This is a genomic window from Mitsuaria sp. RG (genome assembly GCF_028369275.1).
GTDB classification, from domain to species: Bacteria; Pseudomonadota; Gammaproteobacteria; order Pseudomonadales; family Pseudomonadaceae; genus Aquipseudomonas; species Aquipseudomonas peradeniyensis.
On record NZ_JAQMYQ010000006.1, the window covers coordinates 1 to 55,308 of the forward strand.

The following is a 55,308-nucleotide window of genomic DNA, read 5'->3' on the forward strand; positions in this document are numbered from 1 at the left end:
GGTTAGGCGGCAGTAGTGCCCACAAGGCGGCCCAGGTAATGGCACAGGTTTGACTGGCCCGGAACAGATGTAGGAGCGGCCTTGTGCCGCGATGCGCCGCGCGGGCGGCGCTCGATTTGACAGGCGCTGCAACTACAACGCCGATCACCCTAAGGAACCTCGTCCGCCCCAAGCAACAACCCAACCTGCTGACGCTTGGGCAACCGCCCCACCACCAATTGGTGCGACCGCCGCAGCAGGTCGCTCAGCTCGTCGCGGCCCAAGGGGTAGGGCGGCAGCATGCTGATCCATTTCGCCCGCGCCAGGTAAGGCGCCGGACGAATGCCAGGGCGGTCGCAGTAGCCGAGGAACAGCTCGTCGGCCACCTTGAACGACAAGCCGGCGCCGCCCAGGTCCTGCACGGCGAACATCTTGTTGCCGGCCACCGAGAACACCCGGATGCCGCCCCATTTGTAGTCCTCCCGCGCCCCGGGCAGGGCCAGGCACAGCGCCGCCACCTGATCCTCGGACATCCTTTTCTCAGACATAACGCTCTCCACAGGCCTCGAACGAGACCGCCAGGTGATCGATCCACGCGCGTACCGCCGGCAGCAGGCCGCGGCGGTGCGGGTAGACCGCCTGCAGGTAGCCGCCGGGCAGCGACCAGTCTGGCAGCAGGCGCACCAGTTCGCCACGGGCCAGTTCCTCCTCGCAGAACATCGACGGCAGGGCGGTGAAGCCCAGCCCGGCGCGTACCGCGGCGTTGCGCACGACGAAATCGTCGATGGCCAGCCGCGGCTCCAGGGCAACGTCCTCCTGGCGCCCGTGCGGCCCATGCAAACGGAAGTGCACCAGGCGGTCGGCCTCGGCCGCGCCTAGCACTGGCAGGGTGGCCAGCTCGGCGGGTTCGCGGATATGGTCGGCGAAGCCAGGCGCTGCCACCAGCTGCATCTGCGCCTGGCGCAGGCGGCGGGTGACCAGCGCCGGGTCCTCGTCACCCAGGTCGCGTACCCGCAGGGCCACGTCAATGCCCTCGGAGATCAGGTCGACCCGGCGGTTGAGCAGCACCATGTCCAGCTGCACCAGGGGGTACTGGGCAAGAAAGCGGCTGACCACATCCGGCAGGAAGGCGTGGGCCAGGGCCACCGGGCAGGACACCCGCAGGCGGCCGCGGGGCTCGCTGGACATGCTGGCCACCACCTCGTCGGCCATTTCCGCCTCCAGCAGCATGGCCTGGCAATGGTTCAGGTAGCGTTCGCCCACGGCGGTGAGCTTGAGCTGGCGGGTGGTGCGCTGCAGCAGGCGGGTGCCCAGGCGCTCCTCCAGCTCGGCGATGCGCCGCGACAGGCGTGACTTGGGGATGCCCAGCTGGCGCCCGGCGGCGGCGAAACCACCGGCTTCGACCACCCGGGCGAAGTAGAAGAGGTCGTTGAGGTCTTGCATTTGGCTGTCTCATTGTTCCATCAGTGGAACAAACTAACGCGTTTTTACCGACTTATCAGCTATTCGATGTGCCTATAGGATTGCTCCCATCGTGATCGCCCACCGCCGCGGTCTTCATTCACAGGAGAGTCCCATGAAACTGTTGCATATCGATTCGAGCATCCTGGGCGACAATTCCGCCTCCCGCCAGCTGAGCCGCGAAGTGGTCGAGGCCTGGAAAGCTGCTGACCCGAGCCTCGAAGTGGTTTACCGTGACCTGGCCGCCGACGCTATCAGCCACTTCTCCGCCGCCACCCTGGTAGCCGCCGGCACCCCGGAAGAGATGCGCGACGCTGCCCAGGCCCACGAGGCCAAGTTGAGCGCCGAGACCCTGGAAGAATTCCTCGCCGCCGACGCCGTGGTGATCGGCGCGCCGATGTACAACTTCACCGTGCCGACCCAGCTCAAGGCCTGGATCGACCGCGTGGCGGTGGCCGGCAAGACCTTCCGCTACACCGAGGCCGGCCCTGAAGGCCTGTGCGGCGACAAGAAGGTGATCCTGGTGTCCACCGCTGGCGGCCTGCATCAGGGCCAGCCTACCGGCGTCGGCCATGAAGACTTCCTCAAGGTGTTCCTCGGCTTCATCGGCATCACCGACCTGGAAATCGTCCGCGCCCATGGCCTGGCCTACGGCCCGGAACACCGTGCCAAGGCTATCGACGCCGCCCAGGCGCAGATCGCAGGTGAGCTGTTCGCCGCCGCCTGATCGCCATTACGTACCCAAAGCCGACTGCCGCCCAGCGCGCCAGTCGGCTTTTTTCATCCAGTTTTCATGTGCCGCCGGCGCGCCGGGTTCTATGCTGGCATCCATACCTGAGCACCGCGCAGTGCCTTGCGACGAGGAGCGCCCTGCGATGAAGCGAACCCGCATGCTGATGGCGCTGTTGCTGCTGGGCGGCCTGCTGGCCCGCGCCGACGCGGCGCCGTGGGCAGCCGGCTTGCACCGCCTGACCTTCAGCGACCCGGTGGACGCCCGGCCCATGCAGGCGTTGGTGTTCTACCCCTCCAGTGGCGAGGCGCATCCGGTGCGCATCGAGGGCTACCAGACCCGTGTCGCCGAAGAGGCGCCGGTAGCCATGGGCCAGTTCCCGCTGCTGGTGATCTCCCACGGCAATACCGGCAGCCCGATGGCCTTGCACGACCTGGCCAATGGCCTGGCCCGCCAGGGTTTCGTGGTAGTGGCGGTGGTTCATCCCGGCGATAACAACCGCGACCACAGTCGTTTGGGTACCCTCAGCAACCTCTATGGCCGCCCCCTGCAGATCAGCGCCGCGATCACCGCGGCGCGAAGCGACAAGCTGCTCGCGCCGTACCTGAACGATGGCAAGGTCGGGGTGATCGGCTATTCCGCCGGCGGCGAGACCGCGCTGATCCTATCCGGCGCACGTCCCGACCTCGAACGCCTGCGCCGCTATTGCGAGCAACGCCCCACTGACGCTGACGCCTGCAAGACCCATGGCGTGCTGATCGCCGACCACAGCGAGCTGGCGCCTCGCGCCGATCCCCGGGTGGGCGCGGTGATGCTGATGGCGCCGTTGAGCCTGATGTTCGGCCGCCACGCCCTGGCCGGCGTGCAGGTGCCGGCGCTGATCTACAGCGGTGACAACGACCAGCTCCTGGCCCTGGAGCACAATGCCGATGCCCTGGCGCGCAAGCTGCCGGTCACGCCTGACTACCGCCTGCTGACCGGCGCCGGCCACTTCGTGTTCATGGCCCCCTGCGACGACGAGCAGCACCAGCGCATGCCGGTGCTGTGCAAGGACGCCGAGGGCGTCGACCGTCGGCATATCCATCGCTCGCTGCGCAGCGAGACCAGCGCTTTCTTCAGCCAGGCACTGGGCGCGCCGGAGCCCGCCGAGCGTTCAGCCGCGGCGGGCCAGCAGCAGGGTCAGGCCCACCCCTGACAGGGCGAGCAGGGCGGCGACGCAGAAGATCGAGGCATACCCCAGGTGCACCGCCACCGCGCCCATTACCGGGCCGGCGATGGCCAGCGCCAGGTCGAAGAACACCGCGTAGGCGCCCAGCCCGGCGCCACGGCTGCTGCTGGGCACCTGGCGGATCGCCTCGACGCCCAGGGCCGGGTACACCAGCGACAGGCCGAAGCCGGTCAGCCCGGCACCGACCATCGCCCACAACGGCGACGGCGCCAGCCATAGCAAGGTCAGCCCGAGCACCTCGGTGGCCATGCAGACGATGGCCACGTTGTAGCCGCCGAAGCGGTTGACCGCATTGACGAACAGCAGCCGCGACAGGATGAAGCACAGGCCGAAGGCGCTCAGGCACCAGGCGGCGCCAACCCAGCCACGCTCGAGGTAGTACAGGGTGACGAAGGTGGTCAGGGTGCCGTAGCCGATCGACGCCAGGGTCAGTCCCACGCCGCAGGGCGCGACGCGGCCGAACGCCGACCAGAACGGCAACCGTTCGCCGCGCACCACCACCACGTCCGGCCGGGTGCGCAGCACCAACAGGGCCAGCAGCGCCAAGCCCAGCAGTGCCGGACCGAGCACGGCGAAGCTCAGGCCACCCACCAGCAGCACGCCGGCGGGCGCGCCGATGGCGATGGCGCCATAGGAGGCGATGCCGTTCCAGGAAATGACCTGGGCAGTATGTTCCGGCCCAACCTGGCCGATCCCCCAGCTCAGCGTCGCGACGCCGATCAACCCCTGGGCGATGCCCAGCAACAGCCGGCCGCCCAGCAGCAGTGCCAGGCTCAGCCAGGGCAGGGTCAAGGTCCAGGCCGACAGCAGGGTCAGCACGCCACAGCCGGCGATGCCGTACAGGCCGTAGCGGATCGCGCGCTTGCCGCCGAGGGTGTCCGCCACCCGTCCGGCGAAGGGCCGGCTGAGCAGGGTGGCCAGGTACTGCAGGCCGATGGTCAGGCCGGCGATCACCGCGCCGAAGCCCAGCTGGTCGTGCACATGCCCAGGCAGCACCGCGATTGGCAGGCCGATGCAGAGGAAGGCGATGAAGGTGTAGAAGACGATCGAGAGGATCTGCAGGGTGACGCTGGAGGCGTGTGGCGCGGTCATGGGGCTCGTTCGCGGGCGGGCGGTGGGGCTGTGCCCATCATGGCCGCTGCGCGACGGAAAAGAAAGCAGGCTAACTAATTGGCCGCAGGCAGTGCAAGACAGTTGCTCCCACAAGCATGTCAAATACCGTTGTGAGAGCCAGCCCTTTCAAGGTTTTGTGCCGGGGTCGCTTTGCGACCCTTTCGCGGCACAAGGCCGCTCCTACAGGAGACCACACGCCCTGTAGGAGCGGCCTTGTGCCGCGAAAGGGCTGCAAAGCAGCCCTGGCAAATCCAAGTCGGGCGCCAATTATCGACACTTGAAAGGGCGGGTTATGAGAGCGGACTCGCCCCGCGATGAAGGTTACTCAGCGTTGGCTCAGACCACCACGCCCTGGCTGCGCAGGTAGTCGTCGTAGGTGCCGCTGAAGTCCACCACGCCATCGGCCGTCAGCTCGATGATGCGGGTGGCCAGCGACGACACGAACTCACGGTCGTGGCTGACGAACAGCAGGGTGCCCGGATAGTTCTCCAGCGCCAGGTTCAGCGCCTCGATCGATTCCATGTCCAGGTGGTTGGTCGGTTCGTCCATCACCAGCACGTTGGGTTTTTGCAGGATCAGCTTGCCGAACAGCATGCGGCCCTGTTCACCACCGGAAATCACCTTCACCGACTTGAGGATCTCGTCGTTGGAGAACAGCATGCGCCCCAGGGTGCCGCGGATCACCTGCTCGCCGCTGGTCCACTGGCCCATCCAGTCGAACAGGGTGACGTCGTCTTCGAAGTCGTGGGCGTGGTCCTGGGCGTAGTAGCCCACTTCGGCGCTGTCGGTCCACTTCACTTCGCCCTTGTCCGGGGTCATCTCACCGACCAGGGTGCGCAGCAGGGTGGTCTTGCCAATACCGTTGGGGCCGATGATGGCCACGCGCTCGCCGGCTTCGATGGTGAAGCTGAAGTCCTTGAACAGCACCTTGTCGTCAAAGGCCTTGGCCATCTTGTCGACGATCACTGCCTGGCGGTGCAGTTTCTTGGTCTGCTCGAAGCGGATGAACGGGCTGACCCGGCTCGATGGCTTGACCTCGGCCAGCTGGATCTTGTCGATCTGCTTGGCGCGCGAGGTGGCCTGCTTGGCTTTCGAGGCGTTGGCCGAGAAGCGGCTGACGAAGGTCTGCAGTTCGGCGATCTGGGCTTTCTTCTTGGCGTTGTCCGACAGCAGCTGCTCGCGGGACTGGGTCGCGGCGGTCATGTACTCGTCGTAGTTGCCCGGGAACAGGCGCAGCTCACCGTAGTCCAGGTCAGCCATGTGGGTGCAGACGCTGTTGAGGAAGTGACGGTCGTGGGAAATGATGATCATGGTGCTGTTACGCGCCGTAAGGATCGTTTCCAGCCAGCGGATGGTGTTGATGTCCAGGTGGTTGGTCGGTTCGTCGAGCAGCAGCACGTCCGGATCGGAGAACAGCGCCTGGGCCAGCAGCACGCGCAGCTTCCAGCCCGGGGCTACTTCGCTCATCGGTCCGAAGTGCTGTTCCAGCGGGATACCCAGGCCCAGCAGCAACTCGCCGGCGCGGGACTCGGCGGTGTAGCCGTCCATCTCGGCGAATTCGGTTTCCAGCTCGGCGACGGCCATGCCGTCTTCCTCGCTCATCTCAGGCAGCGAATAGATGCGGTCGCGCTCGGCCTTGACCTTCCACAGCTGCTCGTGGCCCATGATCACCGTGTCGATCACGGCGAACTCTTCGTAGGCGAACTGATCCTGGCGCAGCTTGCCCAGGCGGGTGTTGGGCTCGAGCATCACCTGGCCACCGGACGGCTCCAGGTCGCCGCCGAGGATCTTCATGAAGGTCGACTTGCCGCAACCGTTGGCGCCGATCAGGCCGTAGCGGTTGCCGTTGTTGAATTTGACCGAGACGTTTTCGAACAGGGGCTTGGAGCCGAACTGCATGGTGATGTTGGCGGTAGAAATCAAGTGCTTGTCCTGCGGGGGTTCCAGAGGTGTATTTAGGCCCTCTCGTCAGTTTTGGGCCAGTTCTTGGCCAATTCGACTCGGGGCGGCAGCTTCTCCAGCTCCCTCCAGTCCGAGGAGGAGCTGATCCATTTCGCGTAGGTAGAGAGCAACATCTCGACGCTATGGCCGAGCAGGTTCGCGATGAACGCTTCGGTTCATCCCAGCTCTCAGGCACATGGTTGCGTAGGTGTGGCGGGTGTCGTACTGCCGGCGTTCACGGATGTCCAACGCCTTGGGCGCTGATTTGAAAGGCGGATTGTAACACTTGGTTCGTTGATCCACAGCCCACCTTTGCTCGGTTGGAGCACAAATGGGCAATCTGCACATGCCGCCGCCGGAGCGGTATGCGTTGATCCCACCAAACCCGCGTACACTCATTCGCTCCGTTGGTTGCCGTCGGGCGCGAATGGCCGTGAATTCGGACGGCGTCGGGGGAAAGGGGTGACTAACGCTACGCAATAGCGTCTATGCGGGTCGGTGCAAGGAATAATAAGGACGTTACGTGGTTCGGAAGGTGACTTTACTGGTGCTGATGGCCAGCTTGAGCGGGTGCATGGCAACCGCGATGCGGATGGACTATGACAAGCACCGTTGCCCCTACATCGGACTCAGGTTCGATTGGTGGCTGGTAGGCACATCCAAGGGAAAGCTGATCCCGTTCTTACTCATGGACGCGCCGTTTTCCCTGGTGGTCGACACAGTTTTCTTTCCCTTCGAATATGAATACACCTGCAATTTTTAACGTATCTGACTCGTCCGCCCAGGGAGGATCTGGCCGGCACCGGGGTCATCGCAAGGGCTGATGCTTCACTCGCCAAAAGAGAACGTGTATCCAAGACAGGACACCCGGTAGATGACGAGAGGAGAAGAGGCCTCAGAGCGACGTTGCGATTGCCAACGCCAACTGCTTGTCAGACATATACGGCTGGCGATACGCCGCGTGGTAGTAACGAACCGCTTGCTCAAATTGAGCGCCGCGGATCTCGCCATCTGAGCCGATGAACGCCAGCGCGTCGGCCTTTGCCGACTTCATGTTCGAAGGGCCATAGACCGTTAGTGCAGTGGTGCCGCCGACAATAAGCGTGGGAACAATCGTCGTGATGAACATCGCTCTTTCGATGGGATCATTGTTTTCGTGTGCCACGGATGGAGCGCTGGCCAACGCCAGCAACATACCTAGTGTTTTCAGGGGATCCATTCCTAATTGCTTCCTGCCGCCTGGTGACGATGTCTGAATAGCTGATCCAGTGCCGATAAAAAAACTAGCGCCGTGTCCCTTCAAGACCGGAGATATTATGCAAAAGGATGAGTTTATGAGGAAGGCCCAGGCATGGGCCATGGCGATGCTCTAGTCTGAGGGATCGCTCTGTCGTGCCCGGTGGTCCGATATAAAACTTCTCTGGGCGCCCAAGGCGCACACTCGAATTCGCTCAGAGCTTCTGAGCATTGAGAGGTGAGTATGACCAGAGACAGGTATGGGATAGATAACAATCGGTTGGGTAGCAAGCCTGCGAAAAGCGATGGTTCGCCAGGTGGTCAAGACGTCGAGAGCGAAAGAGCGCTTCCAGAGGATCGTGATGGCCACATCGACAATCACCCCTTTCGTCGCGGGCATAGGCAAGGGCCGCCGGACCCATCGAGGGCATCCAATGCCGAGCGCTATAGCCATCACAAGCAGCCATTGGAGTAATGGACAAGCCGGCCTCTGAAGCTGACTGAAGGTGTCCCTCATGAAGGCTCTGCGCATCGTTCTTCCTCATCCCCGTGGACCTCGCATGGGGTGCTGAGCGTTGAGCCCTGGGCCGCCGCCGCTCATCCGTCACGGAATCGGCTTGATCAATTCAAGTCCTTGGTTGCGGATGTTACCCACTGCAGTTCCCACCCGGTGCCAGACAAAAGCTTCTGCCGGTTCACTCAGGTTGAGCAGTAACTGCTCGGCGTGCTCGCTGGGTAAAGACGCCGCCACCCATTCGACAGCCAGATCAGATGACAGCACCACCGGACGCCGGTCGTGCACGTCTACCAGGCCGCCCTGGGCATCGGCGGTGATGATCACGAACCCGTCGTGATCGTTGCCGGCGAATTGGCCGATGGCTGCGCACAGGGCAGGGCGACCGTCACAACGGTGGATGTAGTAGGGCTGCTTTTTCGGCCTGCCTTCGTCCACCCATTCATACCAGCCGTCCACCGGCGTGATCGCCCGATGTGGCCATATCGCCCGAAAGAACACGCCGTGAGCCACCTTCTCGACGCGGGCATTGATCGGCGCGGCGCGGTCGGTCGCCCAGTGCGGGCGCCACCCCCATCTCACCAGGTCCGCACGCGGGCCGGCGTCGTCTACCCGAAGCACAGCGACCTGCGTGGTCGGTGCAACGTTGTAGTGACCGAGCGGCTGCTCACCGACGTTGTTGCGCCAGGCCTGTGGCATGCTCAGGGTCTCTACGAAGTCATGGATTCCGCGGTACTGGCTCAGCCTGCCGCACATTTCCCATCCCTCCTGCTTGAACTCAAAGGATAGGTCGTCGAGCAGTGTCAGCGATCGTCAGTTGTTGAATGACTGCTCCAGAAACCTGCTGATCAGCGAGGCAATTTGCTGCTGGATCATTGCCCGTGGTCGAGCGTTCTCGCCGTCCCGGCAAATGATGCCATTGTCTTCGAGCAATCCCATCGCGGCGGGTTTTGTGGGCTGTCCCAGCACTCACAAAAACTTGCCGAACAGCTGGTTTTCATGCGTCTCGTTCTGGAACGTATACGGTTGCGAGCCAAAGTGTTCATAGCCTTGTCGAGGATAGAATGCCAACGCTCGATCGTTCCCCGCCCAGACAGTAGCCCAAAGGAGCGATGCGCCATCGAGCCTGGCCTGTTGCTCGGCTGCCTCCAGCAAGCGGTAACCAATGCCTTGCCCGGTAAATCGTTCTTGCAGGTAAAGGCGTTGAAGTTCGCCTGCCCGAGGGCTGGCGATCCGTTCGTGGTTGGTGTTCAGTGCGACCTGGGCAAAGCCGACCAAGTGGTCGTCAACCTCTGCGAGCGTGATGAGGGTCCCTGGTCTGGCAATCACCTTCGAAAGGTTCTCTGGCGAAAAAGACTCCAAGGCTTCCTGGGCGATGGCATCGCGTATGCCTTCAGTGGCATAGGTGTCGAGAAACACCTGAATACCCAGTGCGGCAAGGCAAAGGGCATCCTGAGGAAGCGCTTTGCGCAAAGTGATTGGCTGCATTGCCTGCCTCCTGGCATCGCTTGTAGGGTTCGGCGCCTGGTCGGGCGTGAGTCCATGGCCATCTGGGTGTACGGGGCTTCTCCGGATCTGGCTCCCGGCTCACTCTATCAGGTCGAGCAGCAGCTGTTCAGTCGCCGGCCGAACCTTCAAACGTAGCTCTTCTCATTCCTGCCAGGTTGACCTCTCGCTGCGGCATCGGTTTCGCCCCGCTGGGTCCATCGTCACAATTCACTCCCATCAATTCGCTGGGTGGCAGGTGCACATGCAACTGCCGGCGGCGCTGCTGGATGATCTTCTGGATGCGTCTCATCGGGGTACACCTCGATTGGCATCCTTGCGTAGAGCCGGAGGGCACGACCATCAGTAAGCGCCTGTTTGCCCGAAATGCCCGTCTTGCCTGACCAATGGACGTGATTCTGGCGCAGGCAGGCTGGAATGGGAGTTGCTTGATCCCAGGAAACCGATCATGCGGGGAGAGTTGACATGTTCCAGGATGACTTCTATTTCATGAGCTTCGTCGTGGCTGCCGTGCTGGCTGTGGATGTGGTGGCGATCTTCATGTTCCTGCAAGCCAGTGCCTGATCCCAATCCTGGGGATCAGCCCCCTGAATCGGGGCCAGGCGCACGGCGGTCGTTCGGTTCAGGGATGATTGATTAGCGCTCACCTCGAGGTGGTAGCGGGTGGCCAGGGTGATATGCTGCGCCGCTTACCTGATCGGGAGTCTGTGGATGGCGTGGATGGACCGTGTAAAAGCCACGAGTGAGCGATTCACCTCTCGGCAACGCTGCATTGTCGGTGCGGGCCTGTTGGTCGCCTGGCTTGCAGGAACGGCCGCGCTCCCCGGCGTTGATCTTGTGTTTCTGTATGTCGGTTCGATGCTCATGTTCTTCGGCGCCGTGACAGTCCGGATCAACAAACGACCCTGAGTGACCTTCGTGGTGCCATGCACTGCATCGCGGGGCAAGCCCGCTCCCACGCTGGTGATGCCTGTAGCTTTGCTTCCTGCAACCTTCTTGTTTGGCATGGGGTTTATACCGGCCTTTGAACATTCACGGCAGGCCCTATATCTATCTGGGCGTTTGTTGATTCGAATAAGTATTCGTTTGAGTGTTCCGCTTGTCTGCTGGACAAGCCGACCCACTGGACGCTAGTACACTCACCCGTGCGGTAAGCAAGTCCCACTCATAAGGAGCATGAGTCATGGCACAGCAACAAAAGGCTTTTGATGAAGAACTGGCCGCCGATGTTCAGGTACCTCCAGGGTATACCTACCTGAGCAGCGGTCGTTGCGATGTGAAGGGCAAGGAAGGAGAGCGGGCCGGCGCGAACTTCGTCGAAGCGCAGATCCAGCAGTACAAATCCTTCATCCTCAGGACCACCGCCGGTGCGGGCACGTTCATGGTGCGCCTGGACTACTCTGGCGGCAGCGACAAGAACCTGCAGTACGTCAGTATCGATGCGAACTACTCCACCCAGGAGACCTTCAACATTCGCAGCGTTTCGATGAGCAATCTGCGTGGTTTGTTCGCCGCCGGCAAGAGTTCGGCGAACCTGAGTTTCTATGTGTTCGGAAAACCTTGATCAGGGTTGATTGACCTGCATGGATTCCGGTCGGTTCACGGCCGGAGTCCATAAGTGTGTCCTCGGCCTGCCAGGTATTACCAAACCCACAGGAAGACGCTGGCCAGATCGACCAGCATCCCTGCGAAGACCCAACTGGCAGTCAGGGACACGGCGATCAGGGGCGTGGCATCCCTGGTTCGAAGCATGGCCAGGAAACCGCCGGCCAAGGCGCCGGGAAAACTGAAGAAATACCACAGCCAAGCCATTGCCTCGGCACGTCCTCCCGTGGAGAACCAGAGTCCGAAGAGGCTCAGGAATAGTGCCATCGCTATCTCCGCGCCCGCCAATACCGCCCATGGCCCTCTAAAAATCAGCAAGACGCCCAGTACGATGGCGTGAGGTGCCAGCAAGAGAGCGAAATTGCCCCAGAAGTATTCATCGAACCGAGTGAGGAGGGTAGCGCTGGTCATTGCCCACAGCACTGCGACTAATGCAATCCAGTGGCCGACGCGCCGGGCTGGCGCGGTACCTGTCGAAATCATCGCGTGAAATCCCTTTCAAAATGCAGCGCGCATTCTAGCGATCTCGCCTCGCAACGCCCAGCACTTGGACGCATCGGTTGGGTACCTTTACCAGGGTGGCAATTGTGCTAGATTTCAAGGTCTTGCAGACATCAAGCCGGTGAGGGCTCGCTCCATGTTCATCGAAACACCGCGTCTTGTCCTGCGTCCCTGGGCCGAGCGGGACATCGAAACCTTTGCCCTCGTCAATGCCGACCCCGAAGTCAGGCGCTACTACTATCCCGCGATACTGTCTCCCGATGAAACCCGGTCGATGCTCGCGGACTGCGATCACCATCTGCAGGTCCATGGTTTCGGTTTCGTCGCCGTCGAACGCAAGGTCGATGGCGCGCTGGTCGGCGGGCTTGGACTTTCCCTGACCGGGGATGAGATACCGGGCGGCCCGCAGGTCGAAATCGGCTGGATTCTCGGGCGCAGCCACTGGCGGCAGGGGTACGCCTTCGAGGCGGCCAGCGCGTGTCTGGAGCACGCGTGGTCAACACTTGGGCTAAGGCAGGTCATCGGCTACACCTCCAGCATCAACACCCCGTCGCGGGCTTTGATGGAGCGGTTGGGTATGCGTTCGGATCCGGCGGAGGACTTCCCCGACCCGACGGTGCCTGAAGGCAATGCATTGCGGCCGCACGTGCTCTACCGAATCGACAGGCCGGCCTGAAAGCGATGCGATATAGCGAACCGGCCTACCGCGCCCATCACCCGGAGCTAGTCTTGTAGATCGTAAGCAGACTATTAAAAAGGGTGGTAGGTGTCTGACCCTGTCCGGGGCTTCCTGCTGGGGTGGTTGGAGTCTGTATGAGCCGTTTGATGATGGCAGTGGCCGCCAGCCTGTTGCTGGTGGGCTGCGCACACGATCCCGATATCCGTGCGGGCCGCGACAACACCTTCGGCATGACCGCGAAAAGCCCGCCGGAGTACCTGAACTGCGTCAAGGCCGAGCTTCCCGATACGGTCACGACCTATGTCGTGCAGAACCAGCACGCCCTGGAGTTGTTTGTCGCCAGCACCGATCCAAACAAGGCCGAGGGGCTGGTCAAGGTTCAAGGCTCCGCCGGGCGGCAGCAGTTCTCGGCGTATCAGCGGGATGCCTGGTATGACAAGGGGCGCCTGCTCGATGCCGCGCTGATGTGTTCGCGGGTATGATCGCAGCTTAGCGGGGCGCGCCAGTTTCCATCGCGCCTCGTGAAGCGATCCCGCCCCACTTCACCTCAGGTGCCCCTCATGTTGAACGGACTCAACCATCTCACCCTGGCTGTTTCGAACCTGCCGGACAGCATCGTGTTCTATCAGCAGATCTTGGGCTTCAAGCTCGATGCACGTTGGGACCGTGGTGCCTACCTGAGTCTGGGCGACCTTTGGTTGTGCCTGTCGGTCGACCAGATCGAGGCGGGCGACTTGCAGCGCAACTACACCCACTACGCATTTTCCATCCGCCAGACCGATTTCGCGGCATTTGCCCAGCGTTTGCATGAGCATGCTGTGAGCCTGTGGAAACAGGACAGCAGCGAGGGCGACTCACTGTACTTCCTCGACCCGGACGGCCACCAGCTCGAAGCCCATGTCGGCGATCTGCAGTCGCGGCTGGCGGCCTGTCGGGTCAAACCCTACGCGGGCATGGCGTTCTACGACTGACGCATCCGCGCCATGCACAGCGCATCGACGTACACCCCGTCACGCACGCCGTAATCGCGCAGCCGGCCTTCGGTCTCGAAGCCGAACTTGCGATACAGCGCCAGCGCCGGTTCATTGTCGGCGTAGACGGTGAGTTGGACCCGGCGCAGGTTCATCCAGTTGTCGGCAATGTCGAGGATGGCCGTCATCAGCCGCGAGCCGACGCCCTTGCCTTGCCAGGCCTGGGCAACGCCCATGAGCAGCTCGCCCAGGTGCGCCTGGCGGATGCGTGTGCTCTGGTCGAGGCCGATATTGCCGATCACCTGGCCCTTGTGCACCGCCACCAGGCGGACCTGGCGTTCGTGGTAGGCGGCCAGGCGTTCGCGCCAGACCTCGACGGACTGGTAGGGCATCTGCAGCACCTGGCGGCACACGGCCGGCTCATTGTAGAGCGCGGCGATGCCCTGCAAGTGCCGCTCGGCAAACCGTTCGATGACGATGTCGGGCAATGCGTCGGTCACTGTGTTTCCATCCTTTGAAAAACGAGTGGCGCCCCAGTGTACGGGGCGCAGGTCCAGGCTGGCCAGTGGCGATGACCTGGCAAGAAAGCGGATGCGCCGGCACGCCGCGATGGGTACAGTGCAGTGATCGTCGTCTTGCCGGAGCCTGTCATGTCCTGTGCCTTCACCCTCATGCAATCGCCTGTCGGCACCCTGACCCTGGTGGCGCGGGGCGAGCGGCTGGCCGCCGTGCTGTGGGAGCACGAGCGGGAAAACCGGGTGCGCCTGGGCGACCTGCACCGTGATGACCAGCACGGCGTGCTGCGCGAGACTGCCCGCCAGCTGGGCGAGTACTTTGCCGGGCAACGCCAGCGCTTCGAGCTGCAACTGGATTTCGCCGGCACCGAGTTCCAGCGTGAGGTCTGGGCGGCGCTGTTGACCATTCCCTTCGGCCAGACCCGCAGCTATGGAGAGATTGCCCGACAGATCGGCAAGCCCGACGCGGTCCGTGCGGTGGGCGCGGCCAACGGACGCAATCCGATCTCGATCATCGCGCCATGCCACCGGGTGATTGGAGCCTCGGGCAGCCTCACTGGTTTTGCCGGCGGCCTGCCGGCCAAGCAGTTCCTGTTGGCACTGGAAGGGCGGCAGAGCCTGGCGCTGGAGTTCTAGTGTACTGTCTCGGAAATACGTTCTCTTTTGGCGAGTGGCAACGCCGGCCGGGCGCCCAAGACGCCGCCAAAAGTGAACAGCTTATTTCCGAGACAGGACACTAGCTTTCAGCCGAGCCAGAGGCAGAGCAGCGCCAACACGAGGGCCAACATGCTGCCGGCAATCAGGCTGTAGTGGCGGTGGGCGCGGCGGGCGTGGGCTTCGACCTCTCGCAGGTACTGGCCTGGAGGTGGGGCGTCCGGGCGATGGCGAAGGCCTTCGGCGATATCGGCCAGGCGCCCGCGAATCAGGGTGCCCACCAGGTACCAGACGCTGGCATAGCTGGCCAGGATCACCAGCACGTATTTCATATGGCCGATAACCCGGCAGTGCCCGTCTGTGGCGCCGATCGCAGTGTGCAGGTCCTCATGGTGCATCCGTCCTTGGCATGTCGTCGATTGACGAGGATACAATCGACGGGCGCAGACTCCCAGCGCCGATGTGTCGATTTCATGGACGAGACCACAATGACCCATGCCGCAGCTATCCCCGCCGACTCGCTGATCGCCCCCCATGCCGCGCAGGCGGGCTTTCGTCATTGCCGGGCAATCGACCTGGCGGACGATGGGCAGCCCGCCATGGCGCACTTCCTGCGCCTGATGGCGAGCATGCCTGGCTGGATCGACGACATGATGGTGTTGCGCAACCGCCTGGTCGGGCTGTTCGGGCTGAAGAACCTGGGGCGGTTGACTGCCATCGACCCGGCCCGCACCCCGGACAGCTACCAAACCGGAGAGCGGGTGGGCATCTTCACGTTGCTCAGCAACAGCGTGAATGAGGTGCTGCTGGTCGACTGCGATCATCACCTGGACGTGCATATTGCCCTGATGCGCCGCCCCACGGCCCCAGGACGGTGCGAGGTACTGGTCAGCACCGTGGTGCGCACGCACAACTGGCTGGGTCGCCTGTATATGCTGCCGGTGGCGCCGTTCCATCGGCTGATCGCGCCCATCGCCCTGCGCCGGCTGGCGTTGTGACGATCAGGACGGCGGCGCGAAGCGTTGACGGAACCAATCACCAAGCATGGCCTTTTCCGCATACAGCCGGTCGTTGCTGCCCAGACGTCCCGGGCGGCTGAGGTACATCTTGTCGCTCAGGTGTTCCTGGGCTTTGAGCGCGGGTTGCCCGGGCTGCTGGAGGGTGTAGTCGAGGTCGATGCTGGGCCAGGTGACCTCACGCATGAAGCGCACATCGTAGGCCTGGCTGTGCCACGGCTCGAAACGCCCGGCCAGGTCGATGTCGCGGATGTCGATGACCAGTTGCTGGCCAGGCTGCAGGTAGCGCTGGCCGAGCTTCTGCAGGTGCTGGGTGATGGCCTTCATCACCTGCGGGTCGGCGCCCTGGGGGTGGCCGCGGTTGTCGAGGCTGGCATCGCGGAATTTTTCCGGGTGGTCGAAACGCACCTCGACCTGCGCGGTCGGGGTGCCCTGTGCCATGCTGTCGAATGCCAGCACCAGCAACAGGGCGCTGGCCAGGGTGGTACGCATGATGCACCTCCGGGGTGGGGCGGCTTGCCGGCCTATTTTACGCCGGTACGGGGCATAAGCAGAGGACTGATGCAATGAGCGCTTTTCGGCGGATAACCGCCAATACCCGCGGGCGTGACCTGGCCGTGGGCGATATTCACGGGCACTTCGAGCGCTTGCAAGTATGCCTCGAAGCTGTCGAATTCGATCCAGCGGTCGACCGCCTGTTCAGCGTCGGCGATCTGGTCGACCGCGGGCCGGCCAGCCCGCAGGCGCTGGAATGGCTGGCCAAGCCCTGGTTCCACGCGGTGCAGGGCAACCACGAGTCGCTGGCGGTCAATCACCTGCGCGGTGGTCGGGTCGACCTGGACATGTACCGGGCGGCCGGCGGCGGCTGGTTCCTCGACCTGCCGAAAACTGAGCAAGCGCGATTCGTCGAGGTGTTCGAGCGGTTGCCGATCGCGTTGCAGGTCGACACACCCGACGGTCCGGTTGGGCTGCTGCACGCCGACAGCCCGTTCGACGACTGGGAGCGTTTGTGCGTGAACCTGCAGGCCGGGGATGACCCCGAGGTGCGCGAGGTGTGCCAGTGGTCGCGACGGCGCCTGAAGGAGGGCGACAGCCGGCCGGTGAAGGGCCTGCGGGCCTTGCTGGTCGGGCATACGCCGGTGCTGGAGGTGAAGGTGCTGGGCAATGTCTGGCACCTGGACACCGGCGGCTGGAGCCGTGGCCATTTCAGCCTGCTCGAACTGCGGGGGCTGACGTTGCTCAGCCCAGGGCCAGGTGCATGAGCACGCCGCTGGCGAGCAGGATCAGCATCACCCCCGAGGCGCGTTCCAGCCAGGGCAGGGCGCGGGCGAAGCGGCGCAGCACCCGCTGATTGCCGATGGCCACGGCCACCAGCAGGTCCCAGGCCAGGACGATGGCGAACATCCAAGTGCCGTAGGCCAGCTTGGCCAAGGTGCTGCTGCTGGCGATCATGCTCGCCAGGCTGGCGTAGAACAGCGCGTTCTTCGGGTTGAGAATGCCCGAGGCGAAGCCCATGCCCAGGCTGTTCAGCCAGCCTCTGGCGCGCGATGAAGCGGTGGCGCAAGCCCCCGTCAGGCCGCTCTTTCCAGCATGGCGCAGGAACAGTTGCCCGATGTACAGCAGGTAGCCGCAGCCGGCCAGTTGCAAGGCGACGAACAGCGGGCTGCCGTCGCGCAGAAACGACACCCCGGCGAACGCCGCGCCGATGAACACGCCATTGGCCAGGGCGATGCCTGCGCAGGCGCCACTGGCCACCCGCCAACCGGCGCTGGCCGAGGTCCGGGCCACCAGGAAGAAGTCCGGACCCGGGGAGAGCAGGGCGAGGAAGTGGGCGGTGGCGATGAGCAGGAACAGTTGCATGGGCGGGCTTCCAGAACGAGGAAACCGTAGTCTGTGACCGGGCAATAGGGCGGGTATTGAAGATTATTGCAAGGCTGCGCGGTATGCCCCCGGCGTTACCCCCGCATGCGCCTTGAACACTCGCTGGAAGTGACTCTGGTCGGCAAAGCCCAGGCGATACGCGACTTCAGCCAGCGGCCGGCCTTGGCGCAACAGTTGCCGGGCCTTGTTTATCCGGGCGTTGAGCAGGTAGGCATGGGGTGTCATGCCGGTGGCGATGTTGAAGGCGCGGATCAATTGATAGCGCCCCATGCCCGCCAGCCGTGCCAGGCCATCAAGGCTTAGTTCGGCCAACGCCTGCTCCTCAGCATGGGCCAGCAGGTCGCGCAGTGTCGAAGGCGGCATGGGTGGCGCAGGTGGCAGGTCCGGATGGATGGAGAAGTCGTTGTCGCCAAGAAAAGCCACCAGTGCCGCCTCTTTCTCGAACGCCGTCGCCCTGGAAAACAGCAGGGTGTTCAGCGCGCAGAACTGCCGGTACAGCGCTGCCGAGCGGCTGATCCGGGCCGCTGCGCCGGGCTGGTCGGCGGCGATCCCCGACTCCAGGCACAGGCAGCGCAGCCAGTCGGCGTCCAGGTGCAGCATCTGGTAGCTCCAGGCCTGCCCAGGTTCGGGATTGCAGGCGTGCACCCGCTGGGCCGGCACGAACACCAGGGTGCCAGGCGTCAGGCGCACCTGTCCGTCGCCAGCCCCGGTGAAGCGGCTCTGGCCGGCATCCACCGCGCCGATGGAAAAGCTTGGGTGGCTGTGGGCCTTGTAGCAGGCGCGGCTGTGGCAGGCGCGTCGGCTCTCGACATAGGGCAAGGCCGGATCGTGCCAGATTTCGCTGCTCGGAAGGGGCATGTCGAGGGAGCCTGGAAATGGACGCAGGGCGCCAGTCTAGCGTCTACCTACTGTTCCGGCCATTTGCCGCGCCGCTGTGCTTGACGCGCACGCCCGCCAGACGCGACGCTGCGACGGTCCCCGCTGGAGAAGAATAATGGACCTGTCGAGCCTGCTGCTGTTCATCCCCGCCTGTTTCGCCCTGAACATGGCGCCGGGCCCCAACAACCTGCTGTCCCTGCACAACGCCAGCCGCTATGGCCTGCGCACCGCCTGCGTGGCCGGCGGCGGGCGCCTGCTCGCCTTCAGCGGCATGATCGCCCTGGCGGCCATGGGCCTGGCCGTGGTGCTGCACACCAGCGAGTACCTGTTCCTGGCGATCAAGGTGCTGGGCGCGGGCTATCTGTTCTATATCGCCTGGCAGCTGTGGCGGGCGCCGGTCGGCGAGACGGCGGTGGCTGGCGAGCAGCCGCGCGGCACCTGGAAACTGGCGCGCCAGGAGTTCTGGGTGGCGGCGGGCAACCCCAAGGCCATTCTGATCTTCACCGCCTTCCTGCCGCAGTTCGTCTCGATGGGCAGCGCCACGCCGGTGAGCGAACAGTTCCTGCAACTGGGCGTGCTGTTCCTGTTGCTGGAGTGGGCGGCCATCGCCATTTACGCAGGGCTCGGCGCCTACCTGCAACGCTGGTTCGAACGGCCCGGGCCACGGCGGCTGTTCAACCGGATCAGCGCGTCGCTGCTCGGCTGCGCCGGTATCGGCCTGCTCGCCGCACGGCGCTAGAACTGCCAGCGTACGCCCAGGTTCACGCCGCTGGCTTCCTGCTGGCGGCTATCCAGGTTGCTGGTGTATTGCATGCCGCCGTGCAGGCTCAAGGCCCGGTTGACCTGGGCCACCAGGCCGCCTTCGAGTTGCGCCGAGGTGTAACGGTAGTCGGTCTTGATCCTGTCCACGCCATCGAAGGTCAAGGTGTCGCGACCGCCGTCGCCATGCCACAGGTTTAGTTGTGCGTAAGGTTGTAGCAGGCGATCGCCGCTGACCTTGAAAGTGCCTTCCAGGCGCACGCCAAGGCGACCGGTCAGTTCCACCTGGGCGTCATGGCTGATGCGTGAGACGCCGTCGCTGGCGCTGTCCAGCGAGGTCTTCTGGGCGATCAGCTGCGCTTGCGGCTCCAGGGTCCAGCGCTCGGACAAGGCAATCGGCAAGCCGGACTCAACCGACGCGCTCCAGGCATGGCCGTCGAGCTCCAGCTTGCCGCCTCGGTCCGAGCGCGCTCGGCCATCGAGGTCGGTGTACTGGACGACCGTGTCGAGGTACCCGCCTTGCGGCGCGACCAGCGTCCAGTAGACGCCGACGCTCTTGCCATCGAGCACCAGGTCGCCGACGCGGCGGTCTTCCACGGCCAGGGCAAGGCCTTTGACGTCGGCGTCCAGCCGGCTGTGGCCGACGTACACGCCCATCTGCTGGCGATAGCCATTGTCACTGACCGTGGCATAGAGGTCCTGGCCCACCTTGAAGCCCTGCAGGTCGCCATCCAGGTTCGGGCTGACGGTACCGCTCCAGCGCTGGCGCAATGCGCCGCCATAGGCCTGGCCCCAACTGGCCGGCAATGCGCCCTGGCCAGCCAGCAACCGCTGGTCGCCCTGGCGCTGGTGGAAGGTGCCCAGGGCCTGGCGGGCGATGATCGCGGCGCCTCGAGGGGCCGCGGCATACACGGGCACTTCCGGGCGGTACAGCGGCACGCTCTCGCCGGCCACCGGGTCGGGAAGATCGGGTTGACCGGGCGCCGGCGCCGGCACGGGCGGTGTAACGGGCGGCTCACCCGGCGCGGGCGCAGGTGGCGCGACCAGTGTCGAGCGCAGGTACCAGCTGTTCTCGCTACCCGCAGTCACGCCGCCTTTGAACAGGCGGTAGTCGTAGGCGCCGGCCGAGAGTGTCTGGGTCTGCACGAAGGCGTTGGCGCTGCTGGTGGCACCGTCGCGGGCCTCGACCACCTGGATGCCGTTCTGGGTGGTGGCGGCGCCGGTGCCACCGAGGTTGTTGACGAGTAACCGGGTGCTGCCGGTGATGGCGCCCTGGCTGACCACCAGACGGTCGGAAGCCGCATCGTCCCCAGCCAGCTGGCTGTTGAGGCGCAGGGTGCCGTTGGCGCCTTCGTAGTTGCCTTGGATCGTCAACGTGCCGAGCTTGTTCTGGCCCGTGCCGAGGTCAATGGTGCCGGCATTGCTCACAGTCGCCGGCTGGCCTGTGGCAACGGCAGAGATGATGCCTTGCCGGGAAACGAGGGTGCTGTCGGCATCGATGCTCAATGTGCCACGACCGGTATCCGCATCGCCGAGGCGCAAGGTGTCGGTCAGCTCCAGGTGGCTACCCGCGTTCAGCGCAATCCGCTCCCAGTTCAGGTACTGGCCGCCCCCGGTGCTCCGGCTGGCGTTGAAGGTCAACGTATCGTTGCCTGTGCCGCCGTCGAGCGGGATGATCAGTACATGCTGGTCCAGTCCCTTGAGGAGAGCCGTATCATCGCCGGGGCCCAGGTCCACTTGACCTGCAATGTGCCCACCGTCCCAGGTGAAGGCATCATTGCCCGTGCTGAGCAACACATCGCCGCCAATTCGGCCGCCATGCACCAGCACCCGGTCGTCGCCGCCACTGACGCTGATATTGCCACCCACGGCGCCGTCGAAGATCTCCACATAGTCCTTGTCGAAGGCCGTGATGATGTTCCGGTCGATCACGCCGCCGCGCATGATGAAGGTGTTTTCGTCCAGGCGCATGTTGACGTTGCCGATTCGCCCGGCGTTCATTTCGGCATGGTCGCCGCTGTCGAAGGTGCCTTTGATCCAGCCACCGGTCATGCGGAAGGTATCCAGGCCATCGCCCTGGTTGAGGTTGCCCTCGATTACGCCACCGCTGATCTTGAGGTCGTCGATGCCCGAACCCTGGTCGACGTTGCCGCCGATGCTGCCGGAGGCCATGTCGATACGGTCCGCACCGGCGCCGAAGGTCACATCGCCAGTAATGAGGCCTGTCCCACCGACTGGCACGCCCAGGCTGTTGTTGCCATTGGTGTCAATCAACGTGGCTGCTGTGCCGCTGTCGCAGATGTACGTATCGTCACCTGCTCCGGCGGTGAAGCTGCAGGCCGCCTGGGCGGTGGGCACGTTCAGCAGGGGCAGGGTGGCGAGAGTCAGCAGCAGGCGCGTTCGCATGGGTAGACCTCCATGGTTCCGGGAAGGCCCGCAGCGCATGCAGGCTCAACCCGGTTGTATAGAGGTCTGGGAGAGGGGCACAACTGGCAGAAATGTCAGGTAGCCAGTGGCCGCCGCCTGTCAGTCGCGGTAGAACGTCTGCACCAGGTGATAACCGAACTTGCTCTTGATCGGCCCGTGCACCACGCGCAGGGGCTTCTTGAAGATCACCTGGTCGATGGCGCCGACCAGCTGGCCAGGGCGCACTTCGCCCAGGTCGCCGCCGCGCTTGCCGGACGGGCAGGTGGAGAATTTCTTCGCCAGCACGTCGAAGGCCTCGCCGTTGGCGATGCGCTGCTTGAGCTTTTCGGCTTCGTCAGCGGTCTTGACCAGGATATGGCGGGCTTGGGCTTTCATTGGGGTACCTGTGCTTCAGGGCAAAAAGCCGACATTATGCCTGATGTCGGAGAACCTGGGGCAGCGCGGCTCCCACGAGGTTCTCCAGTTACCTTAATTCCGCACGGTCGTGGAACTGCTCCAGCGCCTCGGGGTTGGCCAGGGCATCGGTGTTCTTCACCGGCAGGCCATGCACCACATTGCGGATCGCCAGTTCCACCAGCTTGCCGCTGAGGGTGCGCGGGATGTCGTCGACCTGGGCGATCACCGCCGGCACATGGCGCGGCGTGGTGTACTGGCGGATCACCTGGCGGATACGCTGGCGCAGGGCATCGTCCAGTTGCAGGCCGTCGCGCAGGCGCACGAACAGCACCACGCGCACGTCGCCGTGCCAGTCCTGGCCGATGGCCACGCTCTCCAGCACCTCCTCGACCTTTTCCACCTGGCGATAGATCTCCGCGGTGCCGATGCGCACGCCGCCGGGGTTGAGCACGGCGTCGGAACGGCCGTGGATCACCAGGCCACCGCCAGGTATCTGCTCGGCATAGTCGCCCTGGCACCAGATGCCCTCGAACTGGCTGAAATACGCCTCATGGTAGCGGCTGCCATCGTCGTCGCCCCAGAAGCCAAGCGGCATCGAAGGGAAGGGCTGGGTAGAGACCAGCTCGCCTTTCTCGCCGCTGATCGACTGTCGCTGTTCGTTCCAAACATCCACCGCCATGCCCAGGCCCTTGCCGGCGATTTCGCCCCGACGCACCGGCAGCAGCGGGTTGCCGAGCACGAAGCAGGCGACGATATCGGTGCCACCGGACATGGACGCCAGGCACACGTCGGGCTTCACCTTGGCATAGACATAGTCGTAGCTGTGCGGTGACAGGGGCGAGCCGGTGGAGAGAATCAGCCGCAGGCTGTCGAGGCGGTGGGACTTGGCCGGTTCGACACCGGCCTGTTCCAGGGCGGCAAGGTATTTGGCGCTGGTGCCGAAGGCATGGATCCCTTCGGCGTCGATCAGGTCGAGCAGGCGCGCGGGGCCTGGGTGGAACGGCGAGCCGTCGTACAGCACCAGGGTGGCGCCGACCGCCAGGCCGCTGGCCAGCCAGTTCCACATCATCCAGCCGCAGGTGGTGTAGTAGAACAGCACGTCGTCGGCCTTGAGGTCGTTGTGCAGGCCATGTTCCTTGAGGTGTTGCAGCAGCACGCCGCCGGCACGGTGGACGATGCACTTGGGCACGCCGGTGGTGCCGCTGGAGTACAGGATATAGAGCGGATGATCGAAGGATAGCGCGGTGAAGATCGGCGTCCCGCCGGGCGTGAAGTAATCGGCCCACAGGTTCGTCGGCGCGCCGATGAACTCATCGGTGCGGGTCTGCGGTCGGGTATGCGGCACCACCAGCAACTGCTTGACGCTCGGTAGCTGGGCCACGACCTGGTTGATTTTCTCCACCTGGTCGATGACCTTCCCGGCATATTGATAACCGGCGCAGGCCACCAGCAGCCTGGGCGCGATCTGGCCGAAACGGTCGATGATGCCGTGGCTGCCGAACTCCGGTGAACAGCTGGACCAGACCGCACCGAGGCTGGTGGCCGCGAGCATGGCCACCAGGGTTTCCCAGGTATTGGGCATTACCGCGGCGATACGGTCGCCGGGCTGGATGCCAGCCTGCCTGAAGGCCTGTTGCAGTCCGGCGACCTGGGCGGCCAGCTGGTTGTGGGTGAGGCGGTGGCGAGTGCCGTCCTCGCGCACGGCCACCACGGCGGGACGGTCGTCGCGGCGTTGCAGCAGATGCTCGGCGACGTTCAGGGTGGCGCCGCGGAACCAGCGAGCGTCGGCCATGTGCTCGCCTTCCTCGAGGATGCTCGTCGGTGGCGTGTGCCAGCGCACATGGAAGTACTCGGCCAGGGCCTGCCAGAACTGCGGGCGCTGCTCGATGCTCCAGCGGTGCAGGGCGGCGTAGCTGTCGAGCTGGAGGTTGAAGCGCCGGTTGACCCGGCGGCGGAAGGCTTCCATCCGGCTCGCTTCGATGCGGGAGGTGGAGGGGCGCCAGAGTACGTCGTTCATGCCGGGACCCTCGGCGATTGCTGATCCACTCGCCTCTTCAGGGCTTGCGCTCCCCCTGTAGGAGCGGCCTTGTGCCGCGAAAGGGCTGCATCGCAGCCCCCCAACCATTGGTGTCACATCATCGATCGCCGGGGCCGCTTTGCGGCCCTTTCGCGGCGCAAGGCCGCTCCTCCACACAGAGAATGCGCAACCCCGACCATCATTCTAGACGCTTACTGGGCCAGCCAGCCGCCATCGACATTCCAGGCGGCGCCACGCACCTGGCTGCCGGCCTCGCTGCACAGGAACAACACCAGCTCGCCGAGATGCCGGGGCGTGACGAAGGCCAGCGAAGGCTGCTTCTCGGCCAGCAGGTCGTGCCGCGCCTGCTGCGCGTCGCCACCGTTGGCGGCACGGTCGTCGATCTGCTTCTGCACCAGCGGGGTCAGCACCCAGCCGGGGCAGATGGCGTTGCAGGTGACGTTGCTGGTGGCGGTCTCCAGGCCGATGACCTTGGTCAGGCCGACCACGCCATGCTTGGCGGCGACGTAGGCGGCCTTGCCGGTGGAGCCCACCAGGCCGTGCACCGAGGCAATGTTGACAATCCGCCCCCAGCCCCGCGCGCGCATGCCTGGCAGCACCAGACGGCTGCCATGGAACACCGCCGACAGGTTCAGCGCGATGATCTTGTCCCAGGCCTCCACCGGAAACTGTTCGACCGGTGCCACATGCTGGATGCCGGCGTTGTTGACCAGGATATCGACCGCGCCGAACTCGCGCCCGGCCATGGCGAACATCTGTTCGATCTGCGCCACGTCGGACAGGTCGGCGGGGTGGTGGGCCACCTTGACCCCGTGCTGCCTGATCTCGGCAATGGCGGCCGCCGGGTCGCCAAAACCGTTGAGCAGGATGTTGGCGCCGGCCTCGGCCAGCACCTGGGCTACTCCTAAGCCGATGCCGCTGGTGGAACCGGTGACCAGTGCGGTCTTGCCTTTGAGCGTCATGCCGTTCTCCTTCATACGATGCCGGTAGCGTAGAACGTGGCGATGACCACGAACACGGCCAGGGTCTTGATCAGGGTAATACCGAAGATGTCCTTGTAGGCCTCGCGGTGGGTCAGCCCGGTAACCGCCAGCAGGGTGATCACCGCGCCGTTGTGCGGCAGGGTGTCCATGCCGCCGCTGGCCATGGCGGCGACCCGGTGCAGCACCTCCAGCGGGATGTTCGCCGCGTTGGCGGCGGTGATGAAACTGTCGCTCATGGCCGCCAGGGCGATGCTCATGCCGCCGGAGGCGGAGCCGGTGATGCCGGCCAGCAGGGTGACGGTGATGGCTTCGTTGACCAGCGGGTTGGGGATGCCGCGCAGGGCGTCGGCCAGGACCAGGAAGCCCGGCAGCGAGGCGATCACCGCGCCGAAACCGTATTCCGAGGCGGTGTTCATCGCCGCCAGCAGGGCGCCGCTCACCGCGCTCTTGGTGCCTTCGGCCAGGCGCTGGCGAATGGTGCCGAAGGCGCACACCAGCACCATCAGGATGCCCACCAGCAGGGCCGCCTGCACCGCCCAGATCGCCGTGAGCTTGGCCACGTCGCTGTGCACCGGCGTGGCCATGCCTGGCAGTTGCAGGGTATGACTGGTCCCGTACCACTGCGGAATCCAGTGGGTGAACAGCAGGTTCATCACCCCCACCAGCAGCAGTGGCGCCAGGGCCAGCCAGGGATTGGGCAGGGCGATATCGTCGGCGGTTTCCGGCTCGTTGCGCAGGTTGCTGCCGTAGCCTTCGCCTTTGCGCTGGGCCTTGTTGCGCTGGCGTTGCAGGTAGAGCATGCCGGCGCAGAACACGAACAGCGTGCCGATCAGCCCCAGCCAGGGCGCGGCCCAGGCGGTGGTGTTGAAGAAGGTGCTGGGAATGATGTTCTGGATCTGCGGGGTGCCGGGCAGGGCGTCCATGGTGAAGGAGAACGCGCCCAGGGCGATGGTCGCCGGGATCAGCCGTTTAGGGATGTTGCTCTGGCGGAACATCTCGGCGGCGAACGGGTACACCGCGAACACCACCACGAACAGCGACACGCCGCCGTAGGTGAGCAGGGCGCAGACCAGCACGATCACCAGCATGGCCTGGCGGGTGCCAAGCAGGCGGATGGCGGCAGCGACGATCGAGCGCGAGAAGCCCGACAGTTCGATCAGCTTGCCGAACACCGCGCCGAGCAGGAACACCGGGAAGTACAGCTTGATGAAGCCGACCATTTTCTCCATGAACACCCCGGTGAAGGCCGGGGCCACGGCGGCAGGGTCGGTGAGCAGCACGGCGCCGAGGGCGGCGATGGGGGCGAAGAGGATCACGCTGTAGCCGCGGTAGGCGGCGAGCATCAGCAGGGCCAGGGCAGCGAGGGCGATGAGCACGGTCATCGAGGGGGATCTCCAGGGTGTTGTTTTTATGGTTGCCGGGGAGATAGCGGGAATCGTGCCATGTTTATAACTAATTGATTTTATTGAATAAATGTTCTTTTGCTGATTTTTTTGTCTCTGTTTAGAGATGCATATGGGCTGAAGGCCATCGCGGGACAAGCCCGCTCCTACAGGGGGCGGTGTATTTGCGAGTATCACCAATCCCTGTAGGAGCGGGCTTGCCCCGCGATCGAGGGCGAAGCCCTCGCAACAGTCTCTATTATGAAACTTAAATCTCTTTATTGAGATAATATCCCCAGCACCACCATTTTCTTGTACAGCGTCGAGCGCCCCAATCCCAATGCCTTTGCCGCCTCCGGCACATTCCCGCCACTGCGTGCCAAGGCCTGCACAATCAGCCCGCGTTCAAACTGCGCGCAGGCCTCCCGGTACCCCAATTGCGGCGCTGTCTCGGCCACCGGGCTCAACGGCCCCAATGCACTGACCAAGTCCGACACATTCAAGCGCGGCTGATCCGCCAGCAAGGTCGCCCGTTCCAGCACATTACGCAGTTCTCGGATATTCCCGGGCCAGGCATGCCGCCCCAACAATGCCTGGGCCTCGGCCTCCAGCTCATATTGGCTGCCCAACTCGGCGAGGATCGCCTCGCACAGCGCCGGCAGGTCTTCCAGGCGTTCGCGCAGCGGTGGCACCTGCACCGGCAGCACGTTCAGCCGGTAGTACAGGTCGGCACGAAACGCCCCCCGGGCCATGGCCGCCTGCAGGTCGATGGAGGTGGCGGCAATGATCCGCACGTCGCTGCGCAGCATCTGGTTGCTGCCCACCGGCTCGTATTCCTTCTCCTGCAGCACACGCAACAATTTGCTCTGCAGGGCCAGGGGCATGTCGCCGATCTCGTCGAGGAACAAGGTGCCGCCTTCGGCCAGTTGCAGCTTGCCGCTGCGGCCCTTGCGGTCGGCGCCGGTGAAGGCGCCGGGGGCGGTGCCGAAGAACTCGGCCTCCAGCAACGCTTCGGGGATCGCCGCGCTGTTGATGCTGACAAACGCCTTGTGCGCCCGCGCCGAGGCGGCATGGATGGCGTGGGCCAGCAGCTCCTTGCCGGTGCCGGTCTCGCCGAGCAGCAGCACCGGCGAGTCGCTGGTCGCGCCGCGGCGGGCGCGGCGCTTGGCCTCTAGGCAGGCAGGGCTGCTGCCGACGAACTGGGCGAAGCTGTAGCGGGCCTGGCGCGCACGCAGCTGCGAGCGGGTCGAGGCCAGTTCCTGCTGCATGCTGGCATAGCGCTTGAGCAGCGGCGACAGGCTGCGCAGTTCGTCGAACAGGGCAAAGCCGATGGCACCGATCAGCGCGCCCTGGCCGTCGTGGATCGGCAGGCGCATCACCACCAGCGGCTCGTTCGGCGTGTCGAGCATGTCCAGCAGGATCGGCTTGCCGTTGCTCACCACCTCGCGCATCAGGCTGCCGGGGATCACCGCCTCGCAGGGCTGGCCGATGGCGCTGGCGGCATCCTGCAGGCCGAAACGGCGGGCATAGCGCTCGTTCATCCAGACGATGCGCGCCTGGCGGTCGACGATCACCGTGCCTTCGCTGGACTGCTCGATGATCTCGAACAGCGAGCGGATGGCCAGTTGGCGGACCTGGGGGTAGTCCTTGAGGTTGTCGTGCATGGAAGGGATACCCGTAATCGAAATATATGCCGAACGTGTAGGAGCGGCCTTGTGCCGCGATAGGGCCGCAAAGCGGCCCCAGCGATCTTTGCGTCGCCACTGAAATCCCGGGGCCGCTCTGCGGCCCTTTCCGGCCGGTCCGACGCCTCGGCAAGGCCGCTCCTACATGCGAGGATCAAACGCCTCGCGCAGCGCATCGCCGATGAATACCAGCAACGACAGGATCAACGCCAGGGCAAAGAATGCGGTAAAGCCCAGCCAAGGCGCCTCGAGGTGCTGTTTGCCCTGGGTCACCAGCTCGCCCAGCGAGGCGCTGCCGGCGGGCATGCCGAAGCCGAGAAAATCCAGCGCGGTGAGGGTGGTGATCGCCCCGGTGAGCATGAACGGCACATAGGTCAGGGTCGCGTTCAGGGCATTGGGCAGGATATGCCGCAGCATCACCTGGGTGTCTGAAAGCCCCAGCGCCCGTGCCGCCTTGACGTACTCCAGGTTGCGCCCGCGGAGGAATTCGGCGCGCACCACATCGACCAGGGCCAGCCAGGAGAACAGCGCCATGATCCCCAGCAACCACCAGAAGTCCGGCTCGACGAACCCCGACAGGATGATCAGCAGGTACAGCACCGGCAACCCCGACCACACCTCCAGCAGGCGCTGGCCGAGCAGATCGACCCAGCCGCCGTGGTAGCCCTGCAGGGCGCCGGCGGTAACGCCGATCAGCACGCTGATCAGGGTCAGGGCGAAGGCGAACAACAGCGAGATCCGCGTGCCATACAGCACCCGCGCCAGCACATCGCGGCCCTGGTCGTCGGTGCCCAGCCAGTTGCTCGCGCTGGGCGGGCTGGGGGTGGGCACCTGCAGGTCGTAGTTGGGGGTATCGGCGCTGAACGGGATCGGCGCGAACAGCATCCAGCCGCCCTGGCCCTCGATCAGTTGGCGCACGTACTGGCTGCGGTAGTCAGGCTGGAACGGCAGCTGCCCGCCGAACTGCTGCTCGGTGTAGCGCTTGAGCGCCGGGGTGTACAGCTCACCCTGGTAGCCCAGCAGCAACGGCTTGTCGTTGGCCACCAGCTCCGCGCCCAGGCTCAGCAGCAAGAGCCCGGCGAACAACCACAGCGAGATCCAGCCCCGGCGATTGTCGCGAAAACGCCGCAGACGCCGCCGGGCGATGGGCGAAAACATCAGCGGCCCCTCGCGTCGAAATCGATGCGAGGGTCGAGCACCGTGTAGCACAGGTCGCCCAGCAGGCGGATCAGCAGCCCGGCCAGGGTGAAGATGAACAAGGTGCCGAACACCACCGGGTAGTCCCGTGAAACCGCCGCTTCGTAGCTCATGCGCCCGAGGCCGTCGAGGGAGAAAATCACCTCGATCAGCAGTGAGCCGGCGAAGAACACTGTGATCAGCGCCTGGGGCAGGCCGGCCACCACCAGCAGCATGGCGTTGCGCAGCACATGGCCGTACAGCACCCGGCGCTCGCTCAGGCCCTTGGCCCGGGCGGTGACCACGTACTGGCGGGCGATCTCGTCGAGGAAGGCGTTCTTGGTCAGCAGGGTCAGGGTGGCGAAGCCGCCGATCACCAGGGCGCCGACCGGCAGTACCAGGTGCCAGAAGTAGTCAGCGACCTTGCCCAGCAGGCTGAGCTGGTCGAAGTCCTCCGACACCAGCCCGCGCACCGGGAACCAGTTGAGCGAGGTGCCGCCGGCGAACAACACGATCAACAGCAGGGCGAACAGGAACGAGGGCAGGGCGTAGCCGATCACGATCAACGCGCTGCTCCAGGCGTCGAAACGGCTGCCATGGCGTACCGCCTTGCGGATGCCCAGCGGGATCGACACCAGGTAGGTGATCAGCGTGGCCCAGAAGCCCAGCGACAGGGTCACCGGCAGCTTCTGCACGATCAGCTCGGTGACCGTGGCGCCGCGGAAGAAGCTCTGGCCGAAATCCAGCCGTGCGTACTGGCCGAGCATCAGCCACAGCCGTTCGGGCGCGGACTTGTCGAAACCGTACTGGCGCTTGATTTCCTCGATCAGCTTCGGGTCCAGGCCGCGGGTGGCCCGGGACTCGCCTTGCACTGCCTCGACCCGGGCGCCCGGCGCGCCGCCGCCGATGCCCTGCAGGCGCGCCACGGCCTGTTCCACCGGCCCGCCGGGCGCGGCCTGGACGATGGCGAAGTTCACCAGCAGGATCGCCAGCAGTGTGGGGATGATCAGCAGCAGGCGGCGCAGGATGTAGGCAGTCATGGCGCGCTCCGCAGCCGTTCGGCCATCTGCGGGTTGGTCAGCGCCCGGGGACTGACTTCCCACCAGGTGTCCAGGCCTTCGTCATAGGCCGGCTGTACCTTGGGCAGGCCGAAGCGGTTCCACCACACCGTCGAGCTGCCCGGCGGGTAGTAGTTGGGAATCCAGTAGTAGTTCCATTGCAGCACCCGGTCCAGGGCGCGGGCGTGGCGCAGCATGTCGGCCTGGCTGGTGGCGCGCACCAGGCCGTCGAGCAGGCGGTCCACCGCCGGGTCCTTGAGCACCATCAGGTTGTTCGAGCCCGGATCGTTGGCCGCGGCGGAGCCGAAGTAGTTGTACTGCTCGCTGCCCGGCGACAGGGTCACCGGGTAGCCGGTGACGATCATGTCGTAGTCGCGGGCCATCACCCGGTTGACGTACTGGGCGGAGTCGACGTTGCGGATGTTCAGCTCGACGCCGATCTGTGCGAGGTTGCGCTTCCACGGCAGCAGCAGGCGCTCCAGGCCCGACTGGCCATTGAGGAAGGTGAAGCTCAGCGGCTGGCCCTGGGCGTTGACCAGCCGATCGCCCTGGGGATGCCAGCCGGCGTCCTGCAGCAAGGCCAGGGCCTGCAGTTGCTGCTGGCGGATGATGCCGGAGCCGTCGGTGACCGGCGCGCTGAACACCCGGCTGAACACTTCGTCCGGCACTTGGCTGCGCAGTGGCTCGAGCAGCTTGAGCTCCTCGGCGTCGGGCAGGGCGCGGGCGGCCAGAGGCGTATTGGAGTAGAGGCTCTGCTGGCGGATGTACATGTTGCGCATCATCTGCCGGTTGCTCCACTCGAAGTCCCAGAGCATGCCAAGGGCCTGGCGCACGCGGCGGTCCTTGAATTGCGGCTTGTCCAGGTTGAACACGAAGCCCTGGGCGATCTGCGGCTTGGCCGGGGCGAGGTGGGCCCGTTGTAGGCGCCCGTCATCCAGAGACGCACCCTTGTAGCCGAGGGTGTAGGCGGTTGCGGAGTACTCGCGGTTGTAGTCGTAGCCCCCGCCCTTAAGTACCTGGCGGGCCACTTCGGTGTCGCCGAAGAATTCGACGCCGATACGCGCGAAGTTGTACAGCCCGCGGGTGACCGGCAGGTCCCGGGCCCACCAGCTCGCATCGCGCTCGAAGGTAATGCTGCGGCCGTTATCGATCCTGCCGATGCGGTACGGACCGCTACCCACTGGCTTGTCGAAACCGGCACCGTTGGCGAAGTCGCGTTGCTGCCAGTCGTGCTCGGGCAGCACCGGCAGGCCGGCCAGTTCAAGGGCCAGGGTACGGCCATGGGGTTGCTTGAAGTCGAAGCGCACCTGGCGCGGGCCTTCGACCGCCACCGCGGCGACATCGGCGAACTGGGTGCGAAACTTGAGGCTGCCCTGGTTCATCAGCAATTCGTAACTGAAGCGTACGTCCTCGGCCCGTACCGGCTTGCCGTCGGCGAAGGTGGCGCGGGGGTCGAGGTAGAAGCGCAGCCAGGCGTCGTCGGGGCCGCGTTCCATGCGCTGGGCGATCAGGCCATAGACGGTGTAGGGTTCATCGAGTGAGCGCACGGCCAGCGGTGCGTACAGCCAGCCATCGACCTGGCTGACGCCGATGCCTTTGTCGATGTAGGGCAGGATATGGTCGAAATTGCCGATCTCGATGGCCGAGCGGCGCAGGCTGCCGCCCTTGGGGGCGTCGGGGTTGACGTAGTCGAAATGGCGGAAGTTCGCAGGGTAGCGCGGGGCTTCGGCGTAGACGGTGAGGGCGTGGGTGGGGGCGGCGTGGGCTAACGAGAGCGAGCACCACAGGATCATGCAACACAGCACCTGTGGGAGCGGGTTTACCCGCGAATGCGTCAGCTCAGGCAACGATGTTGCATGTACGGGCGCATTCGCGGGTAAACCCGCTCCCACAGGGGACATCATCGCCTGCGATGACTTAGTCCTGACGGCTGGTCACTTCCAGCAGGTGGTAGCCGAACTGGGTCTTCACCGGACCCTGGACGACATTCAGCGGCGCGCTGAAGACCACGGTGTCGAATTCCTTGACCATCTGGCCCGGGCCGAACGAGCCCAGGTCGCCGCCTTGGCGGCTGGACGGGCAGGTGGAGTTGGCCTTGGCGACTTCGGCGAAGTCGGCGCCGGCTTCGATCTGCGCTTTGAGTTCGTTGCACTTCTCTTCGCTGGCAACCAGGATGTGGCGGGCGGTGGCTCGGGCCATGGGTACTGCTCCTTGGGATCAAAAAGGCAAGCCTAGCGCACTTGTTCGTGCCGTGTCTCGCAAGGCTTGCCATGCAGGCTTAAAGGCGTGCGGCGGCCTCGCGCAGCAGGGCCTCGGTCGCGTCCCAGCCCAGGCAGCCGTCAGTGATCGACACACCGTACTTCAGCGTGCCCTTGCCCAGGGCCTGGCAACCATCGAACAGGTGGCCTTCGAGCATCACCCCGACCAGCGAGCGGTCGCCGGCCAGGCGCTGGGCCAGCACATCCTCGAACACCGCCGGCTGGCGCGCCGGGTCCTTGCCGCTGTTGGCGTGGCTGCAGTCGACCATGATCCGTGGCGCCAGACCTGCCTTGGCCAGCCCCTGGCGGGCCAGGGCGATGCTCTGGGCGTCGTAGTTCGGACCCTTGTGCCCGCCGCGCAGCACCAGGTGGGTATCGGGGTTGCCCAACGTCTCGATGATCGCCGGGTAGCCCTGGGCGTCCATGCCGAAGTGGCGGTGCGGGTGGGCGGCGCTGCGCATGGCGTCGCAGGCGATGCCGATACCGCCGTCGGTGCCGTTCTTGAAGCCGACCGGCAGCTCCAGGCCGCTGACCATCTCGCGGTGGATCTGCGATTCGGTGGTGCGTGCGCCGATGGCGGCCCAGCCCAGCAGGTCGTCGAAGTAGCCGGCGGCCATCGGCTGCAGCAACTCGGTGGCGATCGGCAGGCCGCGTTCGAGCATGCCCAGCATCAGGCCGCGGGACAGGGCGATGCCGGCGTGCATGTCGTCGCTGCCGTCAAGGTGCGGATCGTAGGCCAGGCCTTTCCAGCCCACGGTGGTGCGCGGCTTCTCTACGTAGGCGCGCATCACCAGCAGCAGCTTGTCGTCGACTTCGCGGCTGAGCGCGGCCAGGCGGTCGGCGTATTCGAGGGCCGAGCGCGGGTCATGGATCGAGCAGGGGCCGACCACCACCAGCAGACGTTCGTCGCGGCCTTCGAGGATGGCCCGGATCGCCTGGCGGTGCGCGTGGACTTGCTGGGTGAGTTCGCTGGACAGCGGCATCTGCTGCTTGAGCAGGTGCGGGCTGGGCAGGCGCTGGCTGACGGTGGTGTTGGCAGCGTGCGGCTGGGTCAGGGGCAGGGCGAGGTTCGAGGCTTGCATGGCGTTTTTTCCCTGGGCGGACGGCGGGTTCTGGCCCGCGTCGTCGGCCCTATCGAGGTGTTCGACTGATCGTCAAATGGGGTGTCTGTGCGGCATTGCCACCGGAAATCGACCGAACGGAGGCGGCAGGCTGGCCCGAACGGAACTGGCTAAATCGCCATGCATAGGTGCGGTAGTAGGTGGTGTAGTTCATGACGCTGTCCTCAAGGTAATCGGTGTGTTTCGTGGGCCCGGAAAAGCAAAACCCCCGGTCGGGGAGCCGACCGGGGGTTTGAGTATTCTCATGTTCGGCGGCCCCTCGAAGGTGGGCGCCGGATGGGTCATCGGCGCCTAGTGGCTAAACCAATACCCAAAATAAAAGCTGGCAACGGCGTTACGACCGGCAACGGCCAGCACGCGGTGCGCGGAGCGACCGGTGTGGTTGGCGTGGTTGCGGGTTTGTTTCGACATGTTGCTCTCCAGTGATTGGGTCCGAGCTTACTGCACCTTTGCGCGCGTGTTCAATCACTAAATGCTATCGATTCGATTGCGTGGGAGCGGCACACAGGTACCACGCCAACCTGTAGGAGCGGCCTTGTGCCGCGAAAGGGCTGCGTAGCGGCCCCGGGATTTCAGCGTTGTTGCAAAGAACGCCGGGGCTGCGGTGTAGCCCTTTCGCGGCACAAGGCCGCTCCTACAGAGATCTTGCCCCCACGCTGTTCCGGCAAAGCCCCCCAATTAAGGGTGAAAGCGCCCAGCTCATCCTTTCTATTTCTCTCAAGCACTTGATAAACAACAATTAAATTCATGGCACAAGCCTTGCTCACCTCCCCGCAGTATCCCTGTGTCCCCGGAGGTGCCCCATGTCGACCCCTCGCAAAGGCCCGGTCCTGTCCACCTTCCTGCTGGCCCTGCTGGGCTGGCAGGTCTCCAGCGAAGCCGCGGTGCAGTGCCAGCGCACGCTGGTGGCCAACGTGGTGGCGCTGGATCAGCCACTGATGTTCAACCGCCTCGGTGCGCAGAACGCCAACGGCATGATGTACGCCCTGCGCCACGATGTGGTGGACGAGCACCGGGTGCCTTTGAGCAAGGGCGGCGCCGCGGTACCGGGCAAGGTCACCCTGCGCCCGGACAAGCGCCCGCGGCCGATCGTGCTGCGGGTCGCCGCCGGTGACTGCCTGACGGTCAACCTGACCAACCTGCTGGCCTACCAGGCTAACCCCAACAAGCACGGCATCGACCACGACGAAACCGAAGTCGAAGGCGAGGAAGAAGAGGGCGCCGAGGTCGAGAACGAGGGTGACGAACACTTCGTTGCCGACGAGCAGGTCACCGACCGCCATGTCGGCTTCCAGGTCAACGGCCTGCAGGCGGTCAACAGCATCGGCGACATCGCCGCCAACACCGGGCGCAACGGCAACTTCCTGGTCGCTCCGGGCGGCACCCGCAGCTACACCCTGTACGCCGAGCGCGAAGGCGCGTTCGCCGTCACCAGCCAGGGCGCCACCTTCGGCGGCCAGGGCGGCGCCGGCAACGTCGCCAACGGCCTGTTCGGCCAGGTGGTGGTGGTGCCCAAGGCCGGGCGTCCCTACCGCAACACCTTGACCGAGGAAGAGATGCGCCTGGCCACCACGGGGCGCACGGCCACCGGCCAGCCGGTGATCGACTACCAGGCCCGCTACCCCAACGCCGAGCCGTGGATCGCCGAGGGCAAGGCCGGCAAGCCGATCATCGCCATGCTCGATGGTAACGAGATCCTCAGCAGCGAGACCGACGCCATCGTCATGGGCCCCAACCCCGACGGCAGCTTCCCGGCCAGCACCTACCCATTGGAAAGCGTTGGCAAGCGCAACCCGGCGCTGCCCAATCGGTTGGAGGCCTTCCGCGACTTCGCCTCGCAATTCGCCGACGAGGTGGCCGCGACCCAGGCGTTCCCCGCCTACTGGGCGGACCCGGTCATGGGCCATGTGCTCGAGCCGACCCGCGATTCGTTCATGATCAACTACGGCTCCGGTGGCATGGGCGCCGAGGTGGTGGCCAACCGCCTGGGCGTGGGGCCGATGCATGACTGCCTGTCGTGCGCCTACGAGGAGTTCTTCCTCAGCGCCCACACCGTGGGCGATATCGGCACCCTGGTGGATATCCCGGCCAACGTCGGGCTGGAGAACATCCGCCCGGGCCAGACGCCGCCGGCCAGCGCCACCGGAGTCAAGGCGACCATGGCCCTGTACCCGGCCGAGCCCGCCAACGTGCACCACAGCTACATCGGTGACTTCACCAAGTTCCGCAACACCCACAACGGCCACGAGCAGCACATCTTCCACCTGCACGGGCACCAGTGGCTGTTCAACCCCAACGACGACAACTCCGACTACATCGACGCCCAGGGCATCGGCCCGGGGGTGGGCTACACCTACGAGATCGCCAACGGTGGCTCGGGCAACCGCAATCGGGTGGCGGGCGACGCCATCTATCACTGCCACTTCTACCCGCACTTCGCCCAGGGCATGTGGGCCATGTGGCGGGTGCACGATGTGTTCGAGCCGGGTACCCGCCTGGAAGTCAGCGGCGAGGGCGCCAACGGCTTCCACAGCACGCCATTCGCCCTGCGCAATGGCAAGCCGGCCCAGGGCGCCCGGGCGCTGCCGGACGGCGAGATCATTGCCGGCACGCCGATCCCGGCCATCGTGCCGCTGCCGGGCAAGGCCATGGCGCCTATGCCGGGCAAGGTCACCGTGGTGCCCAAGCTGTCCGAGACCCTGGTCGCCGGGCATGCAGATGACGACGAAGAGGAGGAGGGCGACGACCATCCGCACGTGCCAGCCACCCCGCGCGCGGTCGGCTCCCTGGCCCTGGTCGACCGCAGCGAGACTAACCGCAACGCCGACGGCAGCCTGAAGAACCCTGGTTACCCGTTCTGGATCGGCGGCATGGAAAGCAGCGTCGGCCAGCGCCCGCCAACCCCGCCGCTGGACATGCTCGACCCGGCCCTGGCTCGCCAGCTCAAGGACAGTGGCAAGGCCCTGTGGGCCAACCTCGACCCCAACCAGGTCGACGGCTGGGACGGTGGCCTCGGTCGTCACGCGCTGGACGGCGTATCGGCCGGCGGCGAGGCGGTGACCACCACCACCAAGCTGGATTTCTCCAAGGTGGTGCACAAGGCCAAGCCGATCTACCTGCCCGAGGAGGGCACCGAGGTCGAGCAGGCCGCCATGCAGTTCCACGCCAAGGCCGAGCACCCGAGCTTTGCCCTGATCCCCGGCAGCGCGCCGGTGGCCAAGGCCTTCCGCACCAACGGCGCGCTGCCCACGGCAGGGGCGCCGTTCTACGAGCCATGCATGGATGACCGTGGCAAGCGCCTGACCCAGTCCTCGGGCATCGGCGAGTTCTTCAGCGGTGAGAACCTCAGCGGCATGAGTTTCCGCGGTTCGTCCACCTTCACCGCCGACCGCCCGCGTATCTACAAGGCCGCCAACATCCAGTTCGACGCGGTGTACAACAAGGTCGGCTACCACTTCCCGCAGGCGCGCATCCTCGCCCTGTGGGAGGACGCCTGGCCGGTGATCACCAAGCAGCGTCCGCCGGAGCCGCTGGTGATGCGCATGAACACCTTCGACTGCACCCAGTACGTGCACACCAACCTGATTCCGTCGTTCTACGAGATGGACGACTACCAGGTGCGCACGCCGACCGACGTGATCGGCCAGCATATCCACCTGCCCAAGTGGGACCTGACCGCCGCCGACGGTTCGGCCAATGGCTGGAACTACGAGGACGGCATCCTCTCGCCCGGTAGCGTGGTCGAGCGCGTGCATGCCATCCGCAGCTTCAACAACTGCACCGAGGGCGACGCCCGCGACGGCACTGCCGCGTGCCCGAAAGCCAAACAGCACCCGTACTTCGGGCGTTTCGGCCGGGCCGACTGGCTCGGCGCGCGCAGCGCCATGCAGCGCTGGTTCGCCGACCCGCTGGTGAACGTGCACAACGTCGACCGTGGCCTGGGCACCATCTTCACCCATGACCACCTCGGCCCATCGACCCACCAGCAGCTCGGATTGTATGCGACCGTGCTGGCCGAGCCCGCCGGCTCCACCTGGTACCACGCCGAGACCGGCGAGCAGCTGTACAACCCGGCCACCCGCCAGGACGGCGGCCCGACCTCGTGGCAGGCGGTGATCCAGACAGGCGACCATGACGGCGACGGCAAAAACGACAGCTACCGCGAGTTCTTCCTCGAGTACAGCGACTTCCAGCACGCCTATGAAGCTGGCGTGTATGTGGGCGCCGGCCCCAACGGCGTACCGGACGGCCAGGCCTACCCGGCCACCGCCGACAGTTTCCGCTACGCCATCAACCCGCCCGTGCGGCAGAAAGCCTCGACGCTGCTCGAGTCGGTGGTCGAGTCCCGTGGCGGGCTGAGCCCGGGCTGCCCGACCCGGCCGTGCCCACAGGCGATCTCGGTGGATGACCCGGGCATGTTCGTCGTCAACTACCGCAACGAACCGTTGGCCCTGCGCGTGTTCGACCCGAACAAGGTCGGCCCGGACGGCAAGCGCGGCATGCAGGCCGACGGCCTGGGCGGCGACCTGGCCTACGCCATGCAGAGCCGCACCGACCGCGCCATCCCGGCGATGAACCTGGCGCCTTCGGCGATCACCCAGGCCACCGGCCCCACCGGCGGCACCACGCTGTTCCCGCCGCACGTGAACAAGGGCAGCGAGCCGGGTGACCCGTTCACGCCGTTGCTGCGCACCTACTCCGGCGACAACGTGCGCCTGCGCATGCACGCCGGTGGCCATGAGGAGGAGCACAACGTCACCCTGCACGGCGTGAAGTGGCTGCAGAACGGTTCAGGCTTCGGCAACAGCTCCAACTCGGGGTGGAAGTCGTCGCAGATGGTGGGCATCTCCGAGCAGCTCGGGTTCATGGCGCCGGTGTCGATGATCTCGAGCTCCGCCGCCACCAATGGCGACTACCTGTACTCGCTGGACGCCGCGCTGGAAGGCTACTGGAATGGCATCTGGGGCATCATGCGCAACTACACCGCCCAGCGCGCCGACCTGTTCGCCCTGCCCAACAACCCGCAGCCGGTGGCCATGCGCAACACCGTCAACTTCGACGGCATCTGCCCGAAAACCACGGCCAACGCCAATGGCATCGGCACCCGGCCTACGGTCAAGCGCAGCTACGAGATCGTCGCGGCCCTGGCCAACGACATCCTCGAGAATCGCCACGGGGTCAGCATCAGCGACCCGGCCGGGATCGGCCAGCACGTGGGCGGCGCGCTCAAGGCCAATGGCGGCACCTTGGTGTTCAACAGCCGCAAGGTCGATATCCCCATGGCCACGGTCACCGACGAGGAGGACGGCGCGACCTTCACCGTCGGTGGTCATAGCTCGCCATTGCACGACCCGACCGCGGTGCTCTACGTGCGCAAGGCCGACCTCGATACGAGTACCGGCAAGCTCAAGGCTGGCGTGCCGGTCGAGCCCCTGGTGCTGCGCGCCAATGCCGGCGACTGCATCAGCATCACCCTGGAGAACCGTTTGCCGCTGATGATGCCGGACCTGCCCAGCACCGCGGTGATGCAGAACGTGGTCAAGCGCGACCGGGCCGGCGGCGAGGGCTCCACGGCGTTCAACAACAACCTGATGCGCCCGTCCAGCCACGTCGGCCTGCATGCGCAGCTGCTGGCCTACGACATCACCAAGTCGGATGGCGTCAACGTCGGCCTCAACCCGGTGCAGACCGTGCCGCCGCGCGCCGGCACCAGCGGCGCCTACCCGAGCCGGGTGTACCAGTACTACGCCGGGCACCTGGAGCGTGAAGGCAAGCCGGTGCTGCAACTGGGCCGCACGGTGGACAACATCAACACCACGGCCATCGAGTTCGGCGGCCTCAACCTGACCCCGGCGGATGTCATCAAGCAGCCGCAAAAGGGTCTGGTGGGCGCCATGAGCGTATTGGCGCAGAGCGCGACCTGGACCGAGGACAACGCCAGCCGCGCCCAGGCCACGGTGAAAGTCAGCGGCCAGCCAGACTACCGCGACTTCGTCACCGTGTGGCAGCGCTCGCTGAACATGCGCTGGGCCGATGGCCGGCCGGTGGAGGGTATCGCCACCGAGGGCAATGGCGTGCCCGGTGATCCGAAGGACAACGGCAACATGGCGATGAACTACAAGACCGAGCCGCTGTGGCTGCGCTTCGGCCTGGCGCCGGACGCGCCGTTCGGCCATGCCGATGGCTTCGGCTTCGCCGACGTGCCCAACGCCCACATGGCCTACAGCAACGCCCTGGTTGGCGGTGATCCGCAGACCCCGGTGCTCTGGGCCAGGCCGGGCCAGCCTGCGCGTAGCCATGTGCTGATGCCCAGCGGCGGCAGCCGCGGCATCACCTACCAGCTCGACGGGCACCTGTGGCCGCTGCACAACTACCAGGCCGAGAAGAGCGATGTGCACGGCTACCCCATGGGCTTGCCAGGCATCGGCTCGGTGCGTTACGGCTACAACCCGATGGCGATGTACGTGGGTGCGCAGGAGAGCGTGCTGCCGGCGGCGCACTTCAGTTTTATGCTGCCCAGCGCCGGGGGCGCCAACGCGGTGCCGGGGGATTACCTGTTCCGCGACTATGCCGCCTATGGCAATGCCTCGGGGTTGTGGGGGATCCTGCGGGTGACCAACGAAGCGCCGCCGGCCACGGCGCCGGCGCAGTGAATGAACCGGGTGGCCTCTTGGCAACAGGGAGGCCACCCGGTATTTGCCGGTAGGGTTACAGCGCCAGACGCTGGCGTGACGCAACGCGATTCAAAGGGACGCGGGTGACCCCAACTCAGAACACTCGCTGGTCAGCCTGGTCCAGTTGCCGGTCAACCAGCGCCCGGCCATGGGCCAGGGACACATGCTGGGCATTGTCCAGGTCGGCGAAGAACTTCATCGGTATCGAGATTCGTCGACTGCTATGGCCTGCGGGATCGGTGATCACGCAGCCGGCCGCGTAGGGCAGGGGCGAGTCGGGGTGGGGCATCACGCTGGCGGTGATGGTGTGGTCGCGGTATTCACAGTGAAGGGTTTGCATCGTCCTTACCTCGCTGTGGCTGGGAACAGACGTTCCTTCTAGATACCACAGCGAGGGGCCGGGAGTTCCCGGCCCGACGAGCGCGACCCGACGAAGGTCAGTCCTTGAGTGCGGTCGGCTGGATGATCTCGACCCAGTAGCCGTCCGGATCCTTGACGAAGGCCAGGTGGTTCATGCGGCCATCCTCCAGGCGTTTTTGGAACGGTACGTCCAGCGCCTCGAAGCGGGCGCAGGCAACACGTACGTCCGGTACCGAAATGCAGATGTGGCCGAAACCACGCGGGTCGGTGTTGCCATTGTGGTAGGCGAACTCGGGATCGTTCTCGGTGCCGTGGTTGTGGGTCAGCTCGAGCACGCCGGGGATCGATTTCATCCACTGGTGGCGCTCGGCGTCGTCGGCCGGAATCTTCGCCGGGTCGACCAGGGCCAGGAAGTAAAGGCTGAAGGCCGCCTCGGGGAAGTCGCGCTTGTCCACCAGGCGGAAGCCGAGGACGCGGGTGTAGAAGTCCAGGGACTTCTCGATGTCCTTGACCCGCAGCATGGTGTGGTTGAATACGAATTGGGCGGTGGCGGTGTCCGGCTGGGCGGTAACGCCGGGCAGGGTTTGCAGATCGTGCAGGCTCATGGGTACTCCAGAATCGGGGCCTAAAACAGGCGGACCATGATACGGAAGTCAGCCTTCAGCGCAAATGAAAGCGCCCCGCACGAGTGCGGGGCGCCGGAATTAGAGGCCCGCATGTGCGGGCGCGTGATGGGGTCGCTAGTCCTTTAGCTGGTTCGATACTGGGCCTGCGCATGTGAAAAAAGTGTGAAGCGGGTGTCGAGGTTTCATCAGCGCACCCAACTTTCCACCGTCTGCGCACCGTACTGTTCCTTCCAGGCTTTCAGCCCACGGTGGTTGCCGCCCTTGGTTTCGATCCGCTCGCCGGTATGCGGGTTCTGGTAGACCTTCACCACCCGTGGTCGACGCTGCTGCTTGACCTGGGCCGGAGCGCGGCTCACGGCCTTCGGATCGAGGATGGCGATGATGTCGCGCAGGTTCTTGTCATAGCTTTTCATCAGGCCGACTAGTTTCTGCTCGAATTCGATTTCGCGTTTAAGGCCGGCATCCTTTTTCAGCGCTTCCAGTTGTGCCATCTGTTCCTTGAGCGCTTTTTCGGCAGCACGAAACTCTGCAAGTCTGGACACTGTCATCACTCCTGTAAGTCTGTCGTGGCGGGACGTGACGAACATGAAACCAGACTGAACGCCGGCCACGGGGATGGGTGAAGCTGTTCGCTAAGCGAGAGTGTAGTAGTCGCTCGCAAGGGGGTAAACAGCAAACTTTCAATCAATTAGTCGGGAACTTTGCCGGTTTTTTGCGCGCTGTTCGAAAAGACCCTGCCAAACGCCTTAGACCATGGTCCCATGGCGCGGGCTAGAGCCATTGTCGGAAAATTATGGATGATGGTCGAAGTGTATTCGTTCATCGCGTAGTGCCGGTGCAGATGACTGCCCGGATGGTTTTTCGCCTTTCTTTTGGATGTTCCCTCGCATGTTTGCCCCTTTCCCCCTCGCCCCCGGGCGCCGAGTTGCCGGCCTGTTCTTCCTGTGTGCCGGTGTCAACGCCCAGGCCGCCGGTTTTCTTGAAGACAGCAGTGCCAAGGTCGAAGCACGCAATGTCTATTTCAATCGGGACTTCCGTGACGGCCACAGCAGTTCCAAACAGGGCGCGTCGAAACGCGAAGAGTGGGCGCAGGGCTTTATCCTCAATGTCCAGTCCGGTTATACCCAGGGCCCGGTCGGCTTTGGTGTGGATGCCTTGGGCATGGTCGGTTTCAAACTCGACTCCAGCCCCGCCGACAGCAATAGCGGCCTGTTGCCGTCTTCCGGCCACGATCCGCGTCACTCTGCCGACCAGTACGCCAAGATGGGCGTCGCCGGCAAGGTGAAAGTGTCCAACACCGTGCTCAAGTACGGTTCGATGATGCCGGACGTGCCGCTGCTCAAGTACAACGACGGCCGCCTGCTGCCGACCATGTTCCACGGTGCCTGGCTGACCTCCGAGGAAGTGCGCGACCTCAAGTTCACCCTGGCGCGCCTGAACCAGTACACCGCGCGTGATTCCACCGACCGCCAGGACATCCGCGTGCATTGCAAGAACAAGCGCTACGCCTGCGACATCGAGGCCGACCACTTCGACCTGGCCGGCGTCGACTACCGCGTCAACGAGCGGGTCAGCGCCCAGTACCAGGTTTCCAAGCTCGAGAACATCTACCGCCAGCACTTCCTCGGCCTGGTCGCCAGCCAGCCCCTGGAGGTCGGCACGCTGTCGGCCGACCTGCGGCTGATCAAGAGCGACGATATCGGCAACGCCCGCGCCGGGCACATCGACCACCGTGCCTTCAGCGGCATGCTCGGCTACAGCCTCGGTGGCCACAAGCTCAGCGCCGGCTGGCAGCGCATGTACGGCGACAGCGCCATGCCGTACCTCGACGGCAGCAACCCGTACCTGGTCAACTACGCCCAGGTCAACGACTTCGCCGCCGCCCAGGAACGCTCCTGGCAGGTGCGCTACGACTACGACTTCAAGGCCCTGGGCGTGCCCGGCCTGACCTTCTTCACCCGCTACATCAACGGCGACAACGTCAAGGTCCCGGGCAGCAATGCCGAAGGCAAGGAATGGGAACGCGACAGCGAGCTGAAGTACCAGGTGCAGTCCGGCACCTTCAAGGACGTCAGCGTGCGCCTGCGCAACTCCACCTACCGCAGCAACTACGAGAAGTGGGCGCGTGACATGGACGAGACCCGGGTCATCGTCAGCTACAACTTCTCGATCTTCTGAGCCGCTTTGCCAAAGGGCCGGTGGTCGGTCGACAATGACCATCGGCAACCAGGCAGGGCAGGCGATGAAACAGCTTCTTCTGATCGGCATCGGGCCGGGCGATCCGCGCCAGGTCACCTATGAGGCGGTGGAGGCATTGCGCCGCGCCACGGTGTTCTTCGTCCTCTACAAGGGCAGCGACAAGGATGAACTGGTGCGCCTGCGCCGGGCCATCCTCGAGCGCTACCGGCCCGAGGGCGGCTACCGCCTGGTGCAGGTCGAAGACCCGCGTCGGGACGGCCAGGCGCCGGACTATGTCGGCGCGGTGCAGGACTGGCACATCCAGCGCGCCGCGCTGTATGCCCGCTTGATCGAAGATGAACTGGGCGCCGATGACATCGGCGCCTTCCTGCTCTGGGGCGAGCCCGGGCTGTACGACAGCACCCTGCGTATTCTCGACCTGGTGCGCCAACGCGGCGTGGCGCTGGCCTTGCAGGTGATTCCCGGCATCAGCAGCATCCAGGCCCTGGCCGCCCGCCACCAGATCCCCCTCAACCGCATCGGCGAGCCGCTGACCGTGCTGCCGGGTCGACGCCTGGGCGAACAGGCGCGGATCGACAACGTGCTGGTGATGCTCGACGGCCAGTGCGCCTTTGCCGCCCTGGACGATCCGCAACTGGTGATCTATTGGGGCGCCTACCTGGGCACGCCGGACGAGTTGCTGGTCAGCGGGCCGTTGCTGGCGGTGAAGGCGCGCATCGTGCAGTTGCGCGAGGAAGCGCGGCGGCGCAAGGGGTGGATCATGGATACCTATCTGTTGCGCAGGGAGGGGGGGTAGTGGTTGGTGTTTGACAAGAGAGTTGCAGCGCCTATGAGATCGAGCGCCGCCCGCGCGGCGCATCGCGACGCAAGGCCGCTCCTACATCTGTTTCGGGCCAGTCAATCCTGTGCCATTACCTGGTCCGCCTTATTGGTACGACGCGGTTCCAGCGTGGGCACCACTGGCGCCCCACCTGTCTCACGACATGCACCAAGGCGGGCAACCATGGCCTGACAGGTTCGGCACGTTGCAACAAATGTAGGAGCGGCCTTGCGTCGCGATGCGCCGCGCGGGCGGCGCTCGATCTTGTAGGCGCTACAACTTTATCGCCGGACACCCAGCAGACTCCGCCAACCCCATCAAGGCCGCTGCGGCACCACCGAACTGCCAAAACTATTACCCATGCGCGTCGACGTCGCCGCCGGCGTCGCCAACCCCATCTGGTTCGGCGCCCGGCGCTGCATCTGCCGCGCCGGATCCAGCTGTTCGCGCAGCCCTTTGGCGGCGCGCGGATCAGTGCCTTGCAGCTGCTGGGTCAGGCAGTCATAGGCCAGGGCCCGTGACTGGCCCACCTGCACATCGATGCAACCCTGGCCGCCCTTGGGCGGTTCCGCGTAGGCCGGCAGGGCGCAGGTCAGCAGCAAGGGCAGGGCAGTCAGGGTCAGGCGGGCCATGGCGGGTCTCCGGGCAATCGTTCCTCGGCGCAGTCTAGCCCTCGCAGGCCGCAATCGAGGTGAAGTTTTGGTTGCCGCAGGCTGTCACCACAGCGTCATACACAGGCCCCAGGATGACGTTTCCCCGGCGACGGCGGCCAGCAAGGAGGCCCGGATATCTGTGCGTGCATTGCTCGTGGTCGGCGCGCTGATGCTGGCCTGGTTGCTGGCGGCCCCCGGTCTGCGTGGCCAGCCACTGCTGACCCTGGATATCCCGGCCCAGGCGCTGGACCGGGCGCTGGACAGCTTCGCTCGGCAGAGCGGCCTGGCGGTGCTGGTCGACCAGGCGTTGCTCGCCGGTCAGCGCTCCAGCCAGGTCCTGGGCCGTTACCCGGCTCGCGAAGGCCTGCAGCGACTGTTGCAGGGCACCGGCTTGCAGGCGCACTACAGTGGCGGCGGCTTCACCCTGCAACCGCTGCGCCTGCGCGGCACGGCTGGGCGTGGGCGCAACGGCGGCCTGTCATCGGGCAGTTATGCGCTGGCGCTGCAACACGCGGTCGAACGCGCCCTGTGCGCCTCGCCGCTGACCCGGCCGGGCGCTTACCGGGCGGCCTTGCAGGTGTGGATTGATGCCGGCGGCCAACTGGTGCAGAGCCGCCTGCTGGCCTCGACCGGCGACTTCGCCCGCGACGCCGCGCTGGTCGAGCGCCTGCGCACGGTGCGCCTGGAACAGGCGCCGCCGACATCCCTGGCGCAGCCGCTGACCCTGCTGCTGCGTCCGGAACCTATGGATTGCCCACTTTCGCAAGGAGCTGCGGCGGCATGAACAAACCTCGGGACAGTGCGCTGGTCAAGCTGTTTCTGACCTCCTATGACGCCTTCAGGGTACGCCTTAGGCGCCGGCTCGGTTCTGACGACCTGGCCAACGACGTGCTGCAGGAAACCTACCTGCGGGTGGACCGCATGGATGCGACGCACGACCTGCAGCGTCCCGGCGCCTACCTGTACCGCATGGCCCTGAACGTCGCCGCCGACCGCCGCGAGGCCGACGCCCGGCTGCTCACTGGCGCCGAGATCGAAGCGCTGCTGCAGGTGGCCGAAGACCAGGACCCGGCGCGCATCGTCGGCGGCCAGCGCGAGATCCAGAACCTGCTGGGCGCCCTCTACGAGCTGCCGGCCCGGCGTCGTCGGATCTTCATCGCCGCCCGCCTGGAGGAAGCCTCGCACCTGGAAATCTCCCAGCGCTTCGGCATCTCCACGCGCACGGTGGAGAAGGAACTCAAGGCGGCGCTGGGGCATTGCGCGATGCGCCTGGACAGAAAAGTGTTTCAGCGGTTCGGTCCCGGCGCGGGAAAACCGTCTTGAACGATAGTCGACCTCTTCATGTGAGCCCCATGTCCCAGATTCCGCCCGATTCCGACTTGCAGCGCCAGGCCCAGGACTGGCTGCTGCGGCTGACGTCCGGCCAGGCCACCCAGGCCGATGCCCAAGCCCTGCGCCAGTGGTGCGCGCGCAGCCCGGCGCATGCCGAGGCCTTTGCCCAGGCCCGCCAGCTCTGGCACCTGCTCGGCCCAGCAGCACGACAAGCCGGGCAGGGCGCGCCGCTGCTCGGTCGCCGGGCGTTGCTGGGCGGCGCGCTGGCGGCGTCGGTGGCGCTGCTGGCCTGGCGTGGCGGCCTGCTAGAGGAGGCCATGGCGCCGGCACCGGCGTTTGCCACCGATATCGGCGAGCAGCAACGGGTAGTGCTGACGCCCGGGATCGAGCTTGAGCTGAACGTGCGCACCCGGGTCAGCCGCGAGGCCGAGGGTATCGCCCTGCTCGCCGGCGAGATCGAGGTGCAGGCCGGCCAGCCCCTTCAGGTGCGGGCGCAGGATGGGGTGATCAGCACCGAGCAGGCCCGGTTCAACGTGCGCGAGGACGATGAGGGGGTCTGCGTCACCTGTCTGGGCGGTGAGTTGCGCGTGGCCGTCCATGATCGGGTAGAGGTGCTCCCGGCGGGTCGCCAACTGCGCTATGGCGCGCAAGGCATCGGTATGCCGGAGTCGTTCGACCCGGGCCAGGTGATGGCCTGGCGTGAGCGCATGCTGGTGTTCCGCGACGCGCCGTTGGCCCGGGTGATCGACGAGATCAACCGCTACCGCCCGGGACGCCTGGTGCTGCTCAACCCCACGCTGGGGCGCCGGCGGGTACAGGCGCGGTTCAGTTTCGACCAGTTGCGCCAGGCCGCCGAACTGATCCGCGTCGCCTATGGCGCACGCTGCCTGGAGTTGCCGGGCGGCGTGGTGCTGGTCAGTTGAACGGGCCCAGCACCTGGCGGTAACGCTCCTCGCCTTGGGGGCCGCGCCGGGTCAGGCGTACCTCAAGTCCGGCGGGGTTGTCGTCGGCCTCGCTGGCCGGTGAGCGCCAGCCGCCCTTGGCTTGCCAGCTGCGCAGGTCGAAGGCGCTGACGTTGTCCAGTACAGCCACCGCGGCCTTGGGCGCGGGCAGTGGAAAGCGCTCGCGCAGGGGCGCGGCTGCGCGGTACAGGGTACCGTCGCGCAGGTACCAGCGAACCCGTTGCAAGCCGCTGCCGGAGACGGCGCCGGAGCGCACCAGTTCAAGTCGATCGGCACGGGCGCGCACCGCAGGCAGCAACGGTTTCCCGGGCGGTTCGCGGCCGGGCAGAGGCGGCTCGACCAGTTCGACGGTGGCGCGCAGGGCCAGGTCGCGCTCCAGTTGCTGGAACACTCGCAGGATCGCCTGTTGGTCTTCGCTGGCCTCACGCACATGGCGGTCGGCGCGGCTGACGCTGTCCAGCCCACGCCAGGCGATCAGGCTGACCACCGCCATCAGCAGGATGGCGATCATCACTTCGATCAGGGTGAAGCCTGTTTGCCGGTTCATGGCTGGCTCACCCGCACCTGGCCGGCGGCGTTGCGCGCCAGTTCCACCCGCAGCGCGCCGCTACGCAGGCGCAGGGTCAGCGGCGTGCCGATCCACTCGCCGTCGAGCCACACCGCGCCACGGGGCTCGCTTTGCACCTTGACCGCCTCGGCCTGCCAGCGGCGCGGCTTGAGCGGGCCATCGACGAGCATCTGGCCATCGGCGCGCACGAATCGGTAACCGTCGCGATCGCTTTGCCAGCGCAGCGGCTGGCCGTCGGCCTGGACCTCGCTCTGCGCCAGTTCAAGCAGGCGTGCCAGGCGCTCGGCGTCGGCGCGCAGGTGCTTGCCCGGGTCGGGGCGGATGGTCAGGCTGATGGCGGCGCTGGCGATACCGACGATCACCAGCACCACCATCAGTTCGATCAGGGTGAAACCACGTTGTCCGTTCACGGGGCGCTCCTTGTCCTGCCAGGCAGATTGCCCGAGCAAGATGATCGCCGTGTGAAACAAAACCGTGAGAATAGGTCGGTATGCTCGGTCGCAGGTACACAAGGAGCGCGTGACCATGCGTATTACCCGTCCGAACCTGTCCCTCGGCCTGTGGTTGCAGGGATTGGGATTGCTGGCCCTCATCGCCGGACTGGCGACCTGGGCCAGCCTGTTGTTGCAGTCCACGGCGGACGTGGCTCGGTTGCAACCCGCCGAGGCCCTGGCGTCGAGCGAAACGCCGGCCGGGCGCTGGTTCGCTGACCTGCCGTCGCAGGTGCAGATTCAGGTCAGCGGCGTGATGGCCGGTAGCCAGGGCGCGGTGGCCATCGTCAGTGTCGACGGTGCCCCGGCACGTGCCGTACGCAGCGGCGAGGAGCTGGCCCGCGGCGTGCGCCTGGTCGCCATCGAAGGCCGCGGCCTGGTGATCGAGCGCGGCGGCCAGCGCAGCCGCGTCGAGGTGCCGGTTTTGGCGCAGGCGTCGTTCTGGGGCGAGGCGCCTCAGCCTTCGGCGAACTGACGCAGCCGCTCGCCGTCGAGGCGGTAGCGGATCCACTCGTCCTGCGGTTCGGCGCCCAGCGAGCGGTAGAAACCGATGGCTGGCTCGTTCCAGTCCAGCACGCTCCATTCCAGGCGACCGCAGCCATTCTCCACCGCCTCGCGGGCGATATGCCGCAGCAGCGTGCGCCCGGCACCGTCGCCACGCTGCTGGGGCGTGACGTAGAGATCCTCGAGGTAGATGCCGTTGCGCCCCAGCCAGGTGGAGTAGCTGTAGAAGTAGACGGCGAAACCGATGGCCTGGCCGTCGCGCTCGCAGACCAGGCTGCGCACCGTGCTGCTCTCGTCGAACAGGCTGTGCTCGATGTCGGCGAGGGTCGCCACCACTTCGTGGCGGGCGCGCTCGTAGTCGGCCAGCTCGGTGATGAAGGCCAGGATCTGGGTGGCGTCGCTGCGGACTGCAGGGCGGATGGTCACGGGCATGGTGGGGCTTCCTTGTAATTGATAAGGTGCGTAGACGGTCTGTAGTGTCAGGGAAGAGGAAGGAAGATCGCCAGGTGTCTGGCGGTAGATTTACCGCGCCGGTATATCCATGGCGGCCAGCAGGCATGCATTCGGATGAAACAGAAGGGTGTATCTGCTCAATTTAATTCAACTGTACCGGTCATTCCCCCCAACCCTCCGCTACTGTGGCCTTTCGATAATCAGAAAAGCCGGAAACCGCCGCCATGCTTGCCTCCCTCGATCTGCTCAGTGCGTTCGTCCTGTTCGCCTTCGTCTCTTCCATCACCCCCGGTCCGAACAACACCATGCTGCTGGCCTCGGGGGTCAACTTCGGCGTGCGCCGCACCATTCCCCACGCCCTGGGCATCAGTGCCGGTTTCATGGTGATGGTGCTGGCGGTGGGCCTCGGGCTGGGCGAGGTGTTCAAGGCCTGGCCGCCGCTGTACAGCATCCTGCGCTACGCGGGCGCGGCGTACCTGCTGTACCTGGCCTGGAAGATCGCCACCTCCGGGCCGATGTCCGGCGACAGCGCAGCCAGCCGCAAGCCGCTTGGGTTCTGGGGCGCCGCGGCGTTCCAGTGGGTCAACCCGAAGGCCTGGGTGATGGCGATCGGGGCGATCACCACCTATACGCCGGCCCAGGGTTACGTATTCAACGTGATCGTCATCGCCACCGTGTTCGCCCTGGTGAACCTGCCCAGTGTCGGTGTCTGGGTGATGTTCGGCAGCGCCTTGCGCAACTTGCTGCGCAATCCGCGCGCGGTGGTGCTGTTCAATGTCCTAATGGCCGTGCTGCTGGTGATTTCACTGTATCCGCTGCTGTTTGTAGAATCGGCGTTTTCATAGAGCCGATGAGTGCCGTCGATGGAGTTGATTCCCTGGTCCCATGAATGCGCAGAAGGCTTTAGCCTGCGTGGATGGCGAACCCCCGCCAGCGGCAAGCCGCTGCTGCACTTTCTGCATGGCAACGGCTTCTGCAGCCTGGTTTACCAACCGATGCTCATGCGCCTGGGCGAGCATTTCGACCTGTGGCTGAGCGATGTGCAGGGCCATGGCGACAGTGACCACGGCGGCGCCTTTTGCGGTTGGAACCGCAGCGCGGCGCTGGCGGTGGAGGCGTTCGAGGCCGGGCGCGGCGAGTATGGCGATGTCCCGCGTTACGCCCTGGGCCACAGTTTCGGCGGCGTGCTCACCGGGCTGATCCTGGCCAGCGAGCCGAAATTGTTCCAGCGCGCCGTGCTGCTGGATCCGGTGCTGTTCAGCCGGCGCATGATCGGGGTAATGGGCGCCGCCGCCATGGTCGGCCTGCACCGGCGCCACGCCCTGGCGCGCAAGGCCGCCACCCGCCGCAGCCACTGGCCCGACCGCGAGGCGGCGCAGGCCTCGCTGCAAGGGCGCGGGATCTTCAAGGGCTGGGCCGACGCCGCCTTGCAGGCCTATGTGGAACACGCCATCGGCGATTGCGGCGAAGGCGTGGTACTCAAGTGCCGGCCCAGCCGTGAGGTGGAGATCTTCAGTTCGTTCCCAGAGCGCATGTGGCAGCACCTGGGCAGTATCCAGACGCCGACGCGGATCCTGTACGGCGAGCAGACCTATCCCTTCGTGCCACATTCGGTACAGCGCCTGGCGGGGCTCAATGCCCAGGTGAGCGCGCAGCAGGTGGCGGGCGGGCACTGTTTCATGCAGGAAGACCCGCCGATGGCCACGGAGCAGGTGCTGGCGTTCCTGCAGGATTGAGCATTCCTGTAGGAGCGGCCTTGCGCCGCGAAAGGGCCGTGCAACGGCCCCAGGATGTCAGCCTGTACGCAAAGATCGCCGGGGCCGCCTTGCGGCCCTTTCGCGGCACAAGGCCGCTCCTACAGGACCTCTATTCGCTGATCTGCTGTCCATTTCGCGACGATTGCTTGCCGATTCGCGAGCGAACGACAATCTCAGATTCCGTACCCTGTCGCTCCCCCCCAACGGATGGAGCCCAGCATGAACCAGGCGGTCAGCCCAGATCCCCAGCACACCCTCGAGCAAACCCGCGCGCGGCGTCGTCAGCGCCTGCTGCGCTTCGGCCTGGCCGGGGGACTGGGGCTGCTGGTGGCGGCCTATGGCGGCTACTGGTGGCTTGACGGCCGTTTCCTGGAGCAGACCGACGACGCCTACGTGCGCGCCGACTGGGCACCGATCAGTGCCCGGGTTAGTGGCTATGTGGCCGAGGTGGCGGTGGCGGACAACGCCACGGTCAAGGCCGGCGACCTGCTGGTGCGCCTGGACGAACGAGACTTTCGCGACCGCCTGCGCAAGGCCGAGGCACAGCTGGCGGTGAGCGAGGCGGCGCTGCAGGTACAGCGCATGCGCCTGCGCGCCTTCGTCGCCGAGCAGGACGAGCAGGCCCACGCCATCGCCCGCGCCGACGCCGAACGCGGTGGCAGCCGCGGCGAGGCGCAGCGGGCCGAGGCCGACTGGCAGCGTTACCAGCACCTGGCGCAATGGCAGGCGGCCAGTGTGCAGCGCATGGAGCAGGCCCGCGCCACCCGCATCCAGGCCCAGGCCATGCAGCGCGCCGCCGACGCCGAACTGGCCCGCCAGCATGCACGCAAGGCGATGCTGGAACAGCAGGGCAAGCAACTGGAAGCCGAGCTGCTGCAACGCCAGGCCGACCTCGACCAGGCCCGCGCCGAGGCCGACCTGGCCCGCAGCGCCCTGGCCGATACCGAGATCCGCGCGCCGTTCGACGGCGTGGTCGGCCAGCGCAAGGTGCGTCAGCAGCAGTACGTCACCCCCGGCCTGCCGCTGCTGGCGGTGGTGCCGGTGGCGCAGGCCTACGTGGTGGCCAATTTCAAGGAAACCCAGCTGGCGCAGATGCGCCCCGGCCAGCCAGTGACCCTCGAGGTAGATACCTTCGGCCAGCACTGGCGCGGCACGGTGGACAGCGTCTCCCCAGGCTCCGGCGCAGTGTTCGCGCTGCTGCCGCCGGACAACGCCACCGGCAACTTCACCAAGATCGTCCAGCGCTTTCCGGTGCGCATCCACCTCGACCCGGAGGCCGACGACAGCCCACGACTGCTGCCCGGCATGTCGGTGATTGCCACCGTCGACACCCGGCAGGCCCGCCATGAGCGCTGAGGACAAAGTCTCGCTGCGCGCCTGGGTGGCGGTGATCGGTGGCCTGTTCGGTTGCTTCATGGCCGGCATGAACGTGCATGTCACCAGCGCCGCCTTGCCCGAGATCGAGGGCGCGCTGGGGGCCAGCTTCGAGGAGGGTTCGTGGATATCCACCGCCTACCTGGTGGCCGAGATCAGCATGATCCCGCTGACGGCCTGGCTGGTGCAGGTGTTCTCCCTGCGCCGGGTCATGCTGGTGGGCTCGGCGGTGTTCCTGGTCAGCTCGGTGAGCTGCGCCATGGCCGGCAGCCTGGAGGCGATGATCAGCCTGCGGGTGATCCAGGGCGCCTCCGGCGCGGTGCTGATCCCGCTATCGATGCAGCTGATCATCACCGAGCTGCCGGCCAGCCGCCTGGCGCTGGGCATGGCACTGTTCAGCCTGTCCAACAGCGTGGCCCAGGCCGCCGGGCCGTCGATCGGTGGCTGGCTCACCGACATGTACTCCTGGCGCTGGATCTTCCTGCTGCAACTGCCACCGGGCATGGCCCTGCTGGCGGCGGTGGCCTGGTCGATCAAGGGCCAGGCCGGTGATCGCGGCGCCTTGCGCCAGGCGGACTGGCTGGGCATCGTCGCCATGGCGCTGGGGCTGGGGGCGTTGCAGGTGGTGCTGGAGGAGGGCGGGCGCAAGGATTGGTTCGAATCGCGCTTCATCGTCGGCTTCAGCCTCGTCGCGGTGATCGCCCTGGCGCTGTTCATCCAGCGCCAACTGTGGGGCGCGCGACCATTCATCAACCTGCGTCTGCTGGGCAGCTACAACTTCGGCGTGTCGAGCCTGGCCATGGCAGTGTTCGGCGCGGCCACCTTCGGCCTGGTGTTCCTGGTGCCCAACTACCTGTCGCTGGTGCAGGGCTACAGCGCCAGCGAGATCGGCAAGAGCCTGATCGCCTACGGCATGGTCCAACTACTGCTGGCGCCGTTGCTGCCACGGCTGATGCGCTGGCTCAATGCCAAGCTGCTGGTGGCCAGCGGCTTCGCCATCATGGCCCTGGGCTGCTGGCTGGGGTCGACGCTGACGGTGGACTCGGGCAGCAACGTGATCATCCCCTCGACGGTGGTGCGCGGCATCGGCCAGCCGTTGATCATGGTGGCGTTGTCGGTGCTGGCGGTGAAGGGCCTGGACAAGGCCCAGGCAGGCTCCGCCTCGGCGCTTATCTCGATGCTGCGCAACCTTGGTGGTGCGCTGGGCACGGCGCTGCTGACGCAACTGGTGTCGCAGCGCGAGCGCTTTCATTCGGTGCGAGTGGGCGAAGGGCTGACGCTGTTCGACGGAGCGCTGCAGCAACGCCTGCCCGGCGGCATGGTCGACCCGCAGTCGCCGCAGGTGATGCAGACGTTGGCATTGATCGACCAGAGCGTGCGCGAGCAGGCCTACCTGATGGCCTACTCGGATGCGTTCTACCTGTCGTGCGTGGCGTTGCTCGGTTGTGCGCTGGCGTCCCTGCTGCTGCGCAGTCGCTAGCGATTACGGCTGACGCTCGGCCACCGCCCGCAGGGTCTTCAGGGTGACCATCGGCGCATCGACGACGAAGCGGTTGGCCAGCCAGCCCGGCACATCGCCGGCCGGGTCGGCGCGCAGCTGATAGGTGACCTCGGTCTCGCGCTCGCCCAGCGGGCGCATGATCCACTCGCCGCTGAGCCGGCGCACGCGGATCAGCCCAGGTGTTGCCGGCACCCGCCCGGGTTCGGCGCTCAGGTGGCGGACCAGGGTGTCGTCGTCAAGGCGCTCGGTGCGTACCTTGAGCACCATGTCGCGGGGCTTGGCCGGCCAGGGCAGGGCGGTGGTGAGGTAGACCCAGGTGGTGTCGCCGTCCACCTCCAGCAGGCGCATGTCGGCGCAGGCGTACAGCCATTTGCAGGCCACCCGCAGGTTCTCCTGCAGGTCGATCAGGGTACGGACGCTGGCCTTGATCCGGGTGATGCCGCGGAACTGCTGGTAGGGCGAACCGTCGACACTTCTCAGGTAGACATCGATGCCGTCTTCCTGGTGGGCGAGTTGCCAGTCGTCTGCCAACGATGCGGTGGTCGGCAGCAGGAGCAGCAGGGCAAGCAGGAGACGAGGCAGGCGCATGGCGTGGGGCCGGGAGGGGTGGTCCGCTCAGTATGGCCGGGAATGCATGGTGTTGCAGCCACCGACCTGTGGGAGCGGGTTTACCCGCGAATGCGGCAGTGCCTTCACCGACGCATTCGCGGGTAAACCCGCTCCCACAGGTAACCTGCAGGGCCTGGCGGCACCTGCAGAGTCACCTTGAAGCCCTCAGCGCTGCGGATTGAGCGTCAGGTGCACGTGACGGTTGACGTCCTTGTACAGCAGGTAGCTGAACGGGCCCGGGCCGCCGGAGTAGCAGGCCTGCGGGCAGAAGGCGCGCAGCCACATGAAGTCGCCGGCTTCGACCTCGACCCAGTCCTGGTTCAGGCGGTACACCGCCTTGCCTTCCAGCACGTACAGGCCGTGTTCCATGACATGGGTCTCGGCGAACGGAATCACCCCGCCCGGCTGGAAGGTCACGATGTTGACGTGCATGTCGTGGCGCATGTCGGCCATGTCGACGAAGCGGGTGGTCTTCCAGGCGCCTTCGGTGCCCGGCATCTCGATGACGGTGGCGTTGTCGCGGTGGGTGACGAACGACTCCGGAACCGGTAGGCCCTCGACCTTCTGGTAGTGCTTGCGCAGCCAGTGGAAGGTGACATTGGCCTTGCTGTTGTTGCGCAGGCTCCAGTCGGCGCCCGGGGCCAGGAACGCGTAGCCGCCCGGCACCAGGGTGTGGTGCTTGCCTTCGACGGTGATATCGATCTCGCCCTCGACCACGAACAGCACCGCTTCG

The 55,308-nt window shown here is 65.6% G+C and carries 54 protein-coding genes and 1 pseudogene (1 of these 55 only partly in view); 21 read left to right on the forward strand and 34 right to left on the reverse strand.

Translation table 11 applies throughout. The features are described 5' to 3' along the window. Positions 1-149: 149 nt before the first annotated feature. Positions 150-527 (reverse strand): MmcQ/YjbR family DNA-binding protein, encoded by a 378-nt coding sequence (locus POF53_RS05155; protein ID WP_203646633.1) that lies wholly within the window; start codon positions 525-527, stop codon positions 150-152. Further along, positions 520-1,422: a LysR substrate-binding domain-containing protein gene (locus tag POF53_RS05160; protein WP_232857674.1), complete on the reverse strand. Its 903-nt coding sequence runs from the start codon at positions 1,420-1,422 to the stop codon at positions 520-522. Before POF53_RS05160 ends, POF53_RS05155 begins: the two co-directional genes overlap by 8 nt. 133 nt (positions 1,423-1,555) lie before the next feature. On the opposite strand from POF53_RS05160, the gene POF53_RS05165 reads away from it, so the two are divergent. Together POF53_RS05165 and POF53_RS05170 are read left to right on the forward strand one after the other, a co-directional pair. Then, on the forward strand, positions 1,556-2,167 hold the full coding sequence (locus POF53_RS05165; RefSeq protein ID WP_062363121.1) for an FMN-dependent NADH-azoreductase: 612 nt from the start codon (positions 1,556-1,558) through the stop codon (positions 2,165-2,167). Positions 2,168-2,315: 148 nt separating this feature from the next. Beyond that, a complete protein-coding gene (locus POF53_RS05170; RefSeq protein ID WP_498966642.1) occupies positions 2,316-3,365 on the forward strand; it encodes an alpha/beta hydrolase family protein in 1,050 nt (349 codons plus the stop codon). On the opposite strand, the gene POF53_RS05175 is transcribed toward POF53_RS05170, so the two are convergent. The 5 genes from POF53_RS05175 to POF53_RS05195 form a co-directional block, all read right to left on the reverse strand. Continuing rightward, positions 3,324-4,490: an MFS transporter gene (locus POF53_RS05175; RefSeq protein WP_203646628.1), complete on the reverse strand. Its 1,167-nt coding sequence runs from the start codon at positions 4,488-4,490 to the stop codon at positions 3,324-3,326. The genes POF53_RS05170 and POF53_RS05175 overlap by 42 nt on opposite strands. Before the next feature lie 357 nt (positions 4,491-4,847). After that, positions 4,848-6,434 carry an ABC-F family ATPase gene (locus tag POF53_RS05180; RefSeq protein ID WP_232857669.1) on the reverse strand — a complete coding sequence of 529 codons (1,587 nt, stop codon included), beginning with the start codon at positions 6,432-6,434 and terminating at the stop codon, positions 4,848-4,850. A gap of 913 nt (positions 6,435-7,347) precedes the next feature. Beyond that, entirely contained in the window at positions 7,348-7,671 is a 324-nt protein-coding gene (locus tag POF53_RS05185; RefSeq protein WP_203646622.1) for a DUF2388 domain-containing protein, read from the reverse strand. 621 nt (positions 7,672-8,292) lie between these two features. After that, positions 8,293-8,958, reverse strand: coding sequence for an SOS response-associated peptidase family protein (locus POF53_RS05190; RefSeq protein WP_498966645.1), 666 nt, complete (start codon positions 8,956-8,958; stop codon positions 8,293-8,295). A gap of 213 nt (positions 8,959-9,171) precedes the next feature. Further along, entirely contained in the window at positions 9,172-9,690 is a 519-nt protein-coding gene (locus tag POF53_RS05195; protein WP_475858638.1) for a GNAT family N-acetyltransferase, read from the reverse strand. A 1,201-nt stretch (positions 9,691-10,891) separates the two neighbouring features. On the opposite strand from POF53_RS05195, the gene POF53_RS05200 reads away from it, so the two are divergent. Next, positions 10,892-11,272, forward strand: coding sequence for a hypothetical protein (locus POF53_RS05200; protein WP_110738881.1), 381 nt, complete (start codon positions 10,892-10,894; stop codon positions 11,270-11,272). A gap of 77 nt (positions 11,273-11,349) precedes the next feature. Here the strand turns inward: POF53_RS05200 and POF53_RS05205 are convergent, their stop codons facing one another. Next, positions 11,350-11,796, reverse strand: a complete 447-nt coding sequence (locus POF53_RS05205; protein WP_498966648.1) for a hypothetical protein — start codon at positions 11,794-11,796, stop codon at positions 11,350-11,352. Positions 11,797-11,950: 154 nt separating this feature from the next. Here POF53_RS05205 and POF53_RS05210 point away from each other — a divergent pair, with 154 nt between their 5' ends. From POF53_RS05210 to fos, 3 genes are all read left to right on the forward strand, one after another. Beyond that, positions 11,951-12,490, forward strand: coding sequence for a GNAT family N-acetyltransferase (locus POF53_RS05210; protein ID WP_234561147.1), 540 nt, complete (start codon positions 11,951-11,953; stop codon positions 12,488-12,490). A gap of 137 nt (positions 12,491-12,627) precedes the next feature. Next, positions 12,628-12,975 carry a hypothetical protein gene (locus POF53_RS05215; protein ID WP_498966651.1) on the forward strand — a complete coding sequence of 116 codons (348 nt, stop codon included), beginning with the start codon at positions 12,628-12,630 and terminating at the stop codon, positions 12,973-12,975. A gap of 78 nt (positions 12,976-13,053) precedes the next feature. Further along, positions 13,054-13,464 (forward strand): fosfomycin resistance glutathione transferase, encoded by a 411-nt coding sequence (gene fos, locus POF53_RS05220; RefSeq protein WP_234561149.1) that lies wholly within the window; start codon positions 13,054-13,056, stop codon positions 13,462-13,464. Here fos and POF53_RS05225 read toward each other — a convergent pair. Beyond that, on the reverse strand, positions 13,455-13,964 hold the full coding sequence (locus POF53_RS05225) for a GNAT family N-acetyltransferase (RefSeq protein WP_498966653.1): 510 nt from the start codon (positions 13,962-13,964) through the stop codon (positions 13,455-13,457). The two genes, fos and POF53_RS05225, sit on opposite strands and share 10 nt — an antisense overlap. A 150-nt stretch (positions 13,965-14,114) precedes the next feature. Here POF53_RS05225 and POF53_RS05230 point away from each other — a divergent pair. Continuing rightward, positions 14,115-14,597: pseudogene (locus POF53_RS05230) on the forward strand (methylated-DNA--[protein]-cysteine S-methyltransferase); the annotation flags it as partial. Positions 14,598-14,722: 125 nt separating this feature from the next. Here POF53_RS05230 and POF53_RS05235 read toward each other — a convergent pair. Beyond that, positions 14,723-14,965 carry a hypothetical protein gene (locus POF53_RS05235; protein ID WP_232857649.1) on the reverse strand — a complete coding sequence of 81 codons (243 nt, stop codon included), beginning with the start codon at positions 14,963-14,965 and terminating at the stop codon, positions 14,723-14,725. A 141-nt stretch (positions 14,966-15,106) separates the two neighbouring features. Here POF53_RS05235 and POF53_RS05240 point away from each other — a divergent pair, with 141 nt between their 5' ends. Further along, positions 15,107-15,631, forward strand: a complete 525-nt coding sequence (locus tag POF53_RS05240; RefSeq protein WP_232857647.1) for a DUF2867 domain-containing protein — start codon at positions 15,107-15,109, stop codon at positions 15,629-15,631. A 3-nt stretch (positions 15,632-15,634) separates the two neighbouring features. Here POF53_RS05240 and POF53_RS05245 read toward each other — a convergent pair whose 3' ends face one another. Further along, positions 15,635-16,141, reverse strand: a complete 507-nt coding sequence (locus POF53_RS05245; protein WP_498966656.1) for a DUF3016 domain-containing protein — start codon at positions 16,139-16,141, stop codon at positions 15,635-15,637. 74 nt (positions 16,142-16,215) lie between these two features. Here POF53_RS05245 and POF53_RS05250 point away from each other — a divergent pair, with 74 nt between their 5' ends. After that, positions 16,216-16,911: a metallophosphoesterase gene (locus tag POF53_RS05250; protein ID WP_254463739.1), complete on the forward strand. Its 696-nt coding sequence runs from the start codon at positions 16,216-16,218 to the stop codon at positions 16,909-16,911. Here POF53_RS05250 and POF53_RS05255 read toward each other — a convergent pair. Further along, complete coding sequence (locus tag POF53_RS05255) at positions 16,889-17,509, reverse strand: LysE family translocator (RefSeq protein ID WP_498966658.1); 621 nt, start codon at positions 17,507-17,509, stop codon at positions 16,889-16,891. The two genes, POF53_RS05250 and POF53_RS05255, sit on opposite strands and share 23 nt — an antisense overlap. Before the next feature lie 63 nt (positions 17,510-17,572). Then, complete coding sequence (locus POF53_RS05260; RefSeq protein WP_254463735.1) at positions 17,573-18,388, reverse strand: AraC family transcriptional regulator; 816 nt, start codon at positions 18,386-18,388, stop codon at positions 17,573-17,575. A 136-nt stretch (positions 18,389-18,524) separates the two neighbouring features. Between POF53_RS05260 and POF53_RS05265 the strand changes: the two genes are divergently transcribed. Next, positions 18,525-19,148 (forward strand): LysE family translocator, encoded by a 624-nt coding sequence (locus POF53_RS05265; protein ID WP_232857624.1) that lies wholly within the window; start codon positions 18,525-18,527, stop codon positions 19,146-19,148. On the opposite strand, the gene POF53_RS05270 is transcribed toward POF53_RS05265, so the two are convergent. The 12 genes from POF53_RS05270 to POF53_RS05325 form a co-directional block, all read right to left on the reverse strand. Then, a complete protein-coding gene (locus POF53_RS05270; RefSeq protein WP_498966661.1) occupies positions 19,145-21,574 on the reverse strand; it encodes an autotransporter family protein in 2,430 nt (809 codons plus the stop codon). The genes POF53_RS05265 and POF53_RS05270 overlap by 4 nt on opposite strands. Positions 21,575-21,694: 120 nt before the next feature. Then, on the reverse strand, positions 21,695-21,970 hold the full coding sequence (locus POF53_RS05275) for a peptidylprolyl isomerase (protein ID WP_008095636.1): 276 nt from the start codon (positions 21,968-21,970) through the stop codon (positions 21,695-21,697). Between the two features lie 88 nt (positions 21,971-22,058). Then, complete coding sequence (locus tag POF53_RS05280; RefSeq protein WP_498966664.1) at positions 22,059-24,008, reverse strand: acetoacetate--CoA ligase; 1,950 nt, start codon at positions 24,006-24,008, stop codon at positions 22,059-22,061. A gap of 212 nt (positions 24,009-24,220) precedes the next feature. After that, positions 24,221-24,991, reverse strand: a complete 771-nt coding sequence (gene hbdH / locus POF53_RS05285; protein ID WP_498966666.1) for a 3-hydroxybutyrate dehydrogenase — start codon at positions 24,989-24,991, stop codon at positions 24,221-24,223. Between the two features lie 11 nt (positions 24,992-25,002). Continuing rightward, a complete protein-coding gene (locus POF53_RS05290; RefSeq protein ID WP_498966668.1) occupies positions 25,003-26,394 on the reverse strand; it encodes a GntP family permease in 1,392 nt (463 codons plus the stop codon). 278 nt (positions 26,395-26,672) lie between these two features. After that, on the reverse strand, positions 26,673-28,058 hold the full coding sequence (locus POF53_RS05295; protein ID WP_232857617.1) for a sigma-54 interaction domain-containing protein: 1,386 nt from the start codon (positions 28,056-28,058) through the stop codon (positions 26,673-26,675). A 162-nt stretch (positions 28,059-28,220) separates the two neighbouring features. Then, complete coding sequence (locus POF53_RS05300; protein WP_232857615.1) at positions 28,221-29,237, reverse strand: ABC transporter permease; 1,017 nt, start codon at positions 29,235-29,237, stop codon at positions 28,221-28,223. Then, positions 29,237-30,295 (reverse strand): microcin C ABC transporter permease YejB, encoded by a 1,059-nt coding sequence (locus POF53_RS05305; RefSeq protein WP_234561162.1) that lies wholly within the window; start codon positions 30,293-30,295, stop codon positions 29,237-29,239. The genes POF53_RS05300 and POF53_RS05305 overlap by 1 nt, the downstream gene beginning before the upstream one ends. Continuing rightward, the gene (locus POF53_RS05310; RefSeq protein ID WP_498966671.1) at positions 30,292-32,106 is read right to left on the reverse strand and encodes an extracellular solute-binding protein; all 1,815 of its coding nucleotides are present in this window, start codon (positions 32,104-32,106) and stop codon (positions 30,292-30,294) included. Before POF53_RS05310 ends, POF53_RS05305 begins: the two co-directional genes overlap by 4 nt. A 124-nt stretch (positions 32,107-32,230) precedes the next feature. Beyond that, positions 32,231-32,512 carry a peptidylprolyl isomerase gene (locus POF53_RS05315; RefSeq protein ID WP_232857613.1) on the reverse strand — a complete coding sequence of 94 codons (282 nt, stop codon included), beginning with the start codon at positions 32,510-32,512 and terminating at the stop codon, positions 32,231-32,233. 79 nt (positions 32,513-32,591) lie between these two features. Further along, positions 32,592-33,653 (reverse strand): 3-deoxy-7-phosphoheptulonate synthase, encoded by a 1,062-nt coding sequence (locus POF53_RS05320; RefSeq protein WP_498966673.1) that lies wholly within the window; start codon positions 33,651-33,653, stop codon positions 32,592-32,594. A 49-nt stretch (positions 33,654-33,702) separates the two neighbouring features. Then, entirely contained in the window at positions 33,703-33,846 is a 144-nt protein-coding gene (locus POF53_RS05325) for a hypothetical protein (RefSeq protein ID WP_181427902.1), read from the reverse strand. Between the two features lie 649 nt (positions 33,847-34,495). Between POF53_RS05325 and mnxG the strand changes: the two genes are divergently transcribed. Next, positions 34,496-40,345 carry a manganese-oxidizing multicopper oxidase MnxG gene (mnxG, locus tag POF53_RS05330; RefSeq protein WP_498966675.1) on the forward strand — a complete coding sequence of 1,950 codons (5,850 nt, stop codon included), beginning with the start codon at positions 34,496-34,498 and terminating at the stop codon, positions 40,343-40,345. Positions 40,346-40,460: 115 nt separating this feature from the next. On the opposite strand, the gene POF53_RS05335 is transcribed toward mnxG, so the two are convergent. The 3 genes from POF53_RS05335 to POF53_RS05345 form a co-directional block, all read right to left on the reverse strand. Then, positions 40,461-40,706 (reverse strand): hypothetical protein, encoded by a 246-nt coding sequence (locus tag POF53_RS05335; protein ID WP_203646509.1) that lies wholly within the window; start codon positions 40,704-40,706, stop codon positions 40,461-40,463. 97 nt (positions 40,707-40,803) lie between these two features. Further along, positions 40,804-41,331 (reverse strand): lactoylglutathione lyase, encoded by a 528-nt coding sequence (gene gloA, locus POF53_RS05340; RefSeq protein WP_254463726.1) that lies wholly within the window; start codon positions 41,329-41,331, stop codon positions 40,804-40,806. Positions 41,332-41,537: 206 nt separating this feature from the next. Further along, a complete protein-coding gene (locus POF53_RS05345; protein WP_186713382.1) occupies positions 41,538-41,894 on the reverse strand; it encodes a histone-like nucleoid-structuring protein, MvaT/MvaU family in 357 nt (118 codons plus the stop codon). A 346-nt stretch (positions 41,895-42,240) separates the two neighbouring features. On the opposite strand from POF53_RS05345, the gene POF53_RS05350 reads away from it, so the two are divergent. Continuing rightward, complete coding sequence (locus POF53_RS05350) at positions 42,241-43,530, forward strand: OprD family porin (RefSeq protein ID WP_084942878.1); 1,290 nt, start codon at positions 42,241-42,243, stop codon at positions 43,528-43,530. A 64-nt stretch (positions 43,531-43,594) separates the two neighbouring features. Next, positions 43,595-44,347: a precorrin-6A synthase (deacetylating) gene (cobF, locus tag POF53_RS05355; RefSeq protein ID WP_498966679.1), complete on the forward strand. Its 753-nt coding sequence runs from the start codon at positions 43,595-43,597 to the stop codon at positions 44,345-44,347. Positions 44,348-44,688: 341 nt separating this feature from the next. Here cobF and POF53_RS05360 read toward each other — a convergent pair whose 3' ends face one another. Continuing rightward, entirely contained in the window at positions 44,689-45,003 is a 315-nt protein-coding gene (locus POF53_RS05360; RefSeq protein WP_475858608.1) for a hypothetical protein, read from the reverse strand. Between the two features lie 160 nt (positions 45,004-45,163). Here POF53_RS05360 and POF53_RS05365 point away from each other — a divergent pair, with 160 nt between their 5' ends. From POF53_RS05365 to POF53_RS05375, 3 genes are read left to right on the forward strand one after another with little or no spacing between them, the layout of a single operon-like run. Then, complete coding sequence (locus tag POF53_RS05365) at positions 45,164-45,808, forward strand: STN domain-containing protein (RefSeq protein WP_254463721.1); 645 nt, start codon at positions 45,164-45,166, stop codon at positions 45,806-45,808. Next, complete coding sequence (locus tag POF53_RS05370) at positions 45,805-46,347, forward strand: RNA polymerase sigma factor (protein ID WP_028692228.1); 543 nt, start codon at positions 45,805-45,807, stop codon at positions 46,345-46,347. The genes POF53_RS05365 and POF53_RS05370 overlap by 4 nt, the downstream gene beginning before the upstream one ends. A 29-nt stretch (positions 46,348-46,376) precedes the next feature. Then, positions 46,377-47,279, forward strand: coding sequence for a FecR family protein (locus tag POF53_RS05375; RefSeq protein WP_254463717.1), 903 nt, complete (start codon positions 46,377-46,379; stop codon positions 47,277-47,279). On the opposite strand, the gene POF53_RS05380 is transcribed toward POF53_RS05375, so the two are convergent. Together POF53_RS05380 and gspH are read right to left on the reverse strand one after the other, a co-directional pair. Continuing rightward, positions 47,272-47,865, reverse strand: coding sequence for a PulJ/GspJ family protein (locus tag POF53_RS05380; protein ID WP_232856253.1), 594 nt, complete (start codon positions 47,863-47,865; stop codon positions 47,272-47,274). The genes POF53_RS05375 and POF53_RS05380 overlap by 8 nt on opposite strands. Then, positions 47,862-48,296, reverse strand: a complete 435-nt coding sequence (gene gspH, locus POF53_RS05385) for a type II secretion system minor pseudopilin GspH (RefSeq protein WP_498966682.1) — start codon at positions 48,294-48,296, stop codon at positions 47,862-47,864. The genes POF53_RS05380 and gspH overlap by 4 nt, the downstream gene beginning before the upstream one ends. 115 nt (positions 48,297-48,411) lie before the next feature. On the opposite strand from gspH, the gene POF53_RS05390 reads away from it, so the two are divergent. Further along, positions 48,412-48,852, forward strand: a complete 441-nt coding sequence (locus POF53_RS05390) for a hypothetical protein (protein WP_498966684.1) — start codon at positions 48,412-48,414, stop codon at positions 48,850-48,852. Here the strand turns inward: POF53_RS05390 and POF53_RS05395 are convergent. Then, a complete protein-coding gene (locus POF53_RS05395; protein ID WP_203646500.1) occupies positions 48,834-49,313 on the reverse strand; it encodes a GNAT family N-acetyltransferase in 480 nt (159 codons plus the stop codon). The two genes, POF53_RS05390 and POF53_RS05395, sit on opposite strands and share 19 nt — an antisense overlap. A 245-nt stretch (positions 49,314-49,558) precedes the next feature. Between POF53_RS05395 and POF53_RS05400 the strand changes: the two genes are divergently transcribed. The 4 genes from POF53_RS05400 (at position 49,559) to POF53_RS05415 (ending at position 53,945) form a co-directional block, all read left to right on the forward strand. Next, positions 49,559-50,179, forward strand: coding sequence for a LysE family translocator (locus tag POF53_RS05400; RefSeq protein ID WP_475858600.1), 621 nt, complete (start codon positions 49,559-49,561; stop codon positions 50,177-50,179). An 18-nt stretch (positions 50,180-50,197) separates the two neighbouring features. Continuing rightward, positions 50,198-51,070 carry an alpha/beta fold hydrolase gene (locus POF53_RS05405; protein ID WP_254463713.1) on the forward strand — a complete coding sequence of 291 codons (873 nt, stop codon included), beginning with the start codon at positions 50,198-50,200 and terminating at the stop codon, positions 51,068-51,070. Between the two features lie 240 nt (positions 51,071-51,310). After that, positions 51,311-52,447 (forward strand): HlyD family secretion protein, encoded by a 1,137-nt coding sequence (locus POF53_RS05410; protein ID WP_498966687.1) that lies wholly within the window; start codon positions 51,311-51,313, stop codon positions 52,445-52,447. Then, a complete protein-coding gene (locus POF53_RS05415; protein ID WP_232856249.1) occupies positions 52,437-53,945 on the forward strand; it encodes an MDR family MFS transporter in 1,509 nt (502 codons plus the stop codon). Before POF53_RS05410 ends, POF53_RS05415 begins: the two co-directional genes overlap by 11 nt. Positions 53,946-53,948: 3 nt before the next feature. Here the strand turns inward: POF53_RS05415 and POF53_RS05420 are convergent, their stop codons facing one another. Beyond that, entirely contained in the window at positions 53,949-54,554 is a 606-nt protein-coding gene (locus tag POF53_RS05420) for an START domain-containing protein (protein ID WP_203646493.1), read from the reverse strand. A gap of 186 nt (positions 54,555-54,740) precedes the next feature. Next, positions 54,741-55,308, reverse strand: the 3' portion of a protein-coding gene (locus POF53_RS05425) for a bifunctional allantoicase/(S)-ureidoglycine aminohydrolase (RefSeq protein WP_110739035.1). The gene runs 269 nt beyond the window's last position; only the last 568 of its 837 coding nucleotides appear in the window; its start codon lies beyond the right edge, outside the window; its stop codon occupies positions 54,741-54,743.

Excerpts from the sequence above, each read along its gene's own strand:
- POF53_RS05155 (WP_203646633.1), bottom strand. The coding sequence starts at position 527 with ATGTCTGAGAAAAGGATGTCCGAGGATCAGGTGGCGGCGCTGTGCCTG.
- POF53_RS05160 (WP_232857674.1), bottom strand. The coding sequence starts at position 1,422 with ATGCAAGACCTCAACGACCTCTTCTACTTCGCCCGGGTGGTCGAAGCC.
- POF53_RS05165 (WP_062363121.1), top strand. The coding sequence starts at position 1,556 with ATGAAACTGTTGCATATCGATTCGAGCATCCTGGGCGACAATTCCGCC.
- POF53_RS05170 (WP_498966642.1), top strand. The coding sequence starts at position 2,316 with ATGAAGCGAACCCGCATGCTGATGGCGCTGTTGCTGCTGGGCGGCCTG.
- POF53_RS05175 (WP_203646628.1), bottom strand. The coding sequence starts at position 4,490 with ATGACCGCGCCACACGCCTCCAGCGTCACCCTGCAGATCCTCTCGATC.
- POF53_RS05185 (WP_203646622.1), bottom strand. The coding sequence starts at position 7,671 with ATGGATCCCCTGAAAACACTAGGTATGTTGCTGGCGTTGGCCAGCGCT.
- POF53_RS05190 (WP_498966645.1), bottom strand. The coding sequence starts at position 8,958 with ATGTGCGGCAGGCTGAGCCAGTACCGCGGAATCCATGACTTCGTAGAG.
- POF53_RS05195 (WP_475858638.1), bottom strand. The coding sequence starts at position 9,690 with ATGCAGCCAATCACTTTGCGCAAAGCGCTTCCTCAGGATGCCCTTTGC.
- POF53_RS05200 (WP_110738881.1), top strand. The coding sequence starts at position 10,892 with ATGGCACAGCAACAAAAGGCTTTTGATGAAGAACTGGCCGCCGATGTT.
- POF53_RS05205 (WP_498966648.1), bottom strand. The coding sequence starts at position 11,796 with ATGATTTCGACAGGTACCGCGCCAGCCCGGCGCGTCGGCCACTGGATT.
- POF53_RS05210 (WP_234561147.1), top strand. The coding sequence starts at position 11,951 with ATGTTCATCGAAACACCGCGTCTTGTCCTGCGTCCCTGGGCCGAGCGG.
- POF53_RS05215 (WP_498966651.1), top strand. The coding sequence starts at position 12,628 with ATGAGCCGTTTGATGATGGCAGTGGCCGCCAGCCTGTTGCTGGTGGGC.
- fos (WP_234561149.1), top strand. The coding sequence starts at position 13,054 with ATGTTGAACGGACTCAACCATCTCACCCTGGCTGTTTCGAACCTGCCG.
- POF53_RS05235 (WP_232857649.1), bottom strand. The coding sequence starts at position 14,965 with ATGAAATACGTGCTGGTGATCCTGGCCAGCTATGCCAGCGTCTGGTAC.
- POF53_RS05240 (WP_232857647.1), top strand. The coding sequence starts at position 15,107 with ATGGACGAGACCACAATGACCCATGCCGCAGCTATCCCCGCCGACTCG.
- POF53_RS05245 (WP_498966656.1), bottom strand. The coding sequence starts at position 16,141 with ATGCGTACCACCCTGGCCAGCGCCCTGTTGCTGGTGCTGGCATTCGAC.
- POF53_RS05250 (WP_254463739.1), top strand. The coding sequence starts at position 16,216 with ATGAGCGCTTTTCGGCGGATAACCGCCAATACCCGCGGGCGTGACCTG.
- POF53_RS05255 (WP_498966658.1), bottom strand. The coding sequence starts at position 17,509 with ATGCAACTGTTCCTGCTCATCGCCACCGCCCACTTCCTCGCCCTGCTC.
- POF53_RS05260 (WP_254463735.1), bottom strand. The coding sequence starts at position 18,388 with ATGCCCCTTCCGAGCAGCGAAATCTGGCACGATCCGGCCTTGCCCTAT.
- POF53_RS05265 (WP_232857624.1), top strand. The coding sequence starts at position 18,525 with ATGGACCTGTCGAGCCTGCTGCTGTTCATCCCCGCCTGTTTCGCCCTG.
- POF53_RS05270 (WP_498966661.1), bottom strand. The coding sequence starts at position 21,574 with ATGCGAACGCGCCTGCTGCTGACTCTCGCCACCCTGCCCCTGCTGAAC.
- POF53_RS05275 (WP_008095636.1), bottom strand. The coding sequence starts at position 21,970 with ATGAAAGCCCAAGCCCGCCATATCCTGGTCAAGACCGCTGACGAAGCC.
- POF53_RS05280 (WP_498966664.1), bottom strand. The coding sequence starts at position 24,008 with ATGAACGACGTACTCTGGCGCCCCTCCACCTCCCGCATCGAAGCGAGC.
- hbdH (WP_498966666.1), bottom strand. The coding sequence starts at position 24,991 with ATGACGCTCAAAGGCAAGACCGCACTGGTCACCGGTTCCACCAGCGGC.
- POF53_RS05290 (WP_498966668.1), bottom strand. The coding sequence starts at position 26,394 with ATGACCGTGCTCATCGCCCTCGCTGCCCTGGCCCTGCTGATGCTCGCC.
- POF53_RS05295 (WP_232857617.1), bottom strand. The coding sequence starts at position 28,058 with ATGCACGACAACCTCAAGGACTACCCCCAGGTCCGCCAACTGGCCATC.
- POF53_RS05300 (WP_232857615.1), bottom strand. The coding sequence starts at position 29,237 with ATGTTTTCGCCCATCGCCCGGCGGCGTCTGCGGCGTTTTCGCGACAAT.
- POF53_RS05305 (WP_234561162.1), bottom strand. The coding sequence starts at position 30,295 with ATGACTGCCTACATCCTGCGCCGCCTGCTGCTGATCATCCCCACACTG.
- POF53_RS05310 (WP_498966671.1), bottom strand. The coding sequence starts at position 32,106 with ATGATCCTGTGGTGCTCGCTCTCGTTAGCCCACGCCGCCCCCACCCAC.
- POF53_RS05315 (WP_232857613.1), bottom strand. The coding sequence starts at position 32,512 with ATGGCCCGAGCCACCGCCCGCCACATCCTGGTTGCCAGCGAAGAGAAG.
- POF53_RS05320 (WP_498966673.1), bottom strand. The coding sequence starts at position 33,653 with ATGCAAGCCTCGAACCTCGCCCTGCCCCTGACCCAGCCGCACGCTGCC.
- POF53_RS05325 (WP_181427902.1), bottom strand. The coding sequence starts at position 33,846 with ATGAACTACACCACCTACTACCGCACCTATGCATGGCGATTTAGCCAG.
- mnxG (WP_498966675.1), top strand. The coding sequence starts at position 34,496 with ATGTCGACCCCTCGCAAAGGCCCGGTCCTGTCCACCTTCCTGCTGGCC.
- POF53_RS05335 (WP_203646509.1), bottom strand. The coding sequence starts at position 40,706 with ATGCAAACCCTTCACTGTGAATACCGCGACCACACCATCACCGCCAGC.
- gloA (WP_254463726.1), bottom strand. The coding sequence starts at position 41,331 with ATGAGCCTGCACGATCTGCAAACCCTGCCCGGCGTTACCGCCCAGCCG.
- POF53_RS05350 (WP_084942878.1), top strand. The coding sequence starts at position 42,241 with ATGTTTGCCCCTTTCCCCCTCGCCCCCGGGCGCCGAGTTGCCGGCCTG.
- cobF (WP_498966679.1), top strand. The coding sequence starts at position 43,595 with ATGAAACAGCTTCTTCTGATCGGCATCGGGCCGGGCGATCCGCGCCAG.
- POF53_RS05360 (WP_475858608.1), bottom strand. The coding sequence starts at position 45,003 with ATGGCCCGCCTGACCCTGACTGCCCTGCCCTTGCTGCTGACCTGCGCC.
- POF53_RS05370 (WP_028692228.1), top strand. The coding sequence starts at position 45,805 with ATGAACAAACCTCGGGACAGTGCGCTGGTCAAGCTGTTTCTGACCTCC.
- POF53_RS05375 (WP_254463717.1), top strand. The coding sequence starts at position 46,377 with ATGTCCCAGATTCCGCCCGATTCCGACTTGCAGCGCCAGGCCCAGGAC.
- POF53_RS05380 (WP_232856253.1), bottom strand. The coding sequence starts at position 47,865 with ATGAACCGGCAAACAGGCTTCACCCTGATCGAAGTGATGATCGCCATC.
- POF53_RS05390 (WP_498966684.1), top strand. The coding sequence starts at position 48,412 with ATGCGTATTACCCGTCCGAACCTGTCCCTCGGCCTGTGGTTGCAGGGA.
- POF53_RS05395 (WP_203646500.1), bottom strand. The coding sequence starts at position 49,313 with ATGCCCGTGACCATCCGCCCTGCAGTCCGCAGCGACGCCACCCAGATC.
- POF53_RS05400 (WP_475858600.1), top strand. The coding sequence starts at position 49,559 with ATGCTTGCCTCCCTCGATCTGCTCAGTGCGTTCGTCCTGTTCGCCTTC.
- POF53_RS05405 (WP_254463713.1), top strand. The coding sequence starts at position 50,198 with ATGGAGTTGATTCCCTGGTCCCATGAATGCGCAGAAGGCTTTAGCCTG.
- POF53_RS05410 (WP_498966687.1), top strand. The coding sequence starts at position 51,311 with ATGAACCAGGCGGTCAGCCCAGATCCCCAGCACACCCTCGAGCAAACC.
- POF53_RS05415 (WP_232856249.1), top strand. The coding sequence starts at position 52,437 with ATGAGCGCTGAGGACAAAGTCTCGCTGCGCGCCTGGGTGGCGGTGATC.
- POF53_RS05420 (WP_203646493.1), bottom strand. The coding sequence starts at position 54,554 with ATGCGCCTGCCTCGTCTCCTGCTTGCCCTGCTGCTCCTGCTGCCGACC.